The sequence below is a fragment of the Endozoicomonas acroporae genome, from assembly GCF_002864045.1.
Classification (GTDB): domain Bacteria; phylum Pseudomonadota; class Gammaproteobacteria; order Pseudomonadales; family Endozoicomonadaceae; genus Endozoicomonas; species Endozoicomonas acroporae.
In genome coordinates this window covers 57,672-115,342 of sequence record NZ_PJPV01000074.1, presented here as the reverse complement: position 1 = coordinate 115,342, position 57,671 = coordinate 57,672, and the positions used below count along the sequence as shown (strand labels likewise).

General features: G+C 50.3%; 54 protein-coding genes, 1 tRNA gene and 1 pseudogene (2 of these 56 cut by a window edge). 5 read left to right on the top strand and 51 right to left on the bottom strand.

Annotation, left to right across the window (positions count from 1 at the left end):
• From CX664_RS28145 to CX664_RS12895, 9 genes and pseudogenes are all read right to left on the bottom strand, one after another.
• Positions 1-101 carry the 5' portion of a hypothetical protein gene (locus CX664_RS28145; RefSeq protein ID WP_420810357.1) on the bottom strand. Its footprint begins 4 nt before the window's first position, so only the first 101 of its 105 coding nucleotides appear in the window; the start codon lies at positions 99-101; its stop codon lies beyond the left edge, outside the window.
• A 340-nt stretch (positions 102-441) separates the two neighbouring features.
• A complete protein-coding gene (locus CX664_RS12930; RefSeq protein WP_101747125.1) occupies positions 442-762 on the bottom strand; it encodes a nucleotidyltransferase family protein in 321 nt (106 codons plus the stop codon).
• Between the two features lie 66 nt (positions 763-828).
• Positions 829-1,347, bottom strand: coding sequence for a hypothetical protein (locus CX664_RS12925; protein WP_206679321.1), 519 nt, complete (start codon positions 1,345-1,347; stop codon positions 829-831).
• The gene (locus tag CX664_RS12920; RefSeq protein ID WP_206679322.1) at positions 1,328-1,648 is read right to left on the bottom strand and encodes a nucleotidyltransferase domain-containing protein; all 321 of its coding nucleotides are present in this window, start codon (positions 1,646-1,648) and stop codon (positions 1,328-1,330) included. Before CX664_RS12920 ends, CX664_RS12925 begins: the two co-directional genes overlap by 20 nt.
• Before the next feature lie 51 nt (positions 1,649-1,699).
• Entirely contained in the window at positions 1,700-2,191 is a 492-nt protein-coding gene (locus CX664_RS12915; protein ID WP_101747123.1) for a hypothetical protein, read from the bottom strand.
• Positions 2,188-2,469, bottom strand: coding sequence for a nucleotidyltransferase family protein (locus tag CX664_RS12910; protein ID WP_101747122.1), 282 nt, complete (start codon positions 2,467-2,469; stop codon positions 2,188-2,190). The genes CX664_RS12915 and CX664_RS12910 overlap by 4 nt, the downstream gene beginning before the upstream one ends.
• A gap of 308 nt (positions 2,470-2,777) precedes the next feature.
• Positions 2,778-3,515, bottom strand: a complete 738-nt coding sequence (locus tag CX664_RS12905; RefSeq protein WP_101747121.1) for a Fic family protein — start codon at positions 3,513-3,515, stop codon at positions 2,778-2,780.
• Positions 3,516-4,305: 790 nt separating this feature from the next.
• A pseudogene (locus tag CX664_RS28140) lies at positions 4,306-4,455 on the bottom strand (hypothetical protein); the annotation flags it as partial.
• 440 nt (positions 4,456-4,895) lie between these two features.
• Positions 4,896-5,423, bottom strand: coding sequence for an SPOR domain-containing protein (locus CX664_RS12895; protein WP_180966485.1), 528 nt, complete (start codon positions 5,421-5,423; stop codon positions 4,896-4,898).
• 153 nt (positions 5,424-5,576) lie between these two features.
• On the opposite strand from CX664_RS12895, the gene CX664_RS12890 reads away from it, so the two are divergent.
• Complete coding sequence (locus CX664_RS12890) at positions 5,577-6,014, top strand: DUF29 domain-containing protein (protein WP_101747118.1); 438 nt, start codon at positions 5,577-5,579, stop codon at positions 6,012-6,014.
• A 339-nt stretch (positions 6,015-6,353) separates the two neighbouring features.
• On the opposite strand, the gene folC is transcribed toward CX664_RS12890, so the two are convergent.
• The 21 genes from folC to CX664_RS12785 all read right to left on the bottom strand — a co-directional run bounded on the left by folC (position 6,354) and on the right by CX664_RS12785 (position 29,946).
• Complete coding sequence (gene folC / locus CX664_RS12885) at positions 6,354-7,631, bottom strand: bifunctional tetrahydrofolate synthase/dihydrofolate synthase (protein WP_206679323.1); 1,278 nt, start codon at positions 7,629-7,631, stop codon at positions 6,354-6,356.
• Between the two features lie 257 nt (positions 7,632-7,888).
• The gene (gene accD, locus CX664_RS12880) at positions 7,889-8,791 is read right to left on the bottom strand and encodes an acetyl-CoA carboxylase, carboxyltransferase subunit beta (protein ID WP_101747116.1); all 903 of its coding nucleotides are present in this window, start codon (positions 8,789-8,791) and stop codon (positions 7,889-7,891) included.
• Positions 8,788-9,603, bottom strand: coding sequence for a tryptophan synthase subunit alpha (trpA, locus tag CX664_RS12875; RefSeq protein WP_101747141.1), 816 nt, complete (start codon positions 9,601-9,603; stop codon positions 8,788-8,790). The genes accD and trpA overlap by 4 nt, the downstream gene beginning before the upstream one ends.
• Before the next feature lie 24 nt (positions 9,604-9,627).
• Complete coding sequence (trpB, locus tag CX664_RS12870; protein WP_101747140.1) at positions 9,628-10,800, bottom strand: tryptophan synthase subunit beta; 1,173 nt, start codon at positions 10,798-10,800, stop codon at positions 9,628-9,630.
• 71 nt (positions 10,801-10,871) lie between these two features.
• Entirely contained in the window at positions 10,872-11,492 is a 621-nt protein-coding gene (locus tag CX664_RS12865; protein WP_101747115.1) for a phosphoribosylanthranilate isomerase, read from the bottom strand.
• A 409-nt stretch (positions 11,493-11,901) separates the two neighbouring features.
• A complete protein-coding gene (gene truA, locus CX664_RS12860; RefSeq protein WP_101747114.1) occupies positions 11,902-12,705 on the bottom strand; it encodes a tRNA pseudouridine(38-40) synthase TruA in 804 nt (267 codons plus the stop codon).
• 414 nt (positions 12,706-13,119) lie between these two features.
• On the bottom strand, positions 13,120-14,400 hold the full coding sequence (locus CX664_RS12855; protein ID WP_206679324.1) for an aromatic amino acid transporter: 1,281 nt from the start codon (positions 14,398-14,400) through the stop codon (positions 13,120-13,122).
• A gap of 17 nt (positions 14,401-14,417) precedes the next feature.
• Complete coding sequence (locus tag CX664_RS12850) at positions 14,418-15,527, bottom strand: aminotransferase class V-fold PLP-dependent enzyme (RefSeq protein WP_101747113.1); 1,110 nt, start codon at positions 15,525-15,527, stop codon at positions 14,418-14,420.
• Entirely contained in the window at positions 15,520-16,719 is a 1,200-nt protein-coding gene (locus CX664_RS12845) for a PrnB family protein (protein ID WP_174783918.1), read from the bottom strand. Before CX664_RS12845 ends, CX664_RS12850 begins: the two co-directional genes overlap by 8 nt.
• A gap of 184 nt (positions 16,720-16,903) precedes the next feature.
• Positions 16,904-17,188: an alkaline phosphatase PhoX gene (locus tag CX664_RS12840; protein WP_241693402.1), complete on the bottom strand. Its 285-nt coding sequence runs from the start codon at positions 17,186-17,188 to the stop codon at positions 16,904-16,906.
• Between the two features lie 130 nt (positions 17,189-17,318).
• The gene (locus CX664_RS12835; protein ID WP_101747111.1) at positions 17,319-17,951 is read right to left on the bottom strand and encodes a hypothetical protein; all 633 of its coding nucleotides are present in this window, start codon (positions 17,949-17,951) and stop codon (positions 17,319-17,321) included.
• Positions 17,952-18,083: 132 nt separating this feature from the next.
• Complete coding sequence (locus CX664_RS12830) at positions 18,084-19,049, bottom strand: hypothetical protein (RefSeq protein WP_101747110.1); 966 nt, start codon at positions 19,047-19,049, stop codon at positions 18,084-18,086.
• Positions 19,050-19,225: 176 nt separating this feature from the next.
• On the bottom strand, positions 19,226-21,256 hold the full coding sequence (locus tag CX664_RS12825) for a PhoX family protein (protein WP_101747109.1): 2,031 nt from the start codon (positions 21,254-21,256) through the stop codon (positions 19,226-19,228).
• Positions 21,257-21,574: 318 nt separating this feature from the next.
• On the bottom strand, positions 21,575-22,882 hold the full coding sequence (locus tag CX664_RS12820; RefSeq protein ID WP_101747108.1) for a tetratricopeptide repeat protein: 1,308 nt from the start codon (positions 22,880-22,882) through the stop codon (positions 21,575-21,577).
• The gene (locus tag CX664_RS12815; RefSeq protein WP_101747107.1) at positions 22,882-23,547 is read right to left on the bottom strand and encodes an energy transducer TonB; all 666 of its coding nucleotides are present in this window, start codon (positions 23,545-23,547) and stop codon (positions 22,882-22,884) included. The genes CX664_RS12820 and CX664_RS12815 overlap by 1 nt, the downstream gene beginning before the upstream one ends.
• Positions 23,547-23,960, bottom strand: a complete 414-nt coding sequence (locus CX664_RS12810) for an ExbD/TolR family protein (RefSeq protein ID WP_101747106.1) — start codon at positions 23,958-23,960, stop codon at positions 23,547-23,549. The genes CX664_RS12815 and CX664_RS12810 overlap by 1 nt, the downstream gene beginning before the upstream one ends.
• Positions 23,957-24,391: a MotA/TolQ/ExbB proton channel family protein gene (locus CX664_RS12805; protein ID WP_241693403.1), complete on the bottom strand. Its 435-nt coding sequence runs from the start codon at positions 24,389-24,391 to the stop codon at positions 23,957-23,959. Before CX664_RS12805 ends, CX664_RS12810 begins: the two co-directional genes overlap by 4 nt.
• Positions 24,392-24,420: 29 nt before the next feature.
• On the bottom strand, positions 24,421-25,203 hold the full coding sequence (locus CX664_RS12800; protein WP_101747104.1) for a DUF3450 domain-containing protein: 783 nt from the start codon (positions 25,201-25,203) through the stop codon (positions 24,421-24,423).
• 3 nt (positions 25,204-25,206) lie between these two features.
• On the bottom strand, positions 25,207-27,186 hold the full coding sequence (locus CX664_RS12795) for a phytase (protein ID WP_101747103.1): 1,980 nt from the start codon (positions 27,184-27,186) through the stop codon (positions 25,207-25,209).
• Between the two features lie 13 nt (positions 27,187-27,199).
• Positions 27,200-29,071, bottom strand: a complete 1,872-nt coding sequence (locus CX664_RS12790; RefSeq protein ID WP_180966483.1) for a TonB-dependent receptor — start codon at positions 29,069-29,071, stop codon at positions 27,200-27,202.
• A complete protein-coding gene (locus CX664_RS12785; RefSeq protein ID WP_101747138.1) occupies positions 29,020-29,946 on the bottom strand; it encodes a TonB-dependent receptor plug domain-containing protein in 927 nt (308 codons plus the stop codon). Before CX664_RS12785 ends, CX664_RS12790 begins: the two co-directional genes overlap by 52 nt.
• 391 nt (positions 29,947-30,337) lie before the next feature.
• Here CX664_RS12785 and CX664_RS27015 point away from each other — a divergent pair, with 391 nt between their 5' ends.
• Positions 30,338-30,637, top strand: coding sequence for a hypothetical protein (locus CX664_RS27015; RefSeq protein WP_206679247.1), 300 nt, complete (start codon positions 30,338-30,340; stop codon positions 30,635-30,637).
• 371 nt (positions 30,638-31,008) lie between these two features.
• Here CX664_RS27015 and CX664_RS12775 read toward each other — a convergent pair whose 3' ends face one another.
• The gene (locus CX664_RS12775; protein ID WP_101747101.1) at positions 31,009-32,250 is read right to left on the bottom strand and encodes a saccharopine dehydrogenase family protein; all 1,242 of its coding nucleotides are present in this window, start codon (positions 32,248-32,250) and stop codon (positions 31,009-31,011) included.
• A gap of 199 nt (positions 32,251-32,449) precedes the next feature.
• On the opposite strand from CX664_RS12775, the gene CX664_RS12770 reads away from it, so the two are divergent.
• Positions 32,450-34,366 (top strand): hypothetical protein, encoded by a 1,917-nt coding sequence (locus CX664_RS12770; protein ID WP_101747100.1) that lies wholly within the window; start codon positions 32,450-32,452, stop codon positions 34,364-34,366.
• Positions 34,367-34,776: 410 nt separating this feature from the next.
• Here the strand turns inward: CX664_RS12770 and CX664_RS12765 are convergent.
• From CX664_RS12765 to CX664_RS12740, 5 genes are all read right to left on the bottom strand, one after another.
• Positions 34,777-34,869: transfer RNA gene (locus CX664_RS12765), tRNA-Ser, on the bottom strand.
• A gap of 83 nt (positions 34,870-34,952) precedes the next feature.
• The gene (locus CX664_RS12760) at positions 34,953-37,100 is read right to left on the bottom strand and encodes a WD40 repeat domain-containing protein (RefSeq protein WP_101747099.1); all 2,148 of its coding nucleotides are present in this window, start codon (positions 37,098-37,100) and stop codon (positions 34,953-34,955) included.
• Between the two features lie 286 nt (positions 37,101-37,386).
• Entirely contained in the window at positions 37,387-37,641 is a 255-nt protein-coding gene (gene csrA, locus CX664_RS28135; RefSeq protein WP_101747098.1) for a carbon storage regulator CsrA, read from the bottom strand.
• 437 nt (positions 37,642-38,078) lie between these two features.
• Positions 38,079-39,320: an aspartate kinase gene (locus CX664_RS12750; RefSeq protein ID WP_101747097.1), complete on the bottom strand. Its 1,242-nt coding sequence runs from the start codon at positions 39,318-39,320 to the stop codon at positions 38,079-38,081.
• A gap of 348 nt (positions 39,321-39,668) precedes the next feature.
• Entirely contained in the window at positions 39,669-40,841 is a 1,173-nt protein-coding gene (locus CX664_RS12740) for an RNA-guided endonuclease InsQ/TnpB family protein (protein ID WP_101747095.1), read from the bottom strand.
• 65 nt (positions 40,842-40,906) lie between these two features.
• Between CX664_RS12740 and tnpA the strand changes: the two genes are divergently transcribed.
• On the top strand, positions 40,907-41,335 hold the full coding sequence (gene tnpA / locus CX664_RS12735) for an IS200/IS605 family transposase (protein WP_101747137.1): 429 nt from the start codon (positions 40,907-40,909) through the stop codon (positions 41,333-41,335).
• Positions 41,336-41,440: 105 nt separating this feature from the next.
• On the opposite strand, the gene alaS is transcribed toward tnpA, so the two are convergent.
• The 10 genes from alaS to CX664_RS12685 all read right to left on the bottom strand — a co-directional run bounded on the left by alaS (position 41,441) and on the right by CX664_RS12685 (position 50,896).
• Positions 41,441-44,074, bottom strand: a complete 2,634-nt coding sequence (alaS, locus tag CX664_RS12730) for an alanine--tRNA ligase (RefSeq protein WP_101747094.1) — start codon at positions 44,072-44,074, stop codon at positions 41,441-41,443.
• 199 nt (positions 44,075-44,273) lie between these two features.
• Positions 44,274-44,951 carry a tRNA-uridine aminocarboxypropyltransferase gene (locus CX664_RS12725; protein ID WP_101747093.1) on the bottom strand — a complete coding sequence of 226 codons (678 nt, stop codon included), beginning with the start codon at positions 44,949-44,951 and terminating at the stop codon, positions 44,274-44,276.
• A 33-nt stretch (positions 44,952-44,984) separates the two neighbouring features.
• Complete coding sequence (locus CX664_RS12720; RefSeq protein WP_101747092.1) at positions 44,985-45,440, bottom strand: regulatory protein RecX; 456 nt, start codon at positions 45,438-45,440, stop codon at positions 44,985-44,987.
• Positions 45,441-45,444: 4 nt separating this feature from the next.
• Positions 45,445-46,545 carry a recombinase RecA gene (gene recA / locus CX664_RS12715; RefSeq protein ID WP_101747091.1) on the bottom strand — a complete coding sequence of 367 codons (1,101 nt, stop codon included), beginning with the start codon at positions 46,543-46,545 and terminating at the stop codon, positions 45,445-45,447.
• A gap of 140 nt (positions 46,546-46,685) precedes the next feature.
• On the bottom strand, positions 46,686-47,180 hold the full coding sequence (locus tag CX664_RS12710) for a CinA family protein (protein ID WP_241693350.1): 495 nt from the start codon (positions 47,178-47,180) through the stop codon (positions 46,686-46,688).
• 163 nt (positions 47,181-47,343) lie between these two features.
• Positions 47,344-47,871, bottom strand: a complete 528-nt coding sequence (locus CX664_RS12705) for a DUF3299 domain-containing protein (RefSeq protein ID WP_101747090.1) — start codon at positions 47,869-47,871, stop codon at positions 47,344-47,346.
• Between the two features lie 11 nt (positions 47,872-47,882).
• Entirely contained in the window at positions 47,883-49,145 is a 1,263-nt protein-coding gene (locus CX664_RS12700) for an ABC transporter permease (protein WP_101747089.1), read from the bottom strand.
• A complete protein-coding gene (locus CX664_RS12695; RefSeq protein WP_101747088.1) occupies positions 49,145-49,882 on the bottom strand; it encodes an ATP-binding cassette domain-containing protein in 738 nt (245 codons plus the stop codon). The genes CX664_RS12700 and CX664_RS12695 overlap by 1 nt, the downstream gene beginning before the upstream one ends.
• 1 nt (position 49,883) lies before the next feature.
• Positions 49,884-50,471: a ZrgA family zinc uptake protein gene (locus tag CX664_RS12690; protein ID WP_163372590.1), complete on the bottom strand. Its 588-nt coding sequence runs from the start codon at positions 50,469-50,471 to the stop codon at positions 49,884-49,886.
• A gap of 41 nt (positions 50,472-50,512) precedes the next feature.
• Complete coding sequence (locus tag CX664_RS12685; RefSeq protein WP_101747086.1) at positions 50,513-50,896, bottom strand: hypothetical protein; 384 nt, start codon at positions 50,894-50,896, stop codon at positions 50,513-50,515.
• A gap of 295 nt (positions 50,897-51,191) precedes the next feature.
• Here CX664_RS12685 and CX664_RS12680 point away from each other — a divergent pair, with 295 nt between their 5' ends.
• Positions 51,192-52,541, top strand: coding sequence for an MATH domain-containing protein (locus CX664_RS12680; protein WP_101747085.1), 1,350 nt, complete (start codon positions 51,192-51,194; stop codon positions 52,539-52,541).
• Positions 52,542-52,571: 30 nt separating this feature from the next.
• Here CX664_RS12680 and CX664_RS12675 read toward each other — a convergent pair whose 3' ends face one another.
• The 5 genes from CX664_RS12675 to CX664_RS12650 form a co-directional block, all read right to left on the bottom strand.
• Complete coding sequence (locus CX664_RS12675; protein ID WP_101747084.1) at positions 52,572-53,384, bottom strand: crotonase/enoyl-CoA hydratase family protein; 813 nt, start codon at positions 53,382-53,384, stop codon at positions 52,572-52,574.
• A gap of 105 nt (positions 53,385-53,489) precedes the next feature.
• The gene (locus CX664_RS12670; protein WP_101747083.1) at positions 53,490-53,870 is read right to left on the bottom strand and encodes a cystatin family protein; all 381 of its coding nucleotides are present in this window, start codon (positions 53,868-53,870) and stop codon (positions 53,490-53,492) included.
• A 488-nt stretch (positions 53,871-54,358) separates the two neighbouring features.
• Positions 54,359-55,597 (bottom strand): hypothetical protein, encoded by a 1,239-nt coding sequence (locus CX664_RS12665; RefSeq protein WP_101747082.1) that lies wholly within the window; start codon positions 55,595-55,597, stop codon positions 54,359-54,361.
• A gap of 130 nt (positions 55,598-55,727) precedes the next feature.
• Positions 55,728-56,786, bottom strand: a complete 1,059-nt coding sequence (locus CX664_RS12660) for a hypothetical protein (RefSeq protein ID WP_101747081.1) — start codon at positions 56,784-56,786, stop codon at positions 55,728-55,730.
• An 865-nt stretch (positions 56,787-57,651) separates the two neighbouring features.
• Positions 57,652-57,671: the 3' end of a helix-turn-helix domain-containing protein gene (locus tag CX664_RS12650; RefSeq protein ID WP_101747135.1), read on the bottom strand. It continues 349 nt past the right edge of the window; 20 of the gene's 369 nt are visible here — the last part of the coding sequence; its start codon lies off the right edge, out of view — the gene reads right to left on this strand; the stop codon is at positions 57,652-57,654.

Here is a 57,671-nt window from a genome sequence, read left to right as displayed (position 1 = left end):
ATTGCTTTGGCTGTGCTCAATTTTATTAATGCACTTGCCTGATAAACCGGCTTAACCGCAAAAAGGTAGCACAGGGCAAGGATGAACGAAGCCAGTGTAATACCAATAACTCAACGTCTACCTCGGAACAGGATCGCTGCGATCTCAGAAAGGGAGATCATATCGTCGTCCATGGCGTGTACAGCATTATGTTCGGAATATTTTGTCATTTGAATTTTATCATTCAGAGGAAAAGGAAGAAAAAGACAGACAGGGTCAGATACCGGGAAAAATCATGAAAGCTCGCACACGGCGAGGAGTTCAGACAAATATTGAGTGCTTATCGCTGCCTTTTTCGACTTACGTCTAAACTTGCTTTAAAGGTTTCTGCATTCTTCGCCAGACTAGCTGCTAAGGGTTTGGTTCGTTTTTGCTGTTGATCCTCAGCCTGAAACCAAACGACTACTGAACAACAACATACTTTTCCCGAATCACTTTCCGGAACTTCTCAGGCACCTGATCCCAAACAAAAAGATCGACCCGAAATGACAGGTTACTCTCTTCCAGCGCCTCCCTGAGTTCAGCTATCGCAATTGCCTGTTCCGGGCCGGAAAAGGCAACCATATCAAGATCTGATGCGAAGTGGGCCTTGCCATTAACTCTTGAGCCATAAGCCCAGACTTCGATATCTGGCAAATGTCTTTTCAGCAATGCCTGTAGCAGTAACAGTTCATCGTGTGTCAGGTCAAGGTGTTCCGGGGAATGATCGGTAGAGCAGTTCATAATCAGGGTTCCCCGCTCATGGTTTCGTATAAGGCAACCGCATCCTTAATAAAAGCACCCATTAAATCAAGCCCCAGGCAAAACAGCCCCATAGCGCAAGGCAAAATCCCGAATATTACGATAGACCGTTAACAACTCGCTGGCCAGCGGCAAGGCCCGGTTCAACGTCTCGGCATTCAGTTCACTGTCTTCCGGGTAGTCATGGGCAAAAGCGTTGCGCATCTCACGAAATAGAGGCCATTGGGCTGCATTATCAATCGCCCCTATTTTTTCCAGCCGGTTGAGCTTGTCGATAAAGGTGTTCAACGCCCCCTGCTCTCCCACCAAATCCAGCACCTGAGGAAAGAGTTTTGCGCCCATGGCATCCTGTAATTTACTGAACCGGGTGGCAAATTGATCCATGTACGCCACTTCAGCCGGGGCAAGGTTTTCAAACGCTTTGGCACTCAATGGCAACAGGCTTTTCACTTCGGCCATCACCCATTCAAGGCGCAAGGCATGACGGTCACAAATCCAGAGAGTGCGCCCGATAACATCTGTAATTTGTCGTTCGCTACCCATTCCTTTACCCTGCTCGGTTGCCATTCAATTGAATCCCGGTATTTCTGGCTTCATGGTGAATCGCTTCCCGGGGTTTTCCTCGTCGGTAGATGACCAGGTCAATTTTCTGGTCTCCGATGTGCTGCTTGATGGCTACCAGGCTGTGGAGTTTGGCATCAATAACTGCTTCCGGGCTTTGCAGGTCGGTTTCTATATAGAGGTCAATATCACCGCCACGCTGATTATCATCAACTCTGGAGCCAAAAAGCCAGATATCAGTTTTGGCACCAAAGTAGTGCTGGAGCATGTTGCAAATATGACCCGCCTGTTCGTTTGTGATTCTCAATGGTATTGACCTGCCATTATTCTTTATTAAACCAGAAGCACTCTGAAATTTTCAGGAATTATACCGCAGGCAGTACTTTCGTACTCGATCAGCAATATCCAGCAGAATGGGTGTAGCCTGCAACGTTTCAAGAAAAATAACCCTCAGCGCTTCCGGCTGGTATTCATGGGCAATGCTGTTACGCAATTCCCGGATTTCGATAAACCGCTGGGCATCCTCAATCAGCCCTTTTTTTTCTGCACGGTTGATTCTGTCCCTGACGGTGCCGACATCTTCCAAGTCAATGGTGTCGATCAGGCGAAATATTTTTTGTAACAGAATATCGTTAAAGCGGGCAAATCGTGCGGTGAGTGATTCGAATTTTTCCAGATCTTCCTGTTCCGGCATCTGGTCATTAGTCAGTAGTATGGCCTGACAGCGATCCAGCGACCATTTTAGCAGGGCTTCCATCTGGGCCATGGCCAACAGCTGCTGATCCAATAACAGGATTCTGTCGGTATTTTTTTCCCCTGCCTGTTGCTTTTTGCCTGACTCGTTAGTCATAGCCGGACGCCCTCTGCCAGCGCGATACGGGTGAATGGGTCAGTATCGTCTGCGGCAATCACCAGGTCAATTTTCTGCTCTCCGATAAGGTCGTAGAGTGCCAACCGTATACTTGTCCTGTCCTTCAAACCCAGTGTTTTTGACATGATAAGCAGGTCAATATCCCCTCCTTTTGCCTGGTCATTCGCCCTTGAGCCAAATAACCATATTTGCGCCTCAGGATCTGCCTGATATATCACCTTTCTAATGGCGTTTTGCTCTTCAGTCGTGAGTCTCAATATTGTTCGGCCTACTTAGATACGCTGTGGAAAGACAGTACAGGACTGTTATTTTGCATAGCCAATGCCGTTTAACCACTAAACATTTTCAGGTATGAAGTATGCTGAGTCATCTCGGAATCCATCGATGCGCTTACAACTATTAAGTAGTTGGCCAAATGGAATCGTATATTTCTGGCTAAGTGGGCAGTTACTATGCAAGGCGCAACGTAGGGAGCATAGCCGTAGCTATGTGACCGGAGTTGCAACGCCGCAGAGTGACTGCCCACTTAGTCAGAAATATATGATTTCATTTGGTTAACTACTTATTATTCAATAATACTGATATAACGATTCAAGGCCTCTTCCTGAGCGCTGGTCACCATTTCAATAAATTGCCCGTAGTCCTTTTGGGTATGCGCTTTATCCAGCGCCTCATAATAGGCCAGGCGGTTTTCTTTGCGGATAATGACCGGCAAGTAACCACTGCCCATCAAATCAAAGTTCATTAACAGCCGGGCGGCTCGGCCATTGCCATCCACAAAGGGATGAATACCGACAAAATCCACATGTAGCCGGGCAGACCGCTCCAGGGGGTGATAGCTCTGCTGCTGATACCATTCAACCAAATCATTCATCAGCTGCGGCAAGTGGTAATGGTCCGGAGGTGTATGCTCGGCACCAGCGATGACCACATTCTCCTGCCGGTAGCGACCTGCATTGCCATCATCTATATTTTTCAACACTAGCTGGTGAATAGTTTTTACCAGTCTTTCGCTGAATGGCTCATCCCTTTCTACTACCGACTCTACCCATTCAATAGCCTCACGGTGATTAATGGCCTCAAAATGCTCCCTAAGGGATTTACCGCCAACAGTAATACCCTCAAGCACAACCTTCGTTTCTTTCAGGGTCAGGGTATTGCCCTCAATGGCATTTGAGTGGTAGGTCCATTCTAATACCAGGGCCTCATGGAGTGACCGGACCGTTTCCTTCGGCAGAGGCCTTAAGGTATCAAGCTGTTGCTTAAGTGCATCAATCTGGTCAAAGCGGTTTGTGTTTTTCATTTGACCTCAAGGCCTGCCGGTTAAATCACCTTTCAGGACTAGTCTATCTTTTGCTGGTTACAACGCTCAATGCTTCAGGCTTGAAAATCTGGTGGAGAAGTCGCTCTACATTTCCAACTATATTGTGGAATTTTATAAGAAGGGCAGTAGAAAGAAAGATTAGCAGCCTTTTTATAAGCTGCTCAATCATATCAACCAACCGAAAAGTACGCTACCGCCCATCGACTTAAGCATATGCCGAAACAGCTGCGCGGAAAACAACCAATCTACTCGAGCAAAAGTTGCATCAGCGTAAAAATTTTTTATGCGGCTCCCTAACGTAATAAGGCCTGTTTAAGGCCTTATTGTTTTAGTAGCTTTACAAGAACGGGGATTCTACACGACAGCCACGAAGTAATCACGACCGGAAAAGCACTTATTCGTGATTTTTTTATGAGGTTCATGACCAAGGCACCGAATATCTGTGGATTGCCCACCTTCAGGCAAAACTACCGGTGGTTGCTCCTTCACTGGCAGCGCCAGAGCACCTGGTGTTTTTTATCTATCTCCTCACGAAAACTATCGGGAATACTGTGCCAGGCAAGTGCCTGGACAATAATGGGTATCTTGGAGTCCCGCAGGGCTAATAACAGTGTTGAGCAATCTATGATTATCTTGGTTAATCTGCTTTTTTATTGCCTTATTCAACGGTTGCTACTACCTTGTTTCTGCCACTGACGAAAACCAAGTTTGTGGCAAATTGGGTACAAAAAGACTAGGCGACCCCGTCGGGACACGTTACAGCCCGACGTTAATCCCTACAGAAGAGCTGCGTAAGACTTACTCCGGTAAGTGGTGGCGTTGACGATGTAGATAAACCCAGATAATCGTAGGTTTTTAGTAACGGAAAGTGCACAACCAAATCCAGGTCGCTGGTGTCATGATTAGTTCCCTTGACCCGGCTACCTTAAGCCCAGATTTCAGTGCCCGGGGCAAATATCTATTCAGCAATAGTGCAGATTGCCTTGCGATCCTTATCCCTGAGGTCAATCATTGTATCTATTGTCATAAGTTTTCCTGAATTTGTCGCCTCAAGGTCACCGTAAGCTCGAGTTTTGAGCCTATTCTCAGGGTCGACATTAAGCTCAGGAACTCCGGCCTCATGTATTGTGCCTATCACCCTTCGACAAGCTCAGGATGAACGGAGATCGAACTCAAAATGTCGAAATTATTTCGGGACAATTCCTTACCCCCCCTTTCCATGAGTTTCAGATGGAACCACGAAGGACACAAAGAGCACGAAGGGAAAGAAAATCTCTTCGTGCTCTTCGTGACCTTCGTGGTTCCGTCTTTGACTTCCCGAGGAAGGGAGTAGGCGCTTAATATCTACCGTAAGAGAGCCTATGGAACATAACGAACCAGTATACCCTCAAGCCCTAACTCTTTCTTGATGGTAACCTTTAGCTGCTGAAGTTCATCCGGCCTTGCTTCCGGCCCTATGTAGACCCGATAAAAAACCTTGCCTGTCTCTGTAGAAATTTTCTTCTGAAAAGCACTATACCCTTTAGTCTTCAGCTGTTTTTCCAGGTTGCGGGCATTGTTTTTATCCGCAAAGGTTGCCAACTGGAGAGACCAGGCTTTCAGATGCCCTGATTCGTCCACACCTGTGGCTTTTTCAGTACGATCACTTTCTGGCTCGAGCACAGTTTCAGTGGAAGAAGGCACCACTTCAACAACATCCGGGGGAATATCCAGCTGGTCGACAAATGCAGGCACTGGGGGGGATTCAAGCTTAGGGGCCGCAGGGGAAGGTTTGGAGGTGACCAGAGGATGAGTCTCCCCTCCCCTGAACAGTGCGGGCGCAAGAATGATCAATAAGGCCAGCAATACCACAGCACCTATTAGTCTTTGCTTAAGTCCCTCGCCCAAGATACGCTCCGTAATGATAGATAAACAGTATTCATCCCTGCAAAGATGGCGGGAAGTCAATTACAGGTCAATGCCTGAAACTCATTGCATCTTAAGCGAATTCCAACTAAACCTACAACAATTAAGCGCGCAATACCGAAGGGACTTATCAGTATGGCTGAACCATTATACGAAACTGATTTTTACAGCTGGACACAGCAACAGGCAGAACTTATTCGTCAGGGCAGACTGGGAGAACTGGATTTGGACAATATCCTTGAGGAAATTGAAAGCATGGGCAGAAGCGAATACCGGCAGTTGAGTCACCGGCTGGATATTCTGCTCATGCATTTGCTGAAGTGGGCTTATCAACCTGATCACAGGAGCAGTAGCTGGCAGGGGTCTATCGAAGAGCAGCGATTTCGCATTCGGAAATTGATGAAAGAAAACCCTGGGCTAAATCCAAAGATTAATGCTGCGATGGTCGATGCCTATCCAGCGGCACGGATTTCTGCCTTTAAGGAAACCGGCATCAGCAAGGAACATTTTCCAGACTCATGCCCATGGACCTACGAACAGATTATGAATGAACAATTCTGGCCTGATATTTGAGTAATTTGTGGGGATGCCTAACGGGCCTGGTGAATGTGGAGCTGCCTGTTTTGACTCGGTATTGTGTGCCTTTCGTGAAACCTTTATTGTCCATGGGGCCTGTTGCATTCCGTCGGGGACCGTGGAAGGCGAACTCAGCACACCATTTCAATGAATTTCAGATGAACAATCTCCGTTCACCCTGAGCGTCCTTCGACCCAGCTCAGGATGCACGGTCGAAGGGTGATTGGCACAGTCTTTATTCAGGGCATGGTGTTTACGCCCTTCGACTCCGCTCAGGACGAACGGAGTTTGGAAGTCATAGAGAGGGAGTCCAGCAATTACACTGAAACCGTGTACTCAGTGACTACTGGTCAAGGCAGCAGATACCGTCATAAATGATCCGGTAACCAGCACTCTATCTCCAGAAATTGAGTTTGCCAGGGCATGATGCAATGCTTCAGCAACATGCTGATAGCGATTAACTGAATACCCTCGATCAACCAGCCTCTTTGCCAGCTCTTGTTCAGGCAGTGCCCTTGGAGACTCAAATTGGGCAACGTACCACTCATCAACATTGCCACTTAAGCAGTCAACAACCGCCATATAATCCTTATCTTTACACATGGCCAACACTGCTCGTGTCTTACCTTCTGCCGGAGATTCATCCAGACGCTGCTTGAGCATTTGTGCTGCCTGAGGATTGTGGGCAACATCCAGCACCACATCGATAGACTCTCCTGATTCATTTTCCATCATCAGCTTCTGGAACCGTCCGGTAACCGATACCTCTGCCAAGCCTTCTCGAATAGCTTCAATAGCGATAGGCTCTGGCAAAAATTGCAGCGCTTGCAATGCCGTCGCGGCATTATCAATCACCACATTGGGAACGGGGAGGTTGTCCAGCTGTTGATTTTCACTACCTGACCAGTGCCATGTATTACCCGATCTTGCCAGGGTAAACGCCTCTCCTCTGCTATACAGGGCACTGCCAAGACGTTCAGCCATGTCAGTGATTGCCTGCGGCACTGGCTGATCACCAAAAATCGCAGGTTTACTGGCACGGAATATTCCTGACTTCTCTTTGGCAATCGCTTCAATGCTAAAGCCAAGGTATTCCTGATGATCGAGCGCCACCGTGGTAATTACCGACACATCGGGGTCAATCACATTGGTAGCATCCAGTCGTCCACCCAGGCCGACTTCCATCAGCGCCACATCCACTTCCGCCCTTTTAAAGCAGTCCACGGCAGCCAGGGTGGCAAATTCAAAATAGGTTAGCCATGTCGTTTTTCGACCTTCATTTATCGTCTCAAAAGCATCACATAGCCAGTCATCACTGACTTGTTCGCCATTAATGCGTATTCTTTCGTTAAACTTGAGAAAATGAGGTGATGTAAATAGACCTACCTTGTAACCGGCAGCCAGCAAAATAGCTTCAAGAACAGCCAGCGTCGAGCCTTTGCCATTGGTGCCCCCCACGGTGATAATGAACGGCGCGGGTTTGAGCAAATCCAGCCGGTCACCCACCAGCCTAATCCGGTCCAGCCCAAAATCGATTTCATGCTCCGGACGAGTTTCTTCCATCCAGGTTAACCACTGTGCAAGGCTTTTTTCTTTCTTTTCAAACGAGGACAACGTCACATCTCCAGACGTATGCATTCCCACGCAGAGCGACGGTGTTGCGAAAGGCCTTAAAAAGAAGTGAACCACAAAGACACGGAGGCACAAAGAAAGCCATTTTGTTTGCTGAGCGTAGCTCAGGCAAGCCCAAAAAAACTTTGTGTCTTTGTGCCTTTGTGGTTCAAGGCTTTTATAACTTTTGCAACACCCTCAGAGCGCGGGAACAAAATATAGAGAAAAGGCCGGAGAGAAAAAACCAGCCTTAGGTTGGCTTAGGCAACTTCTACTGTATCAGCAAGCTCCACATCAGCATCCGGCCTGCCCTGCATTTTCCGGCAAAGCCTGGCGATAGTGGATCGCAAATCAGAACGGGAAACGATCATATCAATAGCACCGTGATCCAGCAGGAATTCACTGCGCTGAAAGCCTTCCGGCAGCTTTTCCCGGACGGTCTGTTCAATCACCCTGGGACCGGCAAAACCAATCAGGGCTCCAGGCTCAGCCATATTGATATCACCGAGCATGGCCAGACTGGCAGAAACACCGCCGTACACCGGGTCAGTCATCACAGAGATATAAGGAATACCCGCCTGGCGCATTCTTTCCAGGGCCGCACTGGTTTTCGCCATCTGCATCAGAGAAAACAGGGCTTCCTGCATTCGGGCACCGCCACTGGCTGAAAAACAGATCAGCGGCATCTTCTCTGCCAGACATAACTCGGCAGCACGGGCAAACTTTTCCCCGACCACCGACCCCATGGAGCCACCCATAAAAGAAAACTCAAAGGCAACGGCCGCGACCGGAATGTCCTCGACGGTACCCCGCATGGCCACCAGGGCATCTTTTTCGCCGGTCTGCTTTTGCGCCGTTGCCAGTCGGTCACGGTACTTTTTAGTGTCGCGAAACTTCAGCCGGTCATTGGGCTCAAGGTCAGCAAACAGCTCTGCCTTTCCTTCCTTATCAAGAAAGTAATCCAGTCGCGTGCGGGCACTGATTCGCATATGATGCTGGCACTTGGGACAAACACCCAGGTTTCTATCCAGCTCGGGGCGATAGAGAAAGGCCTCACACTTCACACACTTGCGCCAAAGCCCTTCTGGCACATTACTGCTTTTCTGCACAATAGCAGCGCGTGATAACGATGGAATCAGTTTATCGACTAACCAGTTGCTCATTCATTCGTCCTGTCATCGTCCATAGCTGAGCGCATTTCGGCAATTCGGCTGGCAACGCGGTCAATGGAGGCCTGTCCCTCATTGCCATACTGAGCCAGCTCAGATACCAGCACACTGCCCGCAATAACGCCGTCTGCCATTCGCCCAATGGCGGCAGCCGAGGCACCATCACGGATACCAAAGCCAACACACACCGGAACGTCAGCAAAACGCCGGATATGGTTGACCCGCTCTTCAACTTCTGCCGTATTCAAGGTTGCCGCACCGGTTACCCCTTTCAGGGATACATAATAGAGATAACCACTGGCAACCCGGCAGATCTTGGCAATTCGTTCATCGGATGTGGTCGGGGTAATCAGGTTGATCATATCAATACCACGGTTATGCAGCATATCCAGTAAATCACCCGCGGCTTCCGGTGGCAGATCCACCATCAGCACACCATCAACACCCGCCTGACTGGCCAACTCAACAAACCGCTGGTAGCCCATGATCTCTACCGGATTGAGATAGCCCATCAGGACAATCGGTGTGTCATTATCCCTTTCCCGGAATTCAGAAACCATTGCAAAAACGTCATGCAATGTAACACCTTGTGATACCGCCCGCTCATGGGCCTGGGCAATCACCGGACCATCCGCCACCGGGTCCGAGAACGGAAAGCCCAGCTCAATCATATCCGCCCCATGGTCCACCAGCTGATGCATGACCTCGACGGTCTTGCCCGGAGGGTCACCGGCAAGAATGTAGGGTATCAGTGCTTTACGTTCACGCCCCTGCAAGGTTACAAAGCGGGCTTTGATTCTGTTTATTTCACGACTCATGCTGTGCCCACCTTATACTTCGAGGCCATCAATAGCGGCAACGGTATGAATATCCTTATCACCACGACCAGACAGATTACAGATAATGATCTGGTCCTGGTCCATCGTGGGTGCCAGTTTATCAACCCAGGCCAGGGCATGGGCGCTTTCCAGCGCTGGCATAATACCTTCCAGACGGGTCAGCTGGCGGAATGCCGCAAGAGCTTCTTCATCCGTTGCCGCCGGGTATTGTGCACGGCCGATATCTTTCAGGTAGCTATGTTCTGGCCCAACCCCTGGATAATCCAATCCGGCCGACACAGAGTGGCTCTCAATAATCTGGCCATGTTCGTTGGTCATCAGATAGGTTCTTGCGCCCTGCAAAACGCCCGGGCGACCGGAACTCATCCGGGCCGCATGCTTATCGGTATCAACACCGAGCCCTGCCGCTTCAACACCGTACAGCTTAACGGCTTTATCCTGGATAAATTCGTGGAACAGCCCCATGGCATTGGAACCACCACCCACACAGGCAACCAGGGCATCCGGCAGGCAGCCTTCTTTTTCCAGAATCTGCCGACGGGCTTCCCGGCCAATAATACTCTGCAGATTACGCACCATTTCAGGATAGGGTGACGGGCCACAAACTGTGCCCAGCAGGTAGAAGGTGTCTTCAGGGCGTGCTACCCAATCCCTGAGTGCTTCATTAATGGCGTCTTTCAGCGTCTGGGAACCGGTTTCTACCGGCACCACGGTGGCTCCCAACAGTTTCATGCGATAGACGTTCAATGCCTGACGTTTTACGTCCTTGGCCCCCATATAAACGACACACTCCAACCCAAGACGGGCGGCCACCGTCGCCGAGGCGACACCGTGCTGACCGGCACCGGTTTCGGCAATAATCCGGGTTTTCCCCATATGTTTGGCCAGCAGTGCCTGACCAACCGCGTGGTTGATTTTGTGGGCACCGGTATGATTGAGGTCTTCACGCTTCAGGTAGATCTTCGCGCCACCCAGCGCCCGGGTCCATCGCTCAGCAAAATAGAGCGGTGAAGGACGGCCGACAAAGTCAGCCAGGTCACGATCAAAATCTTCCTGAAAGGTCTTGTCCTGCCAGAGTTCACGCCAGGTGCGATCAAGGTCTTCCAGCGCACCCATCAGGGTTTCGGCCACGAAACGTCCACCGTAACGGCCAAAATGCCCCATTAAATCCGGTTGATCGTACTTGTGTTCTTCAGAAGCAAGAACGGGGGACTCAGAAATTTCTTGATCGACCATCATCTTCCTGCCGCCTTGATAAAGGCTGTGATTTTATCGTGATCCTTAATGCCAGGCTGACTCTCTACGCCACTGCTGACATCAACTCCATAGGGTCGAACCCTGTTCACTGCCTGAGCGATATTATCAGGACTCAGCCCTCCGGCCAGCACCATCGGTTTATTCAGCTCACGGGGTATCAAATCCCAGTCAAAAGACTCACCGGTGCCACCCACCTCCCCGGGCTTATAACTGTCCAGCAGGTAGCCACAGGCACTGGTATAGGGAGCCACCATGTCAGCCACAGCAATATCCGGACGAACACGGAAGGCCTTCATATAACGTAGCCCCCAGCGGGCGCACTCGGCTTCCGGTTCATTGCCATGAAATTGCAGAAGTGAAAGAGGAACCGCGTCCAGAACCGATTGAATCAGCTCATCAGAGGCGTCCACAAACAGCCCAACCACCGAGACCAACGGCGGCAGAGCCCGGACAATCTCCACGGCCTGCTCAACCGTGACGCAACGACGGCTTTTGCGGTAAAACACCAGACCGACAGCATCCGCCCCGCTGTCAGCAGCGATCAGACCATCGTCAACACGGGTAATTCCGCAGATTTTTATACGAGGAGATACTTCCATTTCCCGGTGTTCTCTTTCCCACGCCCTGCGTCTGGAGATTACCACACAGAGCCAACCACAGGGTAAGGGCTTGAAGGTGCTTTCACACTGTACTGCCGAAGATCAATGCGAAAGAATAGGCAACCCCTGAGCGATCGTTGATCTTATCAGAACATTTCGGGAATTACTGCATCTGGCACATCATTTCAATGAGTTTCATGTGTACAATCTCCGTTCACCCTGAGCGGAGTCGAAGGGTGATTGGCACGGTCTTTACGGTTGGTTCACAGTCCACACCCTTCGACAGGATGAACGTGGTTCTGCAGCTCAGTAAGTTCTCCGCTACAGGACGAACAGAGTTTTCAGGTCAATAGAGAGGAACCCACCCATTGCACGGAAAACGTATGCCAGCTCTGGAAAAACCGCCGATTTAAAGCGGAATTAATGGCGCAATAAAATGCGGGTTCGATTCACTGGCCGGCAACCCAAACACCTTATCGTATCCCGCATCGACAAAATAAAGCCCACAGGGCGAAGCGGTTACCCCACCCTGGGCACGATCCCGGGCATCCAGCACCTCTTTTGCCCAGCCAGGCTCACGTTTGCCGCAACCCACCGCCATCAACACCCCGGCAAAATTACGAATCATATGATGCAAAAACGCATTGGCCTGCACATCAATAACAATCAGTGGTCCGTGGCGGGAAATATCCAGCCGGGTCACATTTCTGACCGGGTTCTTTGCCTGACACTGAATCGCACGATAAGAGGTAAAATCATGTTCGCCCACCAGGCACTCTGCCGCCGCCTTCATGCGCTCAACATCCAGCGGCCGATAGTTCCAGGTCACCCCTTTGCAGAGATGTGCTGGCCGAATGGGATGGTTATAAATCACGTAACGATAACGTCGCCACAGGGCAGAAAAGCGGGCATGAAAATCATCAGAAACCGGCTTCACCCAGTTTACGGCCACGTCATCCGGCAAATTGGCATTAGCGCCATAAGCCCAGCCCCGCTCGGTACGAACGGCATCCGTATCGAAATGAATAATCTGGTTACAGCCATGAACCCGGGCATCGGTTCTTCCTGCACAGACAACGGCAACAGGATGGTTAGCCACTTTTGACAGCGCAGCTTCTACCGCAGCCTGCACAGTGGGCAAACCGGTCTTGAGAACCTGCCAACCAAAAAAACGGGAGCCATCGTATTGAACACTGGCAGCATAACGGGGCATGAAAGAAAAACACCTATAGAAAAAAGTCAGACGCAGGTTTTAAGCAGGAGTGCTTACAGGTAGATTACCACCAAGAGGTGCTACCGGGTTAGTAATACCAATTCAGTCTTCTAACCATGATTACGATCAAGCCATTTTGGACAGCTGGGCAAGGCGGAATGACAAGTAATTTTTGAATTTGAACCACAAAGGCACAGAGACACAAAGAAAAGATTTCTTTTTTCTTCCTTTGCCGTGAAAAATATTTTGCTCAACCATTTTTCATCCCTGAGGGTGGCGCAAAATATTTTCACGCGCCATGGGCATTTGTGTCTTTGTGCCTTTGTGGTGAAAGTCTTTTAACTAACTCGTTGCCACGGTGGGAATGCATACCGAACCACTCCGCAAATTCTAATTTTCCTTTACCCACTCCTGTCAGCCATTGAACACCGGCACTCTCCCCAACATGGAGAGAAAATGAAACGCAGCGGTTAACACCCCGAACGCCACGGTCAAATAAATCATCACTGAGCCTCCCGGTGCTTTATAGCCTGTGTCCTGCTCAAGTCTTTTACGGGATTTATGCACCAGCAATGCCGGAATAATGCAAGCCCATACCGTTGCAGCAGCGCCAGCGTAGCCAATGGCAATCACAAAGCCAAAGGGAAACAACAGCGACAGCAGCAGAGGGGGGATAAAGGTCACCAGCCAGCTTTTCGTGCGCCCTGTGCTGGTATCCTCAAACCCGAAAAGGTCTGCCAGAAAATCAAATAAACCAAGACCCACGCCAACAAATGAAGAGATAATGGCCGCCATTGAGAAAACATTGAGGGCACTGGTCACGTTTTGGGAGACAGTCGCTGAGCCCAGGGCGTTTAACAGCACATCCACATTCCCGTCCTGTGCAATCACAGCACCAAAATCAGAGCGAAGCAAGTTGCCAAAAATGCTGATCAGCCAAAACACATAGAGCGCAAGGGCGATGGAGGTACCACCGAGAATGGCATATCCGGCCTTGCTCTCGTCACCATAATAGGCCCGTATGGACGACACCGAGTGATGATAACCAAAGGAAGTGAGGGCCACAGGCAGCATGGCCATGGCATAAGGGGCATAACGGTCATCTGTACCGAGTGAGTCAAACAGAACGGCCATATCCACACTGGCAGCCAAGCCAGAAACCCCATAGGTAAAACTCAATACCATCAGTGTGACCAGGAACACAGAGATACGGTCAACGGCCCGTGTGGAGTGCCAGATCAGGGCAGAAAAAAGAAGTACAAATATAATGGCAGCGATTTTGCTGTTCAGGCCCAGCAGCTTATGAAAAACAAGTCCTGAAGACGTGATGTAGGCATAGAGAAGGATACCGGCAACGAAGTAAACGGTAATATTGTTGATAACGTTAACTTTTCTCCCCAACAGGTCCCGGGTAACGCTGTTAAAGGAGACTTTCAGGTCATAGTGTTTGAATGCCTCCAGTAACATCCAGCCGGAGACGGTCATGACCAGCATGGTAATAATAATGGTCAGAATCGACCAGAACGTCCAGGCACCAGCCCCGGCAATTGGCAGCCCCAGCATTCCGGCCCCGACACAGACACTGGCAATGATACAGGCACCGCCAAACAGGGACGGGTCTCTGTTGTCGGTTGGCAGCGGATCAGGCCGTCCCGAATCAATCAGCGTTTTGCTGGCAGTTGAACTCTTACTCACTTTACTTTTCTGAGGTTTTAAATGGTATGTCGAATTGTGGCTATAACCTCGTTGATCTCGTCGGCTGTATTGTAGATATGGGGCGAAAGTCGCATGCCCATGGACCGGACATCAAACTGCACCCGGGCTGACTTCAGCGCTTGTGACACCTGCGCCTGGTTAGCAAAGTCAAGCACCAGGGTTCCCCCCCTGTTCTCTGCCTCCAGGGGAGTGACGACACTGCTCTGAGGAACACTTTCCATGATGCTCCGGGTCAGCGCCAGGTTATGTGTCCGGATCTGCCCCACGCCAATTTCATTCAGTGTGCGAATGCCGCTGGTAGCGACAATATAGGGCAGAACCGAGGGCGTCCCGCCCCAGAATCGCGAGGCATTGTCGGCATATTGAAAGTGTTTAATGTTAAATTCAAAAGGGTTCTGATGGGAAAACCAACCCACATCCATGGGGTTCAGATGATCAAGAATCTCATCATTAATCCACAGAAATCCGGCACCAGGGCCACCGCACAGCCATTTCACGCAGGAACCCAGAACCACATCGGTCTGCCATATGGCCAGGTCTATCGGTACCACCCCGGCGGACTGGGAAATGTCCACAATGGCAAGGATTTCCCGTTCTCTGGCCAGAGCCGTGATTGCGGCCACGGGCGTCAGTCGGCCAGTATTATAGTGGGCATGAGCCACCAGGACGGCGCACACATCGCCGGTCATGAAATCGGACCATTGATCAATGTCCAGCGGATTCACCGACTTAGGCATAAAGCGCACCCGGTACCCGGCACGCTCAGCCTGCTGCATCACAAACCCCATGGATGGAAAGTCATTTTCTGTCAGCAACAGGGTGTTTCGCGGGCCCGGTTCAGGCAGGCTCATCAGTAACTTGGACAATCCGCTGGACAGATTCACCTGGGGACAGAACTGATCCTCCCTGCCATTCAACAGGGTGGCCAACTCGCCACGGAATTGATCAAACACCGTCATCCAGTCACCCCAGGCATCCGGTTCACCCTGTTCCCACGCTGCAAAAAAGTGACGTTCAACCGCACTTCGGGTGGTAACCGGCAAACGCCCGACAGAGTGGTTTAACAGATAGATACCCTGTGCCGGAGCAAACCGCTGGTTATGCATGGCTCCCTCCGGCAACAGTGGTTAACGAACAGAGCAGGGTTTGCACGTCCTGGTAACGGGTTGCAATATCGTCCCTGTCGGCCGCAGTGCGCAGGTCGTGGAGTTTTTTCAGCGCCGCGATCAATACCTGCAGTGGCGGCCCGCTGGCGGTTATATCCTGTTTTTCACTCAGGGCGTTGTCGCTGGCGGGCTTGACGACGAAGTGTTTTACCAATTGTTCATGGTGCTGAATGGCCGTTTTTCCATGGGCTTCGCAAACGGCGAGAAACTCACCGAGGTTATCCTGATACCACTGTTCGTGATGGCTGGATTGCGGGGTCGCCAGGAATTCATCCATCAGACTCCTGCGACGCATGCAGTCCCGCAACAATAACTGATCTTCCGGGCGCATAAACAGAAACTTGTCCACCAACAGTTGCGAATAATATGGGTCATCCGCCCGACAGACACCCAGTAGCAGATCGATCACATTAATTCCGGCAAAATCCCCCGCATTGGCCCCACGGTATTCGTTTCTGCCTACCCGGTGAGTTTTGTAATAGGGGCGCACACAATAAAAGAAACGATCGACGTCTAACACATTAAACAGGGCAGTGTTGTTGTCAAAAACGTCATCCAGTGCCTGGCGGGCGGCCACGAAAAGATCCCGGGTGACTGGGTGGGAGATGCCCAGCGGCAGGCTGTGCAACAGGGCTTCAGAGGCCCTGATATAGGCAAACACGCCCCGGGTATTGTAATCCAGAAAACACCGTTCATCCTCCAGTGACGTGAAGGTTCTGTAAACCCCGTCAATGGCTTTGTTGTGGGTTTCGAGATGGGCGGAGGCAAATCGGGGGTGCACGCCCAGGGATGCCCCCAGTTGCATTGCCAATGCTGATGCATCCTTCAGGGAGGTGTCTGAGGCATTCATAATACCGGGCAGTTCATGTCGGCGGCAGGCAGCAAGGAAGAAACCGACATTTCCCAGCAGATCGAAACCATTGTCAAAACCTTCATCGGTATTGCCTTCACGCAGTAACTGGCGGATAAAATCATTACCCTGCCGAACAAGCTCGCTTTTCAAGTGACAACCAATACCCTGCACAATTTCCCTGTGTTCCCGGGCAAAATAAAGATGCTCAAGTTCAGTATTTAAGGCTTTGAACTCATTTCTGATCCACCGATCAAAACGTTGCGATAACGCTGTTCCCACCAGATTTCTCCGAGGTTGCTAACCACTGTTCTGTTCCATTATAGATATTAACTGACCGTTGTAGACATTAACTCAGTATACGGACAGTCTATGAAAGTTAGTTGCAGGTCTTATCTTTTGACTATTACAAACAAAGGGCGAATCATTCGATTCGCCCATGTTAAAAACGAAAGCCCGTTTAAAATTAAGCCCCAATCACCCCACCATCATCTCTGGTAATCAGCACAGTACTCGACCGCGGCCGTGTTTTTCCATCACTGGCCGGAAAGCTGATGGCCGGATGCTGGATATTAACCCACATGGCTTTGCCATCGGGCGTGGTGGTCACACTGGTGGTTTCACGCCCTCTCGGCCCAGTCAGAAAGTATTTCACTTCCGCAGTGGCCGGATCGCAGCAGAGCATCTGATTGGTGCCCATATTGATGTTGCCAGTGGGTAAACCGGTTTTCTTACGGTAGAGATTAAGCATCTATCGATTTAAGTGGCTACTGTTCTGTGTTTGAACAACAAAGGCTCATCACCCGCTGCTGAAGCACTCTTATCCTTTGGTTCCGTCTGTTGATCTCTGCTGTATAATCCTTTAAGTTGCGCCAATTGACTCAGGCGGGATTATTCCTGATCTGTTCGTCAGGGCTCCCGCTCACAGTGGTTGTCAAACCAAGGCGTTCCGCAGCCATTCCGGCACCGGAAAAGGCTGCTTTTGCTGTATAGTCCAGCCCTTTTCCCACCAGGTACCCGACACCTCCACCAACCACGACCAAGCCTGTGCCAGACAGGATTCGGTTCAAAGCACCAGGATGACTCGCACGTATGGCCGCTTCTTCTTCTGGCGGCCCCAGTACCAGTAATGGACTTGTGAGGGCACTACTGCAACCCAGGCCACAGAGCGCTCCTGAGTAGGTACACGCCTGGACAATATGAGAATCCTGCTGAATAAAGGGAGTGATACCAAGGTGATCCATATACGTGGATACGGTATCACGAATTTTCACAGCCGCTTGCCAGAAGGCGGTACAACCGTGATAGGCCCCTTGTCCGAGGAGGTTTCCCAAAACGCCAGAAGCGCCCACATATAAGGCGCGATTCAGAAAATTGTCGTCGACCCTGATGCGGGATGTAAGATAGCCGAAAGCCAGCCCTGTCATGGTACCAGCCAAAGCCAGAGTATCCTTCATTACAGAGGTAGAAATAATAACGTTGGTCGTTGAGCCTGTACCAGAGTTGATATCCATTGTTAAGTCCCTCTCAGATATAAGAATGTGACGTTTTACGTAAGGCGATCATGTAGATGCTCAAGCCAGGAAAAAGTTCCTGCTGGCAGGCATTACAGGGTTTTGTGCGCAAACAGGGGACTGTCTACCTGTTCAGCGACCAGTGGTTATCGATCTAAGGCATTCAGCCGCCATTCTGGCACCGGAAAAGGCTGCTTTTGCCGTATAGTCCAGCGCTTTTCCCACCAGATATCCGACACCGGCACCGAGCATGACCGAGCCTGGGCCAGACTTGATTCGGTCCATAACATCAGGAGGAGGCCAGCAAGGAGGAGGCTCATAATTGCGGCCCCAGTGCGCACGTCTTTCCATTTCTATTGACTCTTCTGATCGAATCAGTAACGGAGCTTCGAGGGCACGACTGTAACGCAGGCTATACAACGCTCCAGCGTAGGTAAATGCCTGGACAATATGAGAATCCTGACTGAAGGGGGTAATACCAAGGTTATTCATATACGTGGATACGGTAGCACGAATGACCTCAGTGCCTTTCCAGAAGGCGGTACAACCGTAACAGGCACTTTGTGCGATGAGGAATCCAGCAGTGCCACAAGCGCCCACATATAAGCCACGATTCAGAAAATTGTCTTTGCGCGAGACGGCAGATACAAAAGAGCCAAAAGCAAGCCCTGACAGGGTACCTGCCATAGACAAAGTATCCTTGATTACAGAGGTAGAAATAACAACGTTGGTCGTCGAACCTGCACCTGAATTGGTATTCAACGTTAAGCCGCTATCCTGGGCAATATGAGAATCCTGACTGGTGGGGGTAATATCAGGGTTATTGATATACGTGGATACGGTATCACGAATTGCCACAGCAGCCTGCCAGAAGGCTCTACAACCGTGACAGGCACTTTGTGCGATGAGGTGTCCCGCAACGCCACAAGCGCCCACATATAAGGCGCGATTCAGAAAACTGTCGTCGTCCGGGAGGCGGGTTACAAGAAAGCCGAAAGCAAGCCCTGACAGGGTACCTGCCAAGGTCAGGGCATCCTTCGCTACAGAGGAAGAAATAACAACATTGGTCGTCGAACCTGCGCCTGAGTTGATATTCATAGTTAAGCCGCTATCGGATGGAAGAATCTGACGTTTAACGTGAGGTAACCCTGTAGATGCCCAAGCCAGCAAAAAGTTCCTGCTGGCAGGTAATAAAGGCCTTTTTCAGCACCGCCGGTCGAAGACAAGGAGGCGAATCAGTGGACTCGCCCTGCTTTTTACGAAACGCGATTCAATTAAGTTCCAATCACCCCACCATCATCCCTGGTAATCAGCACAGTACTCGACCGGGGCCGTGTAATTCCATCACTGGCCGGAAAGCTGATGGCCGGATGCTGGATATTAACCCACATGGCTTTGCCATCGGGCGTGGTGGTCACACCGGTGATTTCACACCCTCTCGGGCCTGTCAGAAAGCGTTTTACTTCTGCGGTGACCGGATCGCAGCAGAGCATCTGATTGGTGCCCATATTGCTGTTGCGTTCCTCATCGTCACCGTAATCGGTCTGAATCCAGAGGCGGCCCTGATAGTCAAACCAGATACCATCCGGCGAAGAGAAAATATCACCCTTGATATCTCCCACGAAGTGTTCAGGTACCGGACTGCCATCCGCCAGTGTCGCGCCAGGGCGGTCACCGGCCAGCAGAAACATCTCCCAGTTGAAATGGGTGGCCGTGGGATCAGCGTTTGCCTCGGTAAAACGAACAATCTGACCATGGCGGTTATCTTCCCGGGGATTGGCGGCATTGGTTTGCTGATCCTCTTTTTGGCCCCGGTGCTTATTATTGGTCAGCGTGACATAGACTTCCCGGGTCTGCGGATGCACGGCAACCCACTCCGGACGGTCCATGGTCGTGGCTCCCAGAATGTCTGCGGCCCGGCGGGCGTGTACCAGCACATCGGCCTGACTGGTAAAGCCATTGCGACGGGTCAGGCCGTTGTGGCCAAACACCAGTGGCCGCCACTCACCACGGCCATCATCATGGAACACCGCCACATAAAGAGTGCCATGATCCAGAATATCCCGGTTGGCCGCTGGATTACCGGGTTTATAGGCCTGATCCGGCACAAACTTATACACGTATTCGCCGCGGGTATCATCGCCAAAATAGAATGCCATACGACCATCATCACCCAGCGAAAGTGTTGAACACTCTCTGACCAGTCGCCCCATGGAGGTGCGCTTCTTTGGAGTGCTGTCCGGTGAAAAAGGGTCAATTTCCACTACCCAGCCGAAACGGTTGGGTTCGTTCACATAACCGCCATGAGGGGCATGGTGGTCAGGGGTCGCATTAAAACGGGGTTCCACTGATTCCCAGGCATAGTTTTTACTGTTCTTATCCTGGGCCACACCATACCGCTGGTGGGCAGGACGTTGTGCATAGTCTTCTGCATCACGGTTAACAAAGTAGTTCTTCCAGTTCTCTTCACAGGTGAGATAAGTCCCCCAGGGTGTTACGCCCATGGCGCAGTTATTCAAAGTGCCGAGCACCTCAAGCCCAGCAGGGTCTGCCACGGTTTTCAGAAAATCAGTACCGGCCACTTCGCCGGTCAGATCCATGGGGGTAAACCCGGTGATCCTGCGGTTATAGCGGGAATCCTTGACTTGCTGCCAGTGACCATCGGACTGCTTGCGAACTTCGATAATACTGACACCGTGGGCCGCCATCTCCTTTTTCACTTCATGCGCCGGGCGCTGTTTAAATCCCTGCGGGTTTTCAGTGATGGTCAGACCGTTGGGGTGCAGCGTAGGATTAATGTACTCATGATTCATGACCAGCAGGCCATGGTCGTCCGGCTGGTCCGCAAATGGGAAGAACCAGATCCCATCGTGATTCTGGCCTGCCTGCTTCATCTGCTCCCGCCAGCTGTTGCTGCCATCTGGCCGCCAGGGTCTCGCACCTTTCTCTACCGGGTCACCCCATGAAAAAAAGACGCTGGCCGTATAGCCTTCAGGCACATTGATGGCATCGAACATGGGGTCCTGCTCAATGGGAATGGGCTTGAATCCGATGTCCGCCCGCCGCAGGTTTCCAGCAGCACTGCCACCCAGACCATTATGACTCTGCCCGGTCGTGCCCATACAGCCAGCCAGAAAGCCGGCCATGGCCAGACCCAGGCCGCCTTTCATAAAGTTCCGCCGACTTTTTTCTACCACGTCATCCAGGGTACTGTTGCCAGAGAAATTATCTGGCTGATCATCCAGCGACTCCAGCTGTTCATGAAAATCACGATGGTTCTGTAACTTTGAAGATCCAGCTTCCATGATTATCCCTCATCGTTATGTAAACGCATTTTTATTAAACAGTTATTTGCAAAGACAGGTTAGGTGATCGCTGTTACAGTTTTGTTGCGCAATCCGGTTAGGAATTGTCCCGAAATAATTTCGACATTTTGAACTTGATCTCCGTTCATCCTGAGTGCTGAGCTTGTCGAAGTATCGAAGGGTGATTGGCACAATACATGAGGCCGGAGTTCACGCCCTTCGACAGGCTCAGGACGAACGTAGTTTTGAAACTCAGAAATGTGCAAATTATTCTGGGGCAATTCCTTAAATCAGCTCAATATGCGGTTAAATGGTCAATTACCTCGACACCTTTGCCGTTGCAGCCATCAATTTTTTCTGCTGCTCAGCCTGCACATGCCTGAGCCATTGCCTGGCAGAACGCTGCACTCGTTCACGCCCTGCCTGGTCACGGGCGTTGATAAAAGCCTGCTCAGCGCTGGCATAGTCCCCTTGGTGGAACCTTGCCATGCCCAGCAGTAGCCATACTTCGGAGTCTTTGTTGCCCTGGTTATCAAGCACCCGTTGTAAACGGGTTGCCGCACTCTCCCAATCACGCATGCTCAGAAAGGTCCTGGCCAGCAAAAGATCGATTTTTTTATCGTTATGGAGCGACGATGCCCTGACCAGAACCTTGATGGCGCTGTCATTGTTCCGGGCCCGGAGCCAGGCCTGTGCCAGAAGACGCAGATTCTCTGCGGACGCTTCAAGGTGGTTGCTGTCGATGCCGTAACCCAGCACCGCAGCAGCTTTTGCTGGCATGCCCTGCTGAACATAGAGAATGCCCAGGGCTTTCAGATGAGAAGCATTTGTCAGTTGTCGTTTTTCATAGAGACTTTCCAGCAGGCTGGTCTGCCTGGCCTGTTGCCCAAGCTGGCTGTAGGTTGCCGACAGAGCCAGGAAATAGTCCGGTTTGCCAAAAAGTTCTACCATCGTCTCAAGCACCCGGGGGGTTTTTTCATAATCATTCTGAGCCTGATAGCTGGCTCTCAACAGTTGCAGCCAGCTTTCCTCGGGTTGATTGGCCTGCTCAATCACCGACTTAATCAAGGCAGCAGACCTGGGATAGTCAGACAACTGATAATGACAGTGAGCCATCAGGACCTGAAGGCTGTTATCAACATGACGGCTATCCGCTGCAACATCAGCAGACCGGATTTGCTCAGCATACGACAGTGCCTTACGATACCCGGCTTCCATAAACCAGAGTTGTGCCAGTGTCCGATGGGTGCTGATCAGCAAAGACTCAGGAATATCTGCCTGTTGCAACACCACCTCATAGGCGCTGATCGCGCTGGGAATGAATCCACGGAGGTAATCCACATAGCCTGCCAGATTCCATACCTGTGCTTTTTCATAGGCTGACAGCGAGTCGTCTTTTTGCAGGCTGGCGATCAGCTGGCCCGCCTCAGCATAGGCACCATTGAGCGTATGGGCCCGGGCCACTTCCAGAGTTTTATACACTGGCTGCGAAAGTGCGTGAGTATTTCCGGGGCTGGCCTCAATCGGAAAAACTGCCGACAACAGCCCGATAAAACAGCAAAGCCTGAGCCAGAACATGACTGTTGTGTGTTTTACATGCGGTGGTAAATTCCATTTCACGGTCATCACTGTATCCGGTAGGTAAACTGATTACGAAGCCCAAAGACCTCCACCGCCTGACCATCAACCATTCTGGGTTGATAGCGAAAACGAATGGCAGCCTGAACAGAAGGCCTGTGAAACAACCAGCTGTCACACAGAGACTCAATCACGGCGACATCACGCACCGAGCCATCCCGGTTCACGGTATATTCAACGGTACACTGCCCTTCGATGCCACGGTTCAGGGCACGCTCGGGGTAGACCGGTGCCACTTTAACAATGGGCAGGTAGTCCGCTTCTTCCATAGCACCCAGGTTAAACCCAAGATCGTTCATGGCGATACCGGGCGCTACTGTGGGCGATGGCAGGGGTATGTGCTCAAGCGCTGGCAACTCACTGGTAAAGGCCGGCATGGGTGGTGATGGAGGGATAACCGGCGCTTCGGGTGGTGCTGCCTGCTGTTTTTTTGCCACTGTTGTTTCAACGGTTTTAACGCGCACAAAATCCAGCATATCCCTGGCCGACGGTCGATTAAGATGACTTTCCGAAGGGGAGATCAGTGCCTTCATCCCCAGGAACATTAACAGGGCGATAAATGAAGCAATAAGAGCTGCCAGAATCCGGGCAAAAAAACGGGGCGATAGATTCAGCAACCCATTGCCTGGCAGGGTAACCTGCCGGTGAAACATCAGGAACCGGCCTCCCGCGTAGCAATGGCCAGGTTCTCCACCCCGGCAGCACGTGCCGCATCCATAACCGTAATCAATGCCTCATTACGGGACATTCTGTCGGCTTGAATCACCAGGGTGCCCTGGGGATTCTCACTGTGCAATCGCTCGATATTGGCCCGAATGCTATGGCTCTGGACCTGACGCCCATCAATCCAGAAAGTGTCGTCTGCCCCAAGTGCCACCAGTATGGCGGCACTTTCCTGTTGCTTCCCGGTTGAGGCCTGGGGGCGATTCACCTCGATACCGGTTTCCTTGATAAAGCTGGCTGTCACTATAAAAAATATCAGCAGGATAAACACAACATCCAGCATGGGGGTCATGTCGATATTGAGTTCCTGATCCTCCTCCTGCTGCCAGGCAAACTTTCTCATCTCGTTTCTCTCCCTTGCTCAGTCACACTCAAGCCTGTGTCCATCGCTGGTACAGAGCCCTGGTTCTGCGACAGACTCAGCTGCCGGTTAAGGTAGTCCCGCTCTTTATTGCAACGCTGCTTTAACCAGAGCATCGCCAGCAGCCCCGACAGCGCCACCACCATACCGGCCATGGTGGGAATGGTGGCCCTGGAAACACCGGCAGCCATCGCTCTTGCATTGCCGGTACCTGCTACTGACATGACGTCAAACACTGCCACCATACCGGTCACTGTCCCCAGCAGACCCAGCAGGGGGCAAACGGCAATGATCGTTTTTATCAATGGGATATTTCTGTCAACCCGGCCCATGGTGCACCGGGTCAGGCGATTGCGAAGCGGCTGCTCGCTTTTCGGCAAACCCCGTGTGTGCTCATGCCAGCCAGCAATCACCTGCTGTACCATGGCACGGTGATATTTTTTCAGAGTTTGCGGGCAATCTGTAACCCCTTGTGCATCTGTCGACGGTATTCAGAAGGGTTCAGGGAAACCCATTGGCGCCGCCCGGGATTCCAGGCTCCCATCCGGTCCTTTGCGGGCGTCTGATAAAGCAGCGCAACTCGCCCGATTCTCAGAAACTCCACCGGGAGTGTTTGATTATCCAGCACCATTTCCCCCCGATAGGCCTCGATGGTCCTGCCGTATTTATTCTCTTCCTGGTAGGCTGCAAAGACATTCGCCAGTTTGTCAGCGGTAGCAACATCCGGGTCATTCAACATGGATTTCAGGTTATCCAGTCGCTGTCGCCTTTCTAACGGCAGAAAAGGGACATCCAGTCGGATAAACTGCTCCAAACCTGTGATCATACGATCAATCAGGGGGATGACCTGTCGCTCAATATCCACGGCCCGTTCAATCGAGGCATTGATTTCGGCAATTTCCCGCTGTTGTTCATCCACCTGATTCAGCAGAATCCGGTTATAAACCTTAAGCCCCTCCAGCTGTTTCATCTGTTGCAACCACCGGGTTTCCATCCTGTCCGTCTCATCATCGATAGCCTCAATGGTTTTCTGTGCCTGTTGATTGGCTGCAATCCGTTGCTGCCCCAATGCGGTCAGATCATTCACTGATGAACTGGCCAGCGTGTTGCCCCAGACGCCCAGGGCCAACAGCATGGCGGGCAGGTAACGGGTTGGCTGTATCCAGCTGATGCCAGCAACAGCGGATTTCCTTTTTCTGCGCTTTCCTGCAAGAAGGTCTCTCACGGCTTACTCCAGGTTTAATGCGGTTTGAATGGACTGCCACGGGATATATTTGAAGTTCTGTGTCGCTTCCGGCATTCGGTTACGGCCATCCTGAACCACCAGCATCCCCCGGGGAAAATGCGTACCCAGCCTGGCACTGGTGACGTCCAGTCCATCGGTCTCTGAAGCACCATCAATGCCTGCCCGGGCGTTAATCCCAACGCGGAATGCTCCCCTGACCTGATAGGGTGCGTTGGCATCGAGGACCAGATAGCTGTCGTTTCCCTGACTGGAGACAATCAGATAGGCGTTGCCCGGTTGCTCATAGACGGCAATGCCCTCCACGTCGTCTTGCAGCAGACTTCCTGTCTTAACCACCGGAGAGAGAAACGTTCCTGCCGAGGCATCGGCCCCAATCGTCCAGACCCCCTCACTCTCCTCCCCAACAAACAACACCCTCTGTCGGTCAAACGCCACACAGCCTTCCGGTTGAGAGGCGACGCGGAAGCTGCGAATCTTCCGTCCGTTAATTTTCTGACCCTGCTGATAGAGTTCGTATTGCTGATAACGACCGTCCTTATCATTGACAAAAACATGCATCGCACCTGGCTCTGGCTGATACATGCAAAGTCCATAGATTTCAGACAAGTCAGTTGCTACAAGACCGGCCTCGGACACTTCGCCACTGTCCGGGTGAATACTGAATAACGCAATGCTGTTACTGGAACGGTTACTGGCTGCGGCAAGATCAATCAGCCCAACAGCAGTGGAGAAACCGTATCGAACATCGACGTTGTTCAACCGGCCACTGGCAAAGAACTGCAACTCATTGCCGCTCAGGTCATAGATATGCAACCCCTGTTTCTTATTGGTGCCAATGACACGGCTGTTTGCCGGGTCTGCGTGATTTACCCAGATCGCAGGATCATCCGCAACGTCACCATGCACCCCCACGGGTCTGGTCTGAACGACAGGTTCAACTGTGACCATAACAGGTGGTGCAGCTTCAGGAAGGTTTTCAATAATGGCCTCAGGCCACTTTATAAAAGAGTGAAAGTACTGATCCGTTTCATCGTCGTATAAACCAAGATAAAAAACCGACGCAGTGTGTTGATCGCTTGCGGGTTGATAAACCGACAGCTGCTCCGGGGTTGCAATACCAGACAGGGAGCGGCGGGAGTTTTCCACCACATTGGCATCAGCATCCAACAAAAAGCGGTAAACTGTTTTTTGTTCCGGATCTATGGCCAGCAATCCATTCGGGATGGCAGCAAGCCCCGTGACCATAGTATGCGACAGTGATAGCGGCTTCCTGGTTGCCCCGGACTCTGGATCCGCTGGATAAATCCATATGCCGCGCTCTTCTTCCAGCACAAATAATCGGGAATTGGCATCATCCACCGTGCAGGATGAGCTGCCGGGTGGCAGACTGAACTCCCTGATTTTTCGCGGCATCACTGTCTGGCTGGCACTATCCAGCACCAGCCACTGCTCGCCACGCCCCGCGCCATCCACCAGAAACAGATGGATTAATTGCTGTCGATCCCGAAACAGACAGATATCTTCTATTTCAAAGTCTGGAGCGGGCAGTAACGCTTCCCTTTTCAGGTGGGCTAGCTGGCCATTCACCGACACTATCATTGGTCGATTGGCCGCCGTGTCCACCGTGGCGGCAAGGGATACAGAGGCTCCTGCCAGTTTCACGCCGTGCCGGACAGCAAGATGCTCCGTCTCACCCGGGAGGTCATCCAGAGAGACGCCCTGACGATCTAGCAACAGCGTTCCCTGTTGCTCGCTGGTCGCCAGCCACATTTCAGGCCCTTTGTCGCCAACCTTTATGGGGATAATGGTTTCCCCCGACAGGTTTGACGTATTACTCATGGCTCTGGCAAGAATGACATCATCCGACCCGGTCAAAGCCGCACAACCAGCAAGCAGGCTGATCATGACAGCCCCACCAACGGCTCTGATAACACCGTTGATAACGATAAAGTTTTTTTTCATTGTTATACCACTATCAAAAATTGCTCAGGGTCAGACCCAGTTTGTAGGTGCGACCATACGCTTCATACTGGGCGTTATAGGCGGAGCTGCCGGTGTATTTATAAAAGGCGGCGTCATTCAGGTTAGTCACCTGGAAAAAAACCTGTACCTGATCGTCTACCTGGTAACGACTGGTTAAATCAATCTGGGTATGGTCATCCACATAAAGGTCATAGCGTGAATCAGCAACCCGGGTTATTTCATCCAGGTAGTGGGACTTGTAATTGGCTGCGAGACGCAAACTGAAGCGGTCCATTTCATAACCCAGCTCCACATTGGCCGTAACATCTGACTGACCGGGCAATTTCACATTGCGAGTAACCAGGTTGCCACCATTGACGCCTGTGACGTCGGCACTGGAATCAGTAAACGTGGCGTTGGTATTCAGCAGCAATCCATTCCAGGGCGGAGGCAATTCGGAAAACTGTTTAGAGTAAGCCAGCTCAAGTCCATACACCTTACCCGAATCACCGTTGACCGCGACCCTGGCCTCGGAATAGGCAGCATATTCGCCCGTCCCGCCCAGATCCGTGGTATAGATGAAATTCCTGAGATCCTTATAGAATACAAACGCTGAAAATACTCCGGCCCGTCCCAGGTAAGTCTCTATGCCAAGATCCAGGTTACTGGACTCCGTGGGATTGAGCGCCGGGTTACCAAACTCAGCCTTATCTCCCAGCTCCACCACATACCCTGGCCTGGCCTGTTCAAAGGTTGGCCGGACTACCGAGTTGGTCCAGGCTGCCCTTATCAGCTGATGGTCGTTTATACGATAACGGGCGTGGAAGGCAGGCAGCCAATGTCGATAGCTTTTATCGCTGGTTTTGGCTACTGCCAGACTGTTGTCTTGGTCATAGCCAAAACCACGGATGGTAAACTCTGTTCCTTCATAGCGGATGCCGGTCAGGAAACGCCACCGGTCAATAGCCACTTTCCCCATGATATACGCGGCATCAATGTCTTCCGTAATCCGGTAGTCTCCGATGGTGGATTTTTCCTCATCCAGTGTTGCAGGAAGACCACTGATGGCATCCCGAACAGCATCGGGATTAACCGACGGACCAAAGTTACTCAATGAATAATCCACACCACCATTGACGAAACCGGTCATCGGCTGATTAATATTTTCCACCAGCCAGACATCTTCCGAAGCTTTTTTGTCACGACGACTGACCTTGCCACCAAACTTCACCATGGCCGGGCGATTCTGCCAGTGGAAGTCTTTGGAAAGATCCAGCTTCACGCTGATAATCTGGTCATCGGTCTCGGCGGTGGATTTTTCAGCTTCCGTAAGTGTGTAACTGGATGCCTGGTAAAAGTCATCGGGTCCGCTGACAACCGATTGACTTCCATCGGTATAGCTGAAGTTGCCGGTAATGCCTGTTCCTTCAAAAACAGACTCAACACTGTCTGGCTTTTTCTCTTCGGCATGGCTGAAGCTGGCACTGTATTCCATGGTCCACTCCCGGTGACGGGAGCTGCCCCCGACCACAGCAGAGACAATCTGCTGGATCTCTTCCCGGTCTTTCAGCTCCCGTTGCGCTTCACCACCATCAAGAGCGCCGGTAACCCCTTCTGCCAGACCGCCAGCAAACGCCATTGTTACCCGGTCCCTCAGTTCAGTGTCTTTAAACTTGCTATACAGGGTTCTCAGGTAGAGGTCATTATCGTTATCCAGCCGGTAATCAACATTCAGCGTGGCTCCCAGCCGTTCACGTTCAATGTCGTAGTTTCTCAGCTCAACTTCATCGAGTAACGGCGGCGTGTTATCAAAATTCCATGCACCACCGGTCTCTATATTTTCAGAACCGAATTGGCGCTTATTCCAGCTGAAAGCTCCTGCCACGCCAAAATTATCCTGACCCTCCCCCACGCTGAAACACTGACGGTGGCCGCCAGGCCCGGGCTATTCTGCCCGGTATCCCCATGGTGGGATCCATCGCCACTGACTTTGTAAAAAAAACCATCCCGGTCAAAAGCTGACAGGCTTTTGATATTCACAGTGCCACCAATGGCGTCAGCGTCCATATCCGGAGTCAGGGTTTTGATGACCTGAAGAGACTCAAGCAACTCCGACGACACAACATCAAGGTTAACAGCACGGTCACCGCTGTCTGGTGAGGGCACCATAACCCCATTGATAGAAACCGAGTTAAGATCCGGTGACAATCCTCGAATACTGACCTTACGCCCTTCACCCTGATCCATTTCAACCGAGACACCAGACACCCGACGCAAGGCTTCTGCCACGTTGGCATCGGGAAGCTGTCCGATAGCATCGGCATTAACGGCACTGATAATCCCATCGGCAACTCTCTGCTGGTTCAGGGCCCGATTCAGGTTAGCGGCATGACCTACAACCAGTACTTCCTCGGTTGCACCGGCCATGACCAGCTTAAAGATCTCAGTTGACGTCTGACCATCATTGACAGTCACTGTCCGAGCCAGGGTTTCTGCGCCCAGGTATTGAACCGTTAAGGTGTACTGACCCGCTTTGATGGCAGGGAACGAAAACGTTCCTTCACGATTGGTTGATGTCTCCAGGTTTAATTCTTCCAGACGGACTGAAGCTCCCTGCAATGCCACCTGACGCCCTTCAGTCACTAACCGCCCTGCAACCTTGCCAGCCGCTTGAGCAACCATTGGGTATATCGAAGAACTGATCGCCAGAGCCAGCACAGCAGGCCTGAACAGATTGTTATTCATTGAACATGATTTCATGAATCGCCCCGGTAAATTCCATTTGTTTTTTGTAAGTCTTATGCAGTCTTACTCTAGGACTATCAATTGACAGTTTTGTTACAAAGGTCTTTCACACCCTCGATAAAGGCTATTCCGATACCGGCTTGATGCCCTTTTTGAGCTGATATGACTGGCACCCCCCACTGGCAATTTACAGATTCATGACCGGTTTATTGCAATCAGACAGGTTGATGAATGATTTCAACATCCCTTTGACAAATTTTTCCTGCCTGTCCGCTCCATCTTATGAGCTGATTTGACTGGTTATCCATATCAAGCCTCGGCAATCAAATTTTCATCAATCCGTCACAAATGATTAATAAATGTCCTTTGTAATAAGTAGTTAACCAGGAGGCTGTCCGGGAATATTATGGATATACAACAACAGAAGCCGTGGCTGGAAAACGACAGTCGATTTATAAAAGCGCACCAGCAACCGGCAGTATTGATCGACCTGGCAAGCAGTCGGGGTATTGAAAAGCATCGGTTACTGCGGCATACCGGGCTATTTTACGAGGATATTATTACGGGCAATGTGATAATCAGTCCTGAACAGTTTCTTCAGCTTATCAGCAATACCAGAAAGCTGCTCAAAGGTGATGATGTCAGTTTTCTATTTGGACACCATGATGGCAGCCATCAGCCAGCTAAGCCGCTGGCTGTCAGGTAACAACCCGGTCTGGAAATACACCATCAGTCAAGCGCCGCCTGAATATATCGAGCAGTACCATGCTCATCTTGGCGAACACATAACCTTTAATGCCCAGGTAGCTGAACGGTTAAATTTCAGTGACACCAGTAACTTCCGCAGAGCCTTCATCCGATGGACAGGCATCACACCAACGTTGCTAAGTAATTGTCCTTAAATAATTCCGACATTTAGAACTCACTCTCCGTTCATCCTGAGCGGAGTCGAAGGGTGCCTGGCACAATCTATCATGCCTCGGAGTTAACGCCCTTCGACAGGCTCAGGACGAACGGAGTTCGGAGGCTCCGAAATGTGTAAATTATTCAAGGACTATTCCTAAAAACCTCCTGTTTCTAATCAACTACTTCAAACTTGACCTCAGCATCTTTTTCCAGCCGCTCAATAAGCCGGTCACCAAACAAGGTGGACGTTGTCCAGAAACCGCCCGCTTTAACGCTCTTCTGCTGGTTATCGTGCAAGTCCAGGGCCAATCCTGCAGCCACCTGTCCCAGCATTCTGGCGGTAGAGCCATACCCCGGATCGCCCTGACCAACAACACGGGTGCGAATTTCCTGGCCATCTGCTGTTTTGCCCAGAAAGCGAATATCATAAAACCCGGTTTTCTGGGCTTCGGGAGAAGGTCCCTCACCCGGTTTGGGTAACACAAATCGCTCCATAAACCAGCGGGTTGGCTTAATCACCATAGACAGCATAAACAGGCCCAGCCCGCCTACCAGAGCGGAAGACTGTAAACGACCTTTGAAACCAGCCCCCATCAGCATGGCTTCGCTGTACCTGAAATCCCTGCCATAAGGAAATTCAGCCAATGCATTGGAACGAAGGACCACCCGGGAATTAATGCCAGCCATAATGAAGGGTGCCAGCCACGCCCCAAAGCCGGAATCATACGTCGGTGTTTTAACAACTTCCTGTCTGGCCTTCAAGCGTTCATTGTCAGGGCAGAGCAGATAAGGGTTGGCCAACTGTCGGCGTAATGCAGGGTTATTTGCCGCCTCACGAGTAAGGTTAGTCATACTGGCCAGCGTGCCACCGGATATACCTCCCCTGGCGGCTTTCACCCGCATGCTGATATCTGAACAGAATGAACCCAAAACTTCCCTGGCTTTTTTCTGGGTAAAGTACACGCCCATATCAGAAGGTATTGAGTCAAAGCCACTGCAATGGACAATGCGTGCACCACTGTTGCGTGCCGTTTCCTCATACCGGTCCAGCATCTGTCGGATCCATTGCACCTCTCCGGTCAGGTCGCAATAATCAGTACCACTTTCTGCACAAGTCTTGACCAGTGATTCGCCGTAAAGTGCGTAAGGTCCCACTGTCGAGACAATGACCCGGGTTTGCTGGCACAATGCTTTCAATGAAATCTCATCAGCAGCGTCAGCCAGCAGCACAGGTAGCTCAGGCTGTTGCAATTTCTGCTTTAACTGAGCCAGTTTGGCTTGAGAGCGCCCTGCTATCGCCCAGTTAAGGCGTTCCTGGTCATTGTCGTTAAACCTATCAACCAGGTACTGGCAAAGTAGTTGTCCAACGAAGCTGGTCGCTCCGAATACAATTACATCAAATTGATTATTCATAAATTCAGGAGATCTCTGTACTTTGTCGTTTTTATAAGAGACATACAGCCTACAGAATTGAGTATGAAAATGAAAAAGATAAAAGAGATATAGTCAAGGACCATCCACTCAATAACGCCGGGCAGATTATCATTTTGAACTTATGAGTCATGAATGGGTCTCTTTATGACCATGTAAATCAAAAAAGTTGGTTAACTTTATGAATCCAGGTTTTCCTCACCAGACAAGCAGTATTTATTACCCGACAAGCTCCGCGCCAAAGCAAACAGCTTACGGTCAATCTGCTACCAATGGCCCAGATCCAAACGGAGCCGTTCAACATGAACGGATTAAAATCACCAGAACCATTCGAACAGAAGGCCTTAAGCCCGATCTGCATTGCTGTCATTCAGAACAACCTTCAAGCAACCCGTTACAGCCCGGTAGAGTTAGAGCTGACTATGCACACCAGCCATATTTTAATCAGCAGCCCCTGAACTACCCGCCAACCAACCGATACAGTAACACCTCCCTGACCTCAGCCAGCCAGTCCTACCAGCCCATACCAGCCCATCAGATTACTCGCTCTGACAGCCATCTGGACAAGGTACAATGTAACCAGGTGTTGGCAAAACCCGCAACAGATCTACAAACACAAAACGAAATTACTGACCTCCTGAGTGAGATTTGTGACAAACCATCCGTTCAACCACAAAATCAAATGGGCAAGACCGGCTCATCCTTTACGACTTACCCGCCTGCGAACATTCATGCCAGTCATTCTATTTATCCGGGCACGCGGTTTTCAGACACGACAGAGTCAGCCTTCTGGCACTTTTCGCAGGGCAATCAAGCCTTTCATACTTCGTATCCTGGATTCGGAGCAGGCGCAAATGCCAGTATCATGAACTACGGACAGCAGCCCCTCACACCAACAATCGCACAATCAGAAAACTTTATACCAAGCCCTCTCCTTTCATCCCCAAGAAAGCGTCTGCAAAATCAGGACTTGGGTCATCAGGCAAAATTTGGTGCATTTACTCCCACAAAACCTTATCTCAACACCATGGCTTACAACAGCAATTCAACCACAAACTCAAATGGTGCCAATTACCAAAACTCATTTACTGCTAACCAAATGAACCACTGGATGTACTCAAACGAACTGCAACGTCTAGCGAATACCCAGCTTGCTTACTCAGCCGCCAGTAGTGATTATTTCCAGCAGCAAATGGCTCAGACCGCAGCCTACAAAAGCTATATGACGCAAAACCTCCCAACACCACAGGTACAAAATCGTGCTCCCAGACCTTTACCTCCCGGGCAGTCAACAAGGCCTGAGCACTCGGCAAACAGTTATCCTGTTCCGGTTGCGTCACGTTCTGCTGATCAACCAGGCTCATCATCCCTGAATGCTCCCGCGAACAAATCAGCACCACAAGATTCCAATACTTTGCAACTAAGCACGGATTACCCTGATACCCAGACCAAAAATACCAGTAAAGAAACACACACCCCGTCACCGGAAAGTAAAGCATCTGATGACAGTGACAATGAGGTTGATTTTAATTGGCAAGCTCCTGAGTTTCACAGGGAGTCTGACGAGATTGTGTCATTAATCCACGGGACCGAAAATCTATTGGGTATACAAAAACTGGATTTGCCCTGGATTACCACCGCACAAGCATTGATTATTGCCGCAGATGCCATTGACGGCAACATAACCGAAGCCACGATGCATATATTGCGATTAGGCCTTTTAATGGACCAGCCAAATGAGCCAGACAATCCACTTGAGGATGTCAACCCGGAGATGGCCAAGCTAGTCAATGACTGGTTTGAGCAAAGCGAAGAAGACAAAATAGAATCTGAATACTTTGAATTGCTGAATTCCATTAATAGATATAGACGAACGAAAGGTGAACCAACATTGCAGAAAAGCACTTCTTGTAGCAGCGTTCTTGAAATAGCTAATGAAATATTACAGTCTGAAAGAAACGCAATGAGTAGTGATTATTTACCACCAAAGCGTGAAAGAGCCTTCCTGCCTGAATACATCCAAACTGCCTTAAAATACATTCAAGGTGACTTAGAAGGAAGCAGACCACCCGCAAGTAAGGAGTCAAGAGAAAAGTAACTGAACTGCCAAAATAGCTATTGCCCAATTGATCAGCACCTTCCCGGGTTGAAATGCCTGGGGCATATCTTGAACCTGCAAGCACTCAAACGCGGAGCTACGTCTTCATGAGAAAGGAAAGACCTCAGCTACTCCGACATTAAGATGACAATGTCAGAAGTGACATTCAACAGGAAACATTTAAACGGCACAGTTAGAATAAATCCATCAACCAATATGGAAATATCCATGACCCCAAAGAGGGAGTAGAAAAAGTTTTTGAAAACAAACGTTCATGACGATGGTTTGTCACCCTCTGTCATGAAAGCTTTAGCCACAATGTCACGGAGACACAGAGGAAAAGCATTTTTCTGTTCTCCGTGTTTCTGTGCCTCCGTGGCAATTTTCTTTCACGGCAAAGGAAGGAAATATGGCGGTGAGGGAGGGATTCGAACCCTCGATACGGCTACAAACCGTATACTCCCTTAGCAGGGGAGCGCCTTCAGCCTCTCGGCCACCTCACCGGGAACGATGGCTATGTTACCCTGAGCACCTTGAAAAGCAAGTTTTTTTTAACCAGGGAATTTTTTAGCCATCTTCCAAAGCCTCAGGTATGTGCTGTTTCCTGACCCGAAGTTGCAGGAATCTTCCAGACTAAAACAGTACTGAAATTTGAATCAGCGTCAGGATCCCTTTGCTCATTGATGCAGTAGATAAATAAATGATCACTGCTGGGGCTAAACTTGACCATTCCAACGCGATAATCCAGTACTATCTTGTCTTTTTCTACCCATTTGCCGTCAGCATCAATACCCCAAAGCTGCACAAGGCCTGGCTGGTGTTGGTCGTTACTGTCTAGTTTGTTGCCGTAGGTCAGAAAATGATTTTCTGGACCATTAAAATGGACTCCTTTGATCCCGTAGACACCAAGGGTCGGGTTCGTCTGCGCCAGCTTGATCCACTCACCATTCGTTTCACGCCCGAGAATACTGGCGGTGTCCAAACTAGTGCTAAAGGCAAGGTTCCCTGAATGGGAAAACTGGGCATCAAGAATATGATCTGAATGTTTAACCACCAGTTGTTTATGCGGTTTTCCCTGACTGTCCAGGCCCTGAATTTTGAGGTTCCTGCTACTAAGATCAAGGGTCAGTACACTGTCCTCCTGAGCGTTGAAGGCAGCATGGGAAATCCCCATCTGATAATGACCTACCCTTGCTTTCTCAACAAGATTACCTGCCCCATCATTACCCCAAATGCAGGCAAATTCCGAACCAAAGCCATAGCTCAACATCAGGTCCTCTGAGGGGCTGAAGATGATGTCGCTACTGCCAGGGTGCTCAAGGGTTTGAGCTTTATCTGGCCTGCTGCAGTCGAAGACTTTATAGATGACATTGGTCGATCTGTAGATGGTTTCACTGCCGCTGCCCTCTGGTTTATAAAGACTTGCCCGTAACTTACGCCCGGAGGGACTGAATCGAGCATAGGCACAATCCTGCAATTCAGTTTTTACGACCCAGGCACCGTCATCATCGCGGCCAGAAATCAAGGCATTACGATCTTTATCAAGAGTCAACGTGTGTTGGCCGGAGGCATTAATGGACGCATAAACTACGCTTCCCTCATGCTCGTTGAGGTGATTTAACCTACCTTCAGGATGACTGATTTCCCCAATCTGCAACCAATTGCCATCAGCATCGCATCCCATAAAGACTTCCTGGTTACCCTCGGTCAAGATCAGGGCATGCCGCTCATCATCACTGAACTGGACGCTTAAAATCTTGCTGTTGCACTCAATGGTCTTTATTTCCTCCAGACACTTGTTCTCATCATTACAGCTCCAAAAGGTCGCTGTGCTGCCCTCGCACGTCAGTAAACAATTGCTCCTGGCCCCGAAGCATATTTGAACAGAATCCTGCATCGGCCAGTGATGGATCTCTTTATTCTGGGCCAGAGGGGTCCAACGGCCATTGATATCCTCCCCCCATACACTGATTTTACCGGTTTGAACATCCCTGGTTATGATCTTGTCCTGCAAAGGGCTGAAGCCTGCCATCTCTTTAGGGCTTTGTTCATTCCCGGGGGTGTGCTGAAGCGCCACCTTCTCCTGACCAGGATCAATATCTTTACTCTTACTCACCAGGACACTGCCATCGTGGTTGTCACTCAGCATTGTGAGTCCCGACTTATTGAGCTGGTAACGCATGACAGCGTCAGGAGCCAGGGACATCCATTTGTGTTCATCCAGCCATTTGCCATCCGTACCCGGTCGCCAGATGCCAAGGCGATAATCGTCCCTGGAGCAGCCATGGATAACCAGGTCTTGACCCTCTGGGCTGAAACTGGCATCAAAAACACCGTAATTAAAGCTGAACTGAGCTTCTAATCGCAGATAATCTGTCTGGCAGTGGAAGATATCTTCCACCATTGGGTCAATTGTGTTCGGCTGCCTGTTATTGACCGCAACATCCAGTGGCTGTTCATGCTCTTGCATTGCACCGGGCAAACCATCTTTTGATGACTGCTGCATCTTGGAAATAGGCAGCTCGGCAATCTTGCGTTGATCGGTAGTAGTGGTGATACCCGGTTCAGGTGGTAGATCTGGTGTCAACTGTTTCAGCGATGGTGTCGATGCAGGGGCTATCTCGATGCATTTATTAAAGACCTCCGCTGGCCCATGCAGTTTTTTCAGATCCTCATGCAGCTCACCGGCTTCTGATCTGGCCGCTGGCACACTGATTGCTAATGTAGGATGCATGATAAATAACTCCGGTCGTATTGACAAAAAGGGGACTATTCAATGAGGCGATGAGTCAGAAACACCCTTTATTGACTGTCTGACCATTCAGCTTCTGAACTGTAGATCAGCGCATTTGACAAAAGTTCCTGCCTTGAGAGATTTTTTAATTCAGGGTCATGATACCATTTGACCAAATACAGATACAAAAAAGCCTGACAAACTGTCAGGCTTTTTGAAACTGTCTGCCGGAATTATCAAGGTTCCCTTAATCAAATCAGAGATATAAACGACAGTTTAATAATTATCAGTAAGACTCGTAAGATTCAGACTCGTATCCGGACTCGTAACCTTCATCTTCTTCATAAGAGCGACCAGCTCCGCCTTTCTTGTGCTCTTTTTCTTTTTGAATTCTCTGGTAAATTTCTTCCCGGTGAACTGCAACTTCTTTTGGTGCGTTAACACCGATACGAACCTGGTTACCTTTAACACCCAGAACAGTGACAGTGACCTCGTCCCCTACCATCAGTGTCTCTCCTACGCGGCGAGTCAGAATCAGCATTTCAATCTCCTTATTTACATCTCTGTTAAGTCAACAACCGTCAATTCTGAGCACGCTGGTGCATTGGTTAGAAGCTGATGAAATCACCCAAAACGATCGCGTGAAATTACACGACACCAACCCCAGTACAGACATTATTTCACATTAAATTGCCTGACCTTTAAACTGCTTTAGTACTCAGTTCAAAGTAATGAAGTATATGCCAGCTCAACCGTTCATGCTTAAGAATTACTCAGCAAACCCAGTCTAGTCACCAAGTTCAAGATTTCCATTCGTATTTCTACCTGCCGGAAATGGTTATTGGGCTTGATAACTCTACGCGCTTTACTTTTGACTGCTTTTGAATACCTGTTGCTCTTTCCACCCTCGCTATTTCAGGTGGGTTTGGAGCGGAAGAGCCCCCTTACGAGGCTCACGATTTTAATTATGTTGACGTTTTAGACCCCATTATCTTCCATTGGTTCCCTGTCCAGCTGAAAAGCCGAGTGGAGCGCCCGAACAGCGAGCTCCAGGTATTTCTCTGCAATGATAACGGAAACCTTGATTTCGGACGTTGAGATGATCTGAATGTTAATCCCTTCAGCCGCCAGCGCTTCAAACATCTTGGTGGCTACCCCCGCATGGGAGCGCATGCCAACGCCGACAATGGAAACCTTGGCGATTTTCATATCACCGTGGTATTCACGGGCTTCGAGCTCTTTAACAATCTGCTCAACCACCACTTTTGCCCGCTCATAATCATTACGATGAACGGTAAAGGTGAAATCGGTGGTTTTGTCCTCAGCCGTATTCTGGACAATCATATCCACTTCAATATTGGCCCGGCTGACCGGCCCCAGAATCCGGGATGCCACACCGGGAATATCGGGCACGCCCTTAATGGTCAGCTTGGCTTCATCTCGGTTGAATGCGATGCCGGAAACTACCGGTGATTCCATGGCGATACCCTCATCCAGTGTAATCAGTGTTCCAGGACCATCCTGGAAGGTGTGCAGAACTCTCAGGTTAACATTGTATTTGCCAGCAAACTCGACAGCCCTGATCTGCAGGACCTTGGAGCCCAGACTGGCCATTTCCAGCATTTCTTCAAAGGTGATCTTGTCCAGCCGGCGGGCTCCCTCAACCACTCGCGGGTCAGTGGTGTAAACACCATCGACATCCGTGTATATCTGGCATTCATCAGCGTTCAGGGCCGCTGCCAGGGCTACTGCCGTGGTATCCGAACCTCCCCGCCCCAGGGTGGTGATATTATTTTCTTCGTCACGCCCCTGGAAACCGGCCACCACAACCACACGCCCCAATTCCAGGTCCCTGACGATATGCTCGGTATCAATGCGCTGGATGCGGGCCTTGGTATGGACACTGTCAGTAACAATAGCTACCTGACTACCGGTATAGGACGTCGCAGGGCAGCCCCGCTCATTCAGGGCCATACTCAAAAGACCGATGGTCACCTGCTCGCCCGTCGAGAGGATAACATCCATCTCCCGTGGCGTCGGCTGTGACTGCATGGATCGGGCAAGCTCCACCAGTCGGTTGGTTTCACCACTCATGGCAGAAACCACAACGACCACGTCGTGCCCCTGTTCGCGGAACCCTTTGACCTTATCAGCAACACCCTGAATGCGTTCAGTGGTGCCTACCGAGGTGCCGCCAAATTTCTGTACTATTAGCGCCATTTTATTCGTTCTACTTCAATCAGCCATGACCCGGAGGCTGACCGGGAATAGAGCGCCTTACTGCGAACACTATTCCCGGACAGCCTCCTGATGATCAAGCTTCCCTGTACCAGCTTCCTGCTGCAACAGCCCAACATAATTTACAGAATACAGACATTCAGAAGCCGGACAGCAAAAGCTGCCATCTCTATCATTCAGAGGATGGCAGAATGTACCATGAATCCCCCCCGGGGTGTATGCCTCAAAGCAATAAAAAACGGGCTGACCCAAAGGGAACAGCCCGCTTTTACGCTGACTTGTCAGAATAGGTGACTGCTCCCCGCCCTATCGGGCGAGGCTTCTGATTTCTCAGGCAGCAACCGACAGTACGCCGGATTTACGCTTGCCTCCATCAGCAGAAACGGACAGTCCTTCCGCTTTTAATTTCAAAATGCCCTGATTCTGGATGTTCTTCGCTGCATTCACATCCCGATCATGGGCTGCACCACACGGACAGACCCATGTTCGGATAGTCAACGGCATCGTTTCCTGTTTTAAACCACAACAAGAACAGGTTTTCGAGGATGCAAACCACTGATCTATCTTCACCAGATGTTTGCCCTCCTGCTTGGCCTTGTATTCCAGCTTGGTCAACAGGGAATGCCAGCCAGCATCAGCAATAGAACGGGCAAGACGCTTGTTCTTCAGCATGTTTTTGACCTTTAGCGTTTCCACAATCACCGCTTGGTTTTCGTCAATGAGTTGTCTGGAAAGTTTGTGCTGAAAGTCGTTACGGGCATTGGCTACATGTTCATGAGCCTTTGCCACCAGTAAACGGGCTTTAGCCCTGCCCCTGGAGCCTCTCTTGCATCGGGACAGGGCTTTTTGTTTACGCTTCAGGTTACGTTGAGCATTCTTGAGGAAGCGGGGATTGCCGGTCTTATGGCCGGTACTGGTGATAGCCAGATCAGCAATCCCCATATCAATACCAAGAACCTGTGATGCATTCAGATCGGTTAGTGGGTTTGGCTGCGCCAATCCATCATCGACCAGGATTGAGGCATAATACTTGCCGGTTGTTGTCTTGCTCAGGGTGATGGATTTCACCTTGCCGGTGATCTCTCTGTGTACTCTTGCCTTGATGGGCAGACACTTGGGAACCTTGATCCAGTTTTCACCAACAGCGACAGACATGCAGTGATAGCTACTCTGCTTGCCTCTCTTTGATTTGAATCGGGGAAATCGGGCTTCCAGTTTTGGATTAAAGAAGTTCTGGAAAGCGGTATCCAGGTTAATAATGGCCTGCTGCAAAGCAATAGAATCAGCATTCTTCAACCATGAGTACTTCCGGCTTTTCTTGGCCGTTGCCAGCAATGGCTTTAGGTGCTTCCTTGGTGAAAGGTTTTGATTCCGCACCTTGTAGTAGTGAGTCTTGATAGCCAGAGCCTTATTCCAGGCGAATCGGACAGCATCAAACTGACGGTTGAGAAAATCCGCCTGCTCTGCTGTTGGATAGATTCGTACTTTGGTGGCTCTCAGCATGGTTTGATATTTGAGTGCTCATTAATATAATCGTTATATTACTAGCTATTAATGGTCATTATCAAGTGAGTGCGCAAAACAAAGATTTGTTAAAAGACTACCTTCGACGCAGGCATAGTGTAACCAAGCTGGTTGTTCATTTAGTGTTCACTACAAAGTACAGACGCAAGCTGTTTGATGGGTACATGATTCAACAATTACGTGATGCGTTCGAGAGTGCCTGCGTAAAATTGGAGTGTGATTTGCTGGAAATGGATGGAGAGAAAGACCATGTCCATTTACTGATTGCCTACCCACCGAAACTGGCTGTCAGTGTCATGGTAAACAACCTGAAATCAACATCATCAAGGCAATTGCGAATATTGAACACCCACCTTACGACTCAAAGTAAATCAGGCCGGTTATGGTCAAGGGCGTACTTTGCTTGCAGTGCAGGAGGGGCGACTATCGAAACTCTCAAAGAGTACGTGAATAGTCAGAGTACGCCTGATTGATAGTGCAAACCTGATGGCGGAAGGCTCTACGCCTTCCCGTCTTATATCCCCGCCCGATTGGGCGAGGGTTTACGACGATTTTGCTAACCATCCTGACAAAACCGCTTACAACCGTGCTTCCAGCCACCCTTTAATAGACGACAACGCTTTTTCAAGATTCTCTGGCTGAGAACCACCACCCTGGGCAAAATCAGGACGACCACCGCCTTTGCCACCCAGCTGCTCAGCCACCATCTTCAGCAGGTCACCCGCCTTGACACGTCCGGTCAGATCTTTGGTCACGCCGGCAGCCAGAGGCACCTTGCCATCCGCTTTGGTGGCCAGGAAAACGATACCAGAGCCCAGTTTGTTCTTCAGCTGGTCAACCATGTCGCGCAATGATTTGGGATCAACACCCTCAAGCTCCGTCGCCAGCAGCTTAATGCCATTTACCTCAACCGCCTGAGACACTAGATCAGAGCTGCCAGCGCTGGCCAGCTTTTGCTTCAGTTGCTGCAGCTCTTTTTCCAGATTCTTGCTCTGGGTAACCAGCGCCTGCAATTTGGCGTCGAGACTTTCCGGTTTGGCTTTCAGCACACGACAAGCGTTGTTCAGCTCGGCAAAGCGCGTCTGCACAAAAGCTTCAGCACCCGCACCGGTCACCGCTTCGATACGACGCACACCAGCGGCAATGCCACTTTCCGCAACAATTCGGAACGCACCAATATCTCCAGTGCGACTGGCGTGAATACCGCCACACAGTTCGATGGAGAAGTTATCAGTGCCCATGGTCAGTACTCGCACTTCGTCCGCGTACTTTTCACCAAACAATGCCATGGCTCCCTTTGCCCTGGCTGCGTCCATATCCATCAGTTCAGTCTGTACCGGAGTGTTGGCACGAATCTGTTCATTCACCAGCGCTTCAATGGCCTTTAACTCTTCCGGCTTTACCGCTTCAAGGTGAGAGAAGTCAAAGCGCAGACGCTCCGGATCAACCAGAGAACCTTTCTGGGTTACATGATCACCCAGCACCTGTCTCAGGGCCGCATGCAGCAGATGCGTTGCCGAGTGATTCAGTGAGGTAGCATGACGCTTGTCAACATCAACATCAGCGGATACTTCAGCGCCAGACTTCAGTTCACCGGAAACCACTTCGACAATATGGAGGTGGTGATCACCCTGTTTCCGGGTATCCACAACACGTACAGAACCGGTGGCAAAATTCAGCAGGCCGGTATCACCTACCTGGCCGCCAGACTCCGCATAGAATGGCGTCTGTTCCAGAATAACCGTTGCCTGCAGGCCTTCATTGATCTGTTCTACCTGCCCACCACCCACAAACAGGGAGTGAACGCGAGCCTTACCTGCCGTGTTCTCGTAGCCGGTAAAAGCGGTTGAGCCTTCGATCACCAGCTGGTCGTTGTAATCAACACCAAACTTGCTGGATGCACGGGCACGCTCACGCTGAGCCTCCAGTGCCTGTTCAAAACCCTCAATATCCACTGTCAGCTCACGCTCACGGGCAATGTCTTCCGTCAGATCCACCGGGAAGCCGTAGGTATCATACAACGTGAACAGGGTTTCACCGGAGATCACATCCCCCTGCCCACTGGCCTTCAGAGCAGCAATGCTCTCTTCCAGCAGTTTCATCCCTTTATCCAGGGTACGGGTAAACTGCTCCTCTTCCTGCAGCAGAACCCGCTCGATGTGCGCCTGGTTCTTTGCCAGATCCGGATAAGCGTCACCCATCACCTGCACCAGTGAACCCACCAGCTTATAAAAGAAGGATTCTTTGGCCCCCAGCTTGTGGCCATGACGACAGGCACGGCGGATAATCCGGCGCAGCGTGTAGCCCCGGCCTTCATTGGAGGGCATAACGCCATCACTGATCAGAAAACTGCAGGAACGGATATGGTCAGCAATAACCCGCAGGGACGCTTCCGTGGTGGCAACGCCACCGATAATCTCAGAAGCATCGTTCAGCAGAGACTGGAACAGATCAATCTCGTAGTTGCTGTTGACATGCTGCATCACTGCCGCAATACGCTCCAGGCCCATGCCGGTATCAACCGATGGCCTGGGCAGTGGTTGCATGTCACCGTCGGCCTGACGGTTGTACTGCATAAATACGATATTCCAGATTTCAATAAAGCGATCACCGTCTTCTTCTGGCGTACCCGGACGGCCACCCCAGATATGATCACCGTGATCATAGAAAATTTCGGTACAGGGGCCACAGGGGCCAGTATCGCCCATCTGCCAGAAGTTATCGGAAGCGTAAGGCGCGCCCTTGTTATCGCCAATGCGGATAATATCCTCCGCTGCGATACCAATGTCGTTTAACCAGATATTGCAGGCTTCATCGTCAGAGGCATAGATGGTGACGCAAAGACGTTCTTTAGGCAGTTTCAGCGTGCCGGTCAGAAAGTTCCAGGCAAAGTGGATCGCTTCTTTCTTGAAGTAATCACCAAAACTGAAATTACCCAGCATTTCAAAGAAGGTGTGGTGACGGGCGGTATAACCGACGTTATCCAGGTCATTGTGCTTGCCCCCGGCACGTACACACTTCTGGGAAGTGGTGGCACGTTTGTAGTCACGCTGCTCACGCCCCAGGAAAGTGTCTTTGAACTGGTTCATCCCGGCATTGGTAAACAGCAGGGTTGGGTCGTCATGGGGTACCAGAGAGCTACTGGCAACCACTTCATGGCCGTTTTCCCTGAAGTATTCCAGAAAAGCAGAACGTATTTCGTTAGTCTTCATATACAGTTCCCACCGGGGGAGTTATCTCTTGACAGCCATGAGCGGAAAAGGCCGCTCACTCCCAAACACAAAAATGGCAGCTCAATCACAATGAGCAGCCTTTTCACAGTAAATTTACGCAAACCGGGGATTATATAGGAATGGCGGGAAAAAATGATCACTTCGCCCCATCATTAACAGGCTTTTTACCGGGCTTTTTTCACTGACAGCCTGAATGAGCACCAGAGCGGGACTGCTCAAGTATGCGCAGAGAGCGCGAATCTTCATCCCTTCGCTGGCCTTTGCGTGCCCATAAATAGCGGTCACAATAGACTTGAACCAGGGCCTCCATCAGCTGACGATTAGTGTTTTCACCCAACTCGCCCAGCGCTCTTGCTGCCACTTCAGCGGTACACAAGTGCTGCTCCTGACGATTGCGTCGGAGACGGTAGATGGATGGCTCTTCAGGCTGCAAGCTCAGTACATTCAAACCGTGCAACCAGGGGCTTTGACGATACATTTTCCTGGCCTGTTGCCAGGTTGCATCAATGATAATGAAGGCAACCTTACGTTCACTCCCGGAATTATAATGCCACTGCCTGTTATTACCCTGGGCTTCTACCGCATATTCCCTCGGAAACAACAGCACTGGCAACCAGTCCGGATCGTCCAGCAGTTCCAACAACACCTTATCCGGTGAGGTCCGGCTCCAGTTGAATATGCGGGTTCCGGGTATCGCCGCCTGAATCAATTTGCCCGTATTGGTTGGCTTATCAAACTCTTTATCGTGGGTAATCAGCCAGAAACAGGCAGCAGACTCTGCCTTTGGGATTAACCGGCAAATACAGGCATACTCTGGCAATCGGCACTGATGACAATCACCCTTCACAGCAGGCATTAGGTTAAGACACCTTTTTTGTGAGATTGGTGGTTATGAAGAGGAGAAAGCAGAGTATATCTGGCTCATGGAGAAGCCGCGCTGGGCCAGAAAGCGGGTCTGCCGGGCTCTTTCTTTATGGTCCCGGGGTGCAGAGGCACCAAACTTTCGCTCTTTTACCGCTTTTGCCCGTTCATCCCAGTGATCGTCCTGCTCCAGCAGGTATTGACCGACCAACTCGCTATCAACCCCTTTCTGAAACAGTTCCGATTTAATACGAACCGGACCGTAGCCCCGCTGTTGACGACTGTAGACAAAACTTTCAACAAAGCGGTCATCACTTTGCAACCGCTCTTCCCGCAAGCGGGTAAGCGCATCAAATACCAGTTCCCGGGGAAAACGGCCCGAGAGTTTTCGGGCCAGTTCGGTAAAACCATGTTCCCGTCGGGCCAGTAGATCCATGGCAGCCCGACGGACATCGTTTACCGATTGAATGACATCAGCAGACATTCAATTACTCAGCCAGCAGCTCGTCCTGCTGCACACTTGCCGCTGCATCGCCGTCACCTTTTTTGCCAGCACTTTTTCCGGCGTCAGCTTCGGCTTTTTTTGCAGCGTCCTTCTCCGGGGTGCTCATTAACTCAGCACGGATCTGGGCTTCGATTTCAGCCGCCACTTCCGGATTATCAGAAAGATACTGGGCAGCATTGGCTTTACCCTGGCCAATCTTGGTTCCTTTATAGGCATACCAGGCACCGGATTTGTCCACCAGCTTCAGCTTGACACCCAGATCAATCACTTCGCCCATGTGGTAGATGCCCTGACCGTACAGAATCTGGAATTCAGCCTGACGGAATGGTGGCGATACCTTGTTCTTCACCACTTTAACGCGGGTTTCGTTACCGATCACCTCATCGCCCTGCTTCACCGAACCGGTACGACGGATATCAAGACGTACAGAAGAGTAGAATTTCAGCGCGTTACCGCCGGTAGTGGTTTCCGGGTTGCCGAACATCACACCGATCTTCATACGGATCTGGTTAATGAAGATAACCATGCAGTTGGTCTGTTTGATGGAACCGGTCAGCTTACGCAGTGCCTGAGACATCAGACGGGCCTGAAGACCAACGTGGGAGTCCCCCATATCACCTTCAATTTCAGCCTTGGGTACCAGGGCAGCGACAGAGTCAACCACGATAACATCGACGGCACCGGAGCGAACCAGCATATCGGTGATTTCCAGCGCCTGTTCACCGGTATCCGGCTGGGAGACGTACAGGTCATCCACATTTACACCCAACTTACCGGCGTATTGTGGGTCCAGGGCATGCTCAGCATCAACAAAGGCACAGGTGGCGCCGTGCTTCTGAGCCTGAGCAATAACGCTCAGGGTCAGCGTGGTTTTACCGGAAGATTCAGGACCGAAGATTTCAATAACACGGCCTTTTGGCAGGCCACCAATACCCAGGGCTATATCCAGTTGCAGAGAACCGGTAGAAATTGCGGGAATTGCTTCCTGCTTCTGATCCCCCATCCGCATGATGGCACCTTTACCAAACTGCCGGTCAATCTGGCCAAGTGCTGCTGCCAACGCTTTTTTTCTGTTATCATCCATTTTTTCACGCCCTCAGTTCGATTCTGATTTCATCAGGAACAGCTCAACAAGTAATACTGTATATTTAAACAGATACTGGATGTTTGTCCAGTATATTTATCGCTTCGACAGGAAGGATTTTTTTTTCAGGCTAACGTTTCTCAGGTCAACAGGGTCAGAACACCCAGCAACGCCTGAACAACCGTTTGCGCCCTGATCTGATCACGATCACCCTCAAAATGGAAGTGCCTTGCAGCGGTTTCCTGACCGGTACTCCAGGCAATCCAGACGGTTCCCACAGGTTTTTCCGGTGTCGCCCCCCCCGGTCCGGCAACACCGGTCACGGCTATAGAGATGTCCGTTGCCAGCAGCTTGCGGACACCCCGGGCCATGGCGATAGCTACCTGCTCACTGACCGCACCGTACTTATTCAGCAACACTGTCGGCACATGCAGGAGATTGGCCTTTACGCCATTGGCATAGCAGATGACACCACCGTCAAACCAGGCCGAGCTTCCCGGCAACACGGTCAGGGCATGACCAATACCACCACCGGTACAGGATTCAGCGGTCGACAGGGTCCAGCCCCTGGACATCAGGAGTTCAGCAATTTCACTGACAATGGGGGACGTAGCAGAATGCAGTGTAGGTTCCATGGTCACTCGCCAGTACGGTTATCAGAGGAGCCAATCAGGATAGGATGTTATAACACGATTAGAGGGAAGTCTTCACAAGTTATCATTGAATGCCCCATTGGACAGCACTGTTGTCTCGGGGAACATGCTTTGCCCCGGAGCATCGGAGCAAAGCATTCTCTCTCTATTCAAACTCCTTCAAACTCTCCACCGTTATGGCATAGACAACGTCAGTGTACTCGGAGGTATTATTTTCAACCTTGATCACTCCTTCCAGCCAGTAAGGGGTATAGCCCGCCTCTGTGACTTTAATACCCTGGTCATAGCGGACAAAAATGGTCTGGTTGGGTGGCGGTGGCGGTACATGAATACAGGCTCCCAGGGTTGGCACCAGCAACAGCTCTGTGGCTGATTGATCCTTGCCAATATTCAGCGGCACCAGGTAACCGGGAATTTTGACCCGTTGCTGATTCATACTTTCTACCGGAATCTTGCCCAGCTCATCAATATATTCAATAGCCTCTTCCTGACTGATTTCACCCGCCTCATATTTACGGACAATTTCCTCATCCACCGGCGGCATCAGGTCATCCCAGTTGATCTCTTTGAACGCAGGCTTTTCGGTGCTTGCAGCCATGGCAAAGTTCACCGGCATAAAAGCCAGCATAAGCACCACGGCCATCCAGCCAGGGTGCGGTCTTCCTGCTATCATTATTTGCTCTCCTACAGCCTGACCGTCAGACCATCCGCCAATGAATTTTTATAGGCCCGCCAGGCAGGCACTGCACCCAGTATGGTCGCCGAGATAACAATGGCGACCGCCAGAATCCACTCAAACATCCCCGGTAAGGCAATGGTAATGTGCAAACCCAGCTGCATTTGCAATACCGGTTGAATGGCGAACAGCATTCCATACATCAGCAAGAAACCCAATAGCGTGCCAGTGATGGCATAAATCAGGGACTCGGTCATCATCAGGGTAAAGATATGCCAGGGCCGGGCACCTACTGAACGGAGAATGGCCATCTCTCTGCGCCGCTCATTAAGCGACGTCAGAATGGTGGTCAGCATGCCCACCAACCCCGCAATCACCACCATCACGGAAACCGCCAGCAATGCCTTTTCCGCTGAACCCACCAACTGCCAGAGTTCTCCCAGGGCGACCCCCGGCAAAATAGCCGTCAGCGCTTCCTGGCGATACTCATTCACTGCCCGCTGGTACCGAAAGGCCGCCACCCGGGACTTCAAACCAACAAAATAGGCGGTGATGCTGGATGGTTGCAAATCCATGAGCCGTGCCCTGTCGGCAGAAACCGAGAACAGTGCATTAGGTGCGGCCCCATTGACCCAGTCTATGTGCAACGCCTCAATCCCCTCCAGAGAGATCATTACCACTCGGTCCATAGGGGTGCCGGTGGGCTTTAACACACCAGAAATCCTGAAGGGTTTATCCTGATGCGTCTGCAGGCTCCGACTTTCAACACCGTGACTGAGCACTATTTCCTGACCAGCCTGATAGCCAAGAACCGCCGCCACTTCAGAACCAATCACCGCATCATAGAGATCATCAAACGGCTTACCATTTTTGAAACTGATGGGCTGATCATCACCAAAACGGAAGTGTTCAAACAGGGTTTGAGCGGTACCCACCACGCGATAACCTTGATGAGAGTCCCCCAGGGCAATAGGGATAGTCCAGGCGACCGCCTTATTGGAGGACAGTTCCTGGTAGGTTTCCCAGGTAATGTTATTGGTCGCATTACCCAGATGGAACACCGAATAGAGCAGCAGATTAAGCGAACTGCTGCGGGCACCAACCACAAGATCGGTACCGGACACGGTACTGGTAAAACTGTTCCGGGCCTCAACCCGTACCCTTTCCACGCCCAGCAACAAAGCTACGCTGATGGCAATGGAGAAAATGGTCAGCAATGCCGTGGTTTTGCGATTACTCAAACTTTTCACCGCCAGATGAAGTATTGACATTACACCACCTCCGGCTGGCCTAAAGGCCGATATTGACTGGCCCGGTTAGTTTCATTCAAGGCCACAGAGCGATCAAACAAGGCTTCCAGGGCAGAATCATGGCTGACAAAAACCAGCGTACTGCCAGCAGCCTCACACTCCGCAAACAACAGACGTATGAATGCCTCACGGGTATCGCTGTCCAACGCCGAGGTGGGCTCATCTGCAATCACCAGATCAGGACGGCCAATCAACGCTCTGGCTGCCGCCACTCTCTGCTGTTGGCCGATACTGAGTTCCGTCACTGGCCTCTGCAGCAACTGGGGATCGGTCAGCTCCAGATGGTTTAGCAGTCGAATCGCTTCCTGCCTGGCATCAACGCCCATGGATTGCACATTTTCACGGCGCTTGCTGGCAAACCCCAGCGGCAGTGTGACATTGTCAACTACTGAAAGGTAAGGGATCAGGTTGAACATCTGAAAAATAAAACCGATATGATTGGCCCGGAAATGATCCCGGCGTGCCGGGGAGAAACGACCAATGTCGTTTCTCAGCACAGAGACAACACCGGCAACCGGTGTGAGCACGCCGCCCAGAAGCCCCAACAGCGTCGTTTTACCCGACCCTGAAGGCCCCCGGATAAACACCTTCTCACCCTGATGGATTAACAGCTCCGGTATATCCAGAACCACAGTTCCCGGCTGCCAGCCGAACTGGACATCCTTTAGATGAATCACCGGTTGACCGAGACTGCTCATATCAGAAGCGCACCTCTGGTCGCTCACGGTTCATCTGACCCGCTATCTGGCCAGCATCGGTAAAGCCCTGAACCTGCAACTGTTCACTGTTTGCAAACCGCTGAAACAGTCGGGTCGAGATGCTATTGAGCCCGGCAATATTGGCACACTCATAAACATAAGTAGCGGCAATATCCATATGTGCTGACTCATGGTGACCATCGCCATGGTGGTCGTCATGTTCATGCTTGTCATGGTGGTGTCCATCTGCATCACCATGATGATCTTCTCCATGCTCACCGCTGGCCGAAGCCGATGCCGATTGCAACGTGCAGGACGCCGCTGGCGCAAAAGACCATAAATCATCTTTTTCCAGTTCCAGCAGGGCATCTTTAAGTTGCCTGCGCTGAGCGTCCGAACGGATGGATTCAAAACCAAGAATATCAAACCCCGGCGTTTCCAGTTCAATATGAACCTGACGACCTTCAATGGCAAAATTCAAATGACCGGCTCCATGTACATGGGCTCCGGCATGACGATGCCCATCAGCGGCAACACCTGCTGTTATCAAGGCACAGGCAACAGCGGCCACTTTTGCAACACAACGCATACACAATTCCTGAAAGAAAGAAATAAATAAGTGATGAACCATCAAACTTCAGAGCTAGCAGGCGGTGCGCGGGTGTGTCTTTTGGTTGGCGTGGAAGAATGGATTGATAAGCGATAGGGACGGTCGTTAAGTACCGCAGCAAACCGCACCTTTACTTTGCACCAATGAACGGTTGAAGTGGCTTGAGACACCAGCATACAGGCCGATGAATGTAGGTGCTCATTGTGCTGGTGATCACTGGCATCATCAACCATCGAAATAACTGGATACTGCCAGAATATTTCAGATTGCTGATTTTCCTCCAAAGCGGTATGAACGTGACTCAGTGTGTAGTGCACCACCAGCAGATAGACAGCCACCATAAGAAAAGACAGCAATTGTTTGCTCTCTTTTCCACGGTCTGTCCAGCAAAGGCTGATGGTCATCTTCTGCGATTCCTTTCGGTATTGCCCTCACCCTGTTCCGGAGGGACCAGCACCCAATCTAAAATGCAAATCGTTATAACATAACGTACATCAAATCACCAAAACATAATGCCAAAGTAGTGTATTTGATCAGGCATCAGGACCGCAGCAGCATCCGGTCATTTTACCTGGTGAACCAAACATCTGATTTGTTGTCAATAAGTCCCAATGACGGAGGGGGGGAGCCCTGACGGTCATTTTACAGATTTATTCTTTTCAAGGTTTTTTTAATGCCTGACCAGAGGAGTTGGTGTATATGTTTTTTTATCCTGCCCATTCCACTCCCGTTGACTCTGGCAAGGTTGAGCCACCGCCGCTCAATAAAGATAAAGCCCCTGCTCACCGGTCATCCGAAGAAAAAACTTCAATATTATTCCGAACCACCAGTGGTGCCTGCTTCAGGTGCAGGCCAGCTGACGCTGATCTGTTGCCGCAGCTGTATTGCTTCCCGTGTTCAAATTTAACCAGCAAGACAATCAAGTCGCGTGACTCAAGTAAAATTTATGATCCTTCCCATGTTATTGAAAGCGCACCCTACCCGCCGGAGAGCGCTCAGGGTGATCAGCATTGCGGGGTCATAGACCTGGCAAGGCAGTCGCCATCTACACTACCTCACCAAGACGACAATAATGCCTTGCCCCTGCCCGCTGACATTCGATGTGCCAGAAAATTTTGTCCTGAGGTTAATCGGTTTGCACAGTGCCAGGTGTTGACTGAGTTGTCGAAAAGCCTGGAGGTTGCTTGTGCCAGAGGCGTAATGCTGAATAATTTGAAGGGCGCTGAAGATTCTCCTCCGGGCATCGAATGCGGCCAGTGGCTGTCTCTGCATGAACTGCCTGCCCATTACCATAATGACGATGAACATCCCGCCCGGACGTTGGCATCTGTTGTCAATAAGCCCGGGGTCAACCCGCTGATACTGCCTGAGCCAACCACTGCAACCAGCGAGACTGAAGGAGCAACAGCAGCGGTACTGGCAACTCCGACCATAGCCTATGCCCAGTACGAAGCCATGGTTAAACAGTTTGGGGAGGTACTCAATGGCTTCGCCGGGCTAAGGCGTGCCTATCAAAACCAGACCGATAGCATCGATGAACTGTGCAGAGCCATTGTTAGCCAGCAATCACAAATACAGAAGCTTGAGCTGGAACTACAAATCCACAAAGCAACCACCGGCAACGGCGTTTTACTCTGGAAGATACCCGGTTTCAAAAATGAGTTGGATAAGATCAGGAGTGGTGATAGTCAACAACTCATCAGTCCCTTGTTTCATTCAGTTAAAGGACATGCATTATGTGCACGAATTTATCTTACTGGTGATAGCGCAGATCAGGATCGGGATATCGGTCTGTCCATTGGGCTTATGCCATCGCTTTATGATCCGATACAGTCTCAGCAATTTGCCGGATCTATTGTATTTGAAATCCTTGGCAGGAGCGGTGTGGTGATACACAGTGATGTCATTCTTATTGTTGAAAACGTAATCAGGCATCCAAACCCGGAAAATAATCCAGAGACTTATGTCGACTGTATTTCTATAAGCCAGAAAAAGATGATGGACGAATGCCTGGTAGACGGCGACCTCTTTATCAGATGCGGGCTTTAGCAATAAAAAACTATATAGACCGGTTGCCTGTCAAAATGAGCGCCGGTCAATAAACGGCAGAGGATCGTCTGATTTACTCAGACCATTTTTCATGGCAATGCGCTGGTTTTTACGCCCCAGCAGGCGTGCCTGAACCCAGCGCTCCCAGCGCAGGGCTTTCCAGGTGTCGGCTTTCCAGGTTTTTCTGAACAGGTATTTGGCTGCGGCAACGGCATCCGGCGATTGCCTGCAAATCGTTTGGGCAAGCTGTTCTGCTGCCGCCATCGGGTCATCAGCCAACCGGCTGATCAAACCGAACTCGTGCCCCTCCCGGGCAGTGAATTTACGCCCGGTTATGGTCAGCTCCTGGGCAATATCAATACGGGTCAGCCGGGAGAGTGTAACCATACCACTCATATCGGGAATCAAGCCCCACTTCATCTCCATAATGGCAAGGCTGGCATCCGCCCTGGCAATGCGATAATCCGTGGCCAGGATAATCTGCATCCCACCACCAAAGCAGTTACCGTGAATAACGGAAACAACCGGGACCGGCAGATCTCGCCAGCAATGGGCTATCTCCTGGGCAATGTTCAGTTTGGTCCACGGCAATTTAAGAAAGACTTTTGCCACTATGCCCGGGTCTTTGTTGACGGCCTGAAAATCCAGTCCTGAGCAAAAAGAGGAGCCATTCCCGGAGAGAATCACGCAGCGGATCGAGCGATCCTTCCGGATTTTTTTTGCGGTAGCAATCATGTCACGAAACATGGCCATATCCAGGCCGTTATGCTTCTCAGGACGGTTCATGGTGACGTAGGCAATGCGATCTTTCACTGCAAAGAGCACACGGGTTTGATCAGACATGGGAACCTCAACAGCAGCCGGTAATTATTATTCTCGGAGTGAATCATTCCATAAAACGGCTGCTGTCGCAAAAGCACATGATCCGCCGATCAGACATGAAACCGGTCAGTGATCACAGAATAGTCCGGGAATAGGTGTCTGGGTAATGTTGTATTTTCCCTCAAGATCACGATAAACAATGGCACTCCAGATCGTGCCATTTTCCAACTGGAACTCCAGCGCGTAATTCACCCCATTAACAATCTGAGAATGCACCGCCAGCATTTTTTTCAGTTTGGCCGATTTCTCCACTCCCTTGACCACCAGCTTTACCGCCTTCAGAACCTCTGGAGTAACTTCAGATTTTGTCCAGCCACCGGGCAGGTTGTCTTTGGCCTGACAGATGGCTTCAGCAGTTTTATTATCGACCACCGGCTTGTCATACGGTGGTTCACATCCCATAAGCATGATTGCCACATACAGCGCACAGATCATTTTTACTTTCATTGGCAACACCCCATCTTGACCATGACTGAAACAGTTTACTGCACAAATAGCGGTAAGTAGTTGGCCAAATGGAATCGTATATTTCTGGCTAAGTGGGCAGTTACTATGCAAGGCGCAACGTAGGGAGCATAGCCGTAGCTATGTGACCGGAGTTGCAACGCCGCACGACTGCATGGATGCAGGAGCTAGAGCAACGCAGGAGCAGTTGCCGGGAGTGACTGCCCACTTAGTCAGAAATATATGATTTCATTTGGTTAACTACTTAATGTGTTTGACCGGATTATATGCACACCAGAAGGAGAAGGTGTCCTATATCACGGTTCTATCCAGTCAAGAAAAAACTTTGCCACGGAGTCACGGAGAATAGAAAAAAACTTTTACTCCTTGGCAATCCGTGGCAAAAGGAGGAAGTTAATCAAATCAGGCATTGATGACGTTAACAACATAGCTGCCAGTCATCATAATACCGGTTAAACACTTTTGGCTGCCTATGATCGCCCTGTTTTCTCCGTTTTCTTCATTGTGTACAGTTTAGATAAGGCAGCTGCCTCTCTAATTTTTGTTATGCCACACAGCTGTGTGACACACTCTTTTAGCTGCTCATTGTTAAGCACTTTATCGACTATTTGTTTGAGCGACATGAACTCCTTGTAGCCGGGGTCACCCTCTTTCAAACGATAATGGGCTTTTTCAAAGGCCACGACCATCTCAACTCTTTGCTTAAGAGAAGACATGGAGTCTTCAGCTGGCCTTTTGATTTTCCTGCGACCATGAGCAGGCAGAGGTGGTGAAGCGTCCTGACCAGCCTGTGATTTCAGCAGTTTTGATGCCTGTCTTTGCATGTAACTCGTGATCTTGGCTTCATAAGTTATGGCCAGCTCTTCTATCACTTTCTTAACTTCAACTTTGCTGTTTTTCTTTAAGGACTGGATAAGTTCATCCCGGTTTTCGCGGAAAACTTTGCAGATAAAGTTATATTGATAATAACTCAGCACCTCCACGCTTATATTCTGGCGTAAAGTAGCAGTTCTGAATTCGGCTCGTGATTTGGCTGGAAGAGCGTCCAGAAATTCATAAAATAAAAAACCTTCTGGTGGCTTGCACTGTCGGAGAAAATTTTTTTCTACAGCATCAAAGATATGCTGAAAGTTTTCGCCTTCAAACACACATGCATACTGTTCCTGGCAATGTTGCTTAAACTCTTGCGCAATGGAATAGTCGATTGTTGAAGCTCCATCGGACTGCAGGTATTTATTTAAACGTGAATAGATTCCTCTGGCGTTCTCTCTGATGACATCTTGTAACAGGCTATTGAGTTTCTTATTGAGGAAATTTTCAACAGGTATTTTTATACCCCTGGACGCTAAGATGATGGCACGGGGAGGATTCATATACTTCTGTACAGTGCACTGGGCTGCATAGTCACTGAGTGCGAGTGATTTACTCTGCAGGCTGGCCGCTATCCAGGCTGGAAGAGGCGGAGTGATAACGGAAACAACACGGCTTAGCAAACTTGTTGTCCAGGAACCTACCCGTGCACCAGACACCAAAACCTGACCCATATTCAGACTGATGGAGGTATCGTACATTCTCACACAGCCTTTGGCCCTGGCTGATGTCGACGAGCCTTTAGGCCCGGATGGTTTTTTCCCTGCTTTTTTGGTGCTCGCCCCTGAACCATCGTTCGGTTGTCTTTGCGGGGGGCTACTTCTTTGTATACTGTTCATCGGCACCACCTGTGTGCATTTTGCGATAGCAAATTGTGTCTTTGTTATTGTTGGAATAATTCTTCAACTATGGCCGCAACAAAACGTCAACAGAACCTGGCCTTTTTTCATTAACAAGACATCATCCGAATCAAAATGGCATATTTTTCAGGAACTCCTCAAACGAAGGCTTGGGAATGTTACCCGCAGCATCAGGCTTTAAGTTCGGGTATTGGATCAGTACTTGATTGATTCTGGCCCTCAATACGCCTAACTGTTTTTTTTCTGACGCACTATATTTCAAAGTTTCAGCATACTCTCTGGCTAATGGGCCCTGCTCGACGTAAAGACAGGGCCTTTCAGGAAAGCTCCAGAGAATGCGGTTAAATTCGTCATATTCTTTATCACTTAACACCGGTTTGACTGCCTTCTGCAGTCGTACCTGGGAAAACATTAAATATCCCTGGTCCATATCAAGGTTGCGGACAAAACTTGTTAACTCCACACCAACCCTGTAAAAATCACGCTCATCATATTCACGGGGGGCATCACCCGGATTGTCGAGGCGAGACGACATAATGCCATCCACAAAACCTTTCAACTTTCCCGCCATAAAATTAGCCTCATCCCTGTAGATGGCCATGCACTTATTATATTGCTCCTGTGATTGCTGCTTGTATGCTGCGGCCTCCGCCGGCAGGAGAGCCTTAAGCTCCGATAGACTTTTATTATATTTAGCTATCTGATCCTGATGAACCTCAGTTTCTTGAATGGCCCTCTGTAGCTCATGCCTCACCCCGTCCCGAGCAGCCTCAATAGATGCCTTCGTTATAGGTTTCAGACTGCTGTACAAAGAATAAAACCCCACAATAGCAACTGCTGCTCCAGCAACTGCACCGCAAGCTAATGGGTTTTCTTTAATTGCTGATTCTATCACTTCAATCACACGATCAGACAGACCTGTACCTGGTCTGACTGTGTCAGGAAACCTATCCATACGTTCAGCCAAGTTGGCAAAGGCAACAGCTCCGCCAGCAGCAGAAACCCCGATGCCGAATGCGGTAGGGAGAAATTTTGTTGTAGTTCCCTTCACTGGGTCATAATCGAGATAAGCCTCTTTGACATATCTAAAAAAACCACCTTTGGAAACAGTGTCTGATGGGAGTACAGGCTGTATCAACTGACCTGGATTCATCGCAGTATCGAACATAACCAAACTCCTGTATGCTGAAACAAGTTAAGTAGCTCACCATTTGCTACCGCATAAATCGCTGACTGGATAGCCATTTCAATTTAGTCAGGTTTGACCTCCATTCTCGTACTAAGTTCCAAACGAAAATCATGGGAGTGAATATAAGCAGACGGAAAATTGAACTTTTTGCCTCCAGAACAATCAGTTAAATGTCGATGCTGCGATAACGTCACAAACACTATGTTAGAGGCAACAACACACCAAACAGGAAACGCCTCTCAGAGCATACCCGATGATATAAGTGAGCATTGTGCAACTGGCTCCTCACAGCTCTTGCACCCCCTTGCAATCCATAACAAAAGCAACGGGTATATTACTGACAGCTCCGGGCCAGAAGAAAAGCACACTAAACCTTTCGCTGAGTATTGCATCCTCGTCCCGGAGCCAGCACTTACCATCCCCAAACTGTCCCGTCGTTTGAACAGACTGGTCCAGCTGGCTGCTGATTTCCACATCATCTGGGAACCGCCAACAAAATTATTGATGGAATTCTTGCAGAAACAGGCGATTTTCAAGCCAGCTTTCTGATCAGCATTCATCGAAACCATGATGATACAGTGACACACCTTGCTGGCCGCTATGGATTTAATACGACGCAACACAGTGAGATAGAGGAGAAAAAATACACTTACCGTTTTGACTTAATGTCCCCTCAACACAGCCATTGATGATTCTTCGACGGATTAAGCAGGAATATATTGACGATGGGTGTTCGGTGATTAGCAACGACACCAAAAAGAAATACATGGATGTTTCCGGTGCAGCAAATTCAGACAATAAAAAACCGGCACTCTGGCCGGTGACTTGTGGCGCGTAAAATGGGTTAATCAATAATGTCATCAA

Coding starts and splice junctions, on each gene's coding strand:
- CX664_RS12930 (WP_101747125.1), bottom strand. CDS start 762: ATGAACTGCTCTACCGATCATTCCCCGGAACACCTTGACCTGACACAC.
- CX664_RS12925 (WP_206679321.1), bottom strand. CDS start 1,347: ATGGCAACCGAGCAGGGTAAAGGAATGGGTAGCGAACGACAAATTACA.
- CX664_RS12915 (WP_101747123.1), bottom strand. CDS start 2,191: ATGACTAACGAGTCAGGCAAAAAGCAACAGGCAGGGGAAAAAAATACC.
- CX664_RS12905 (WP_101747121.1), bottom strand. CDS start 3,515: ATGAAAAACACAAACCGCTTTGACCAGATTGATGCACTTAAGCAACAG.
- CX664_RS12890 (WP_101747118.1), top strand. CDS start 5,577: ATGGCTGAACCATTATACGAAACTGATTTTTACAGCTGGACACAGCAA.
- accD (WP_101747116.1), bottom strand. CDS start 8,791: ATGAGCAACTGGTTAGTCGATAAACTGATTCCATCGTTATCACGCGCT.
- trpB (WP_101747140.1), bottom strand. CDS start 10,800: ATGGGGCATTTTGGCCGTTACGGTGGACGTTTCGTGGCCGAAACCCTG.
- CX664_RS12865 (WP_101747115.1), bottom strand. CDS start 11,492: ATGGAAGTATCTCCTCGTATAAAAATCTGCGGAATTACCCGTGTTGAC.
- truA (WP_101747114.1), bottom strand. CDS start 12,705: ATGCCCCGTTATGCTGCCAGTGTTCAATACGATGGCTCCCGTTTTTTT.
- CX664_RS12850 (WP_101747113.1), bottom strand. CDS start 15,527: ATGCATAACCAGCGGTTTGCTCCGGCACAGGGTATCTATCTGTTAAAC.
- CX664_RS12840 (WP_241693402.1), bottom strand. CDS start 17,188: ATGCTTAATCTCTACCGTAAGAAAACCGGTTTACCCACTGGCAACATC.
- CX664_RS12835 (WP_101747111.1), bottom strand. CDS start 17,951: ATGGATATCAACTCTGGTACAGGCTCAACGACCAACGTTATTATTTCT.
- CX664_RS12830 (WP_101747110.1), bottom strand. CDS start 19,049: ATGAATATCAACTCAGGCGCAGGTTCGACGACCAATGTTGTTATTTCT.
- CX664_RS12825 (WP_101747109.1), bottom strand. CDS start 21,256: ATGGAAGCTGGATCTTCAAAGTTACAGAACCATCGTGATTTTCATGAA.
- CX664_RS12820 (WP_101747108.1), bottom strand. CDS start 22,882: ATGACCGTGAAATGGAATTTACCACCGCATGTAAAACACACAACAGTC.
- CX664_RS12815 (WP_101747107.1), bottom strand. CDS start 23,547: ATGTTTCACCGGCAGGTTACCCTGCCAGGCAATGGGTTGCTGAATCTA.
- CX664_RS12810 (WP_101747106.1), bottom strand. CDS start 23,960: ATGAGAAAGTTTGCCTGGCAGCAGGAGGAGGATCAGGAACTCAATATC.
- CX664_RS12795 (WP_101747103.1), bottom strand. CDS start 27,186: ATGAAAAAAAACTTTATCGTTATCAACGGTGTTATCAGAGCCGTTGGT.
- CX664_RS12785 (WP_101747138.1), bottom strand. CDS start 29,946: ATGAAATCATGTTCAATGAATAACAATCTGTTCAGGCCTGCTGTGCTG.
- CX664_RS27015 (WP_206679247.1), top strand. CDS start 30,338: ATGGATATACAACAACAGAAGCCGTGGCTGGAAAACGACAGTCGATTT.
- CX664_RS12775 (WP_101747101.1), bottom strand. CDS start 32,250: ATGAATAATCAATTTGATGTAATTGTATTCGGAGCGACCAGCTTCGTT.
- CX664_RS12770 (WP_101747100.1), top strand. CDS start 32,450: ATGAATCCAGGTTTTCCTCACCAGACAAGCAGTATTTATTACCCGACA.
- CX664_RS12760 (WP_101747099.1), bottom strand. CDS start 37,100: ATGCATCCTACATTAGCAATCAGTGTGCCAGCGGCCAGATCAGAAGCC.
- csrA (WP_101747098.1), bottom strand. CDS start 37,641: ATGCTGATTCTGACTCGCCGCGTAGGAGAGACACTGATGGTAGGGGAC.
- CX664_RS12750 (WP_101747097.1), bottom strand. CDS start 39,320: ATGGCGCTAATAGTACAGAAATTTGGCGGCACCTCGGTAGGCACCACT.
- CX664_RS12740 (WP_101747095.1), bottom strand. CDS start 40,841: ATGCTGAGAGCCACCAAAGTACGAATCTATCCAACAGCAGAGCAGGCG.
- alaS (WP_101747094.1), bottom strand. CDS start 44,074: ATGAAGACTAACGAAATACGTTCTGCTTTTCTGGAATACTTCAGGGAA.
- CX664_RS12725 (WP_101747093.1), bottom strand. CDS start 44,951: ATGCCTGCTGTGAAGGGTGATTGTCATCAGTGCCGATTGCCAGAGTAT.
- CX664_RS12720 (WP_101747092.1), bottom strand. CDS start 45,440: ATGTCTGCTGATGTCATTCAATCGGTAAACGATGTCCGTCGGGCTGCC.
- recA (WP_101747091.1), bottom strand. CDS start 46,545: ATGGATGATAACAGAAAAAAAGCGTTGGCAGCAGCACTTGGCCAGATT.
- CX664_RS12710 (WP_241693350.1), bottom strand. CDS start 47,180: ATGGAACCTACACTGCATTCTGCTACGTCCCCCATTGTCAGTGAAATT.
- CX664_RS12705 (WP_101747090.1), bottom strand. CDS start 47,871: ATGATAGCAGGAAGACCGCACCCTGGCTGGATGGCCGTGGTGCTTATG.
- CX664_RS12700 (WP_101747089.1), bottom strand. CDS start 49,145: ATGTCAATACTTCATCTGGCGGTGAAAAGTTTGAGTAATCGCAAAACC.
- CX664_RS12695 (WP_101747088.1), bottom strand. CDS start 49,882: ATGAGCAGTCTCGGTCAACCGGTGATTCATCTAAAGGATGTCCAGTTC.
- CX664_RS12690 (WP_163372590.1), bottom strand. CDS start 50,471: ATGCGTTGTGTTGCAAAAGTGGCCGCTGTTGCCTGTGCCTTGATAACA.
- CX664_RS12685 (WP_101747086.1), bottom strand. CDS start 50,896: ATGACCATCAGCCTTTGCTGGACAGACCGTGGAAAAGAGAGCAAACAA.
- CX664_RS12680 (WP_101747085.1), top strand. CDS start 51,192: ATGTTTTTTTATCCTGCCCATTCCACTCCCGTTGACTCTGGCAAGGTT.
- CX664_RS12675 (WP_101747084.1), bottom strand. CDS start 53,384: ATGTCTGATCAAACCCGTGTGCTCTTTGCAGTGAAAGATCGCATTGCC.
- CX664_RS12670 (WP_101747083.1), bottom strand. CDS start 53,870: ATGAAAGTAAAAATGATCTGTGCGCTGTATGTGGCAATCATGCTTATG.
- CX664_RS12665 (WP_101747082.1), bottom strand. CDS start 55,597: ATGAACAGTATACAAAGAAGTAGCCCCCCGCAAAGACAACCGAACGAT.
- CX664_RS12660 (WP_101747081.1), bottom strand. CDS start 56,786: ATGTTCGATACTGCGATGAATCCAGGTCAGTTGATACAGCCTGTACTC.